This is a genomic window from Streptomyces sp. NBC_01445 (assembly GCF_035918235.1).
Lineage (GTDB): Bacteria > Actinomycetota > Actinomycetes > Streptomycetales > Streptomycetaceae > Streptomyces.
The window spans coordinates 1,943,014-1,997,288 of record NZ_CP109485.1; the positions used below are offsets into that span (position 1 = coordinate 1,943,014).

Consider the following 54,275-nt stretch of genomic DNA (forward strand, 5'->3'; position numbering starts at 1 on the left):
GCGGGCAGCTCCCAGTCGACCTCGACGTCGCCGATCATGTACTGCTCGGGGAAGGCCTCGCCCTCGAAGGTCAGTCCGGCCGCCTTGCGGACCAGGCTGTGCGCCCCGTCGCAGCCGACGACGTAGCGGGCGTGCAGACGCTCGGTCCGGCCGTCGGCGTGCGCGAGGACGGCCTCGACCTCGTCCGGACGCGTCTCCACCGAGCGGAGCTCGGTCGGCCGCTCCACCTGCGTGCCGAAGCGCGCGAGATGCTCGGCGAGCAGCCGCTCGGTCGCGTGCTGGGGCAGCGTGGCGAAGGGGTAGGGAATGTCGGGCGGCAGTGTCAGCTCGACCCGGGGGCGAGGCTTGCCGTCGATGTAGACCAGCTGGCCCAGGTGCGGCACCGCTTCGTCCAGCACCCCGCGGACCAGGCCCATGGCGTCCCACACCTCCAGCGTGCGGGGCAGGACGCCGATGGCCTTGGCATGGGGTTGTGGGACGGCCAGCCGATCGACGATGCGACAGTCCACGCCGTGCCGCCGCAGCTCGGCCGCCGCCGTCAGGCCCACCGGGCCCGCGCCCACCACAAGTACGTCGACATCGGCCATGATCAGGCTCCCTCGTCGTCCGGATTTTTTTCCCGAGCCAGTGTGCTTAACCAGGTTGCGCCGACCAGAAAGGGTTGACGTTCCCCCGCGGTGCGGAACCGAAGGAATCAAAACCTTTTCTTTACCAATAGCCTACCGAGCCGAATGAGATGACTTCTTAGTGCTTCAGTTGGCGAATCTGAGCATCACAGTTGGCTGCCTGAGGGGGAGCCAAGCACGTACTTACCGGGCCATGACCCCCTTGGTGTACATCCGTGTGACCTCTGCGAGGTGAGATCCCGGAGTGGGACACCAACTCCATCTCCGGCCCCTACATGACAGAGGCCAGAGCCTCGCCCGCCGGGGAGACCGCCTTCATGTCCGCCAACGCCCGTAGGGCCACGGCTGCCACTGTGACGCCAACGCGGGTTCGGACGCACTGGCACGTGTGACGGCCTACTTGCCCGTCGCCACAGCTGCGACCTCTGGTCGGTCCTGTGACCTGAGGTTCTTGTGCACCGAGCTCCACTCGGGGTGTGACGGATCTTCGCCCCGTGGCGCAGGGCCGGGTGAGCCGACTGGTCCCTGTACAGGCGCGACTGCAATAGCCCGCCCGTGCCCAACCCAGTACACACGACGCCACGGAGGAGCCGTGGGCAGGGAGTTCTGGCGGACAGTTCGGCTGGCCATCGAGAAGGACAACTGGACGGCGCGCCTTGTCGTGTTGCTGTGCATCACAGGTGCCGCTTTGTTCGGCACCTACACGATCGGCGCTGTGAGGTAGTCAGGGCAGCGGTGCTCGGACAGGCTGAGCGCTAGCGCGGCCGAGTGAAGCGCTCAGTCACACCGGGAATTCAGCGGATTCTTGCGAGGAACCCTGGGCGTTTACGCCCGGGAGGAATCGCATCCACGGGGTGTGACGCGGAGCGTCGCCGTGACGTGCCTCAGGCCATGACGGCCGCGCAGCCGCCCGGGGGCGTTCCGGCGGAGCCGGGCTACGGCGGTGTGCGCGGGGCGAGTCGGGGTGGGTGTCGCTCGTTCGGGTGAGGTGGGGCGAACGTGTGGTGGGTCTTCGTCCAGGTGTATAGGTTCGCTGATCGTGAAGCTGGTGGTGCGGGTGAAGCTGCTGCCGACGCCCGTACAGGCGGCGGCACTTGAGGCGACCCTGCACGCCTGCAACGAGGCCGCCACCTGGGCCGCGTCCGTCGCCTTCGAGAACGAGGCGCGACGTCCGCTTGAGCTCCGCAAGCACACCTATGCCGAGATCCGGGCCAGGTGGGGCCTGGGCGCGCAGGCCGCCCAGCACGCCATCAAGAAGACCTGCGACGCCTACACCACCCTGAAGGCGAACCTCCGGGCGGGACGTTACGGGCGGCCCGGGACCAAGCGGCACACTCGCGCCTCGGGCAAACCGGTCGTCTTCCGGCCCCAGTCGGCGCAGCCTTACGACGACCGGATGCTGTCCTGGCAGCACCAGGCACGCACCGTGTCGATCTGGACCACCGCGGGCCGGCTCAAGGGCGTGCGGTTCACCGGGCAGGCCGAGCAACTGGAGGTCCTGGCTGCGCACCGCAAGGGTGAATCCGACCTGGTGCGCCAGGGCGGGAAATGGTTCTTGATCGCGACCTGCGAGATCGCCGAAGCCGCCCCGAACGCCCACCCGGCCGGGTTCCTCGGCGTCGACCTGGGGATCGTGAACATCGCGGTCACCTCCGACGGCGAGCGCCACTGCGGTCGCCGGATCAACCGCAAGCGGGAACAGGATCGCAAGCTGCGGTCCAAGCTGCAGAACAAGCAGACCAAGTCCGCCAAGCGGCGGGCGAAGAAGCATGCGGGCAAGGAAGCCCGGCGCGCCAAGGACATCAACCACAAGATCAGCAAGCGGATCGTGGCGGAGGCTGAACGCACCGGTCGCGGGATCGCCCTGGAGACACTCACGGGCATCCGCGAGCGGGCACGGCTGAGAAAGCCCCAACGCACCACGCTCCACTCCTGGCCGTTCGCGCAACTCGGCTCGTTCATCGTCTACAAGGCGAAGCGGGCCGGGGTGCCGGTCGTCTACGTCGATCCGGCGTACACCAGCCAGGAATGCTCGAAGTGTCATCACACCGAACGCGGCAACCGGCCTGCCCAGGCTGTTTTCTCGTGCCGGGTCTGCGGCTTCGTTGAGCACGCGGACTGCAACGCGTCCCACAACATCGCCCACCGCGGGTGGTACGTGTGGGTCTGCGGGGCTCAGTCAACGGCCCCCGAACTCACCCTCATCGCGTGAGTCCTGGACGCAGCCGAACCCATCACAGCCAGTGATGACTCGAGCAGCAAGCCCGGTCGTTTCACGACCGGGTAGTTGACCGGTCATGCTTTCACGCATATGCAGTAATCCAGGTCCAGGTCATCAATGTCGTTGATTGCCTGTGCCGCTCGAAAACACGATTCGGGACCTGCCCTGGCAGTTTCCCGACCAGAAGAGCGGCCCGCACAGCATCTGCGACGATCCTTCGACGCCACTGTCCACCGTCACCGCGCCCATTCGGAATCTGATCACGGTGCCCACACCCGTACTGCGCGGCCGCGTGGCCAAGGACGAAGAGGTCCTCGCGTTAGGGCACGAGAACGCGGTACTGGGCCGTCAGATCGCCCGCGTCCGCCACGAGCCCGCAGACCGGATCTGGTTCGCCACGCTCTCGCGGTTCGTCCCGCGCGAGCGCCGTCGCCAGGCCTTCACGGTCACCCCCACCACACTCCTGGCCTGGCACCGCCAACTCATCGCGAGGAAAGGGACATTCACCCGGCAGCGCCGCCCCGGCAGACCCTCCACCGCGCCCGCCATCAAGCAGCTCATCCTGCGCTGGGGCGCGGTTTCCCGGGTCTGATGTCAGCGTCCGCCGGGACTGGTGAGGTTCTCGCGGATCTTGGCGATGGCGAAGCCCCAGCCCTGCTGGATGGTCGGCTTGGCGGGCACGGCGATCTCCTCCGGGTTGGTGAGGACGTCCAGGAGCACCGGTCCCGGCGTGGCGAGGGCCCGGCTGACGCCCTCGGCCAGGTCCTCGGCCCGGCTCACCCGGATGCCGGTGATGCCGAGTGCCTCGGCGACCGCGGCGAAATCCGGGTTGTCGAGCTCCGTCCCGAATTCCGGCAGGCCCGCCTGCTCCTGCTCCAGCTTCACCATGCCGAGGCGCTGGTTGTCGAAGACGACGAGCTTCACCGGCAGCCGCCGGCTCCGGATGGTCATGAGATCGCCGAGGAGCATCCCGAGTCCGCCGTCACCGCAGAAGGCGACGACCTGCCGGTCGGGGTCCAGGAGCTGCGCGCCGATCGCCTGCGGCATCGCGTTGGCCATCGAGCCGAGGTTGTAGGAGCCGAGCAGGCGGCGGGATCCACGCATCTCGACGAAGCGTGACAGCCAGACGGTCGCCATGCCGGTGTCCGAGGTGAAGACGGCGTCGTCGGCCGCCAGGGCGTCCACGGCGGCGGCGAGCGCCTCCGGGCGTACCAAGTGGTCGCGGTTGTCGAAGGCTGACCGCACCTTGCCGATCAGCCCACGGTCGTGGCCGGGCGCGGCCAGCCGCTGCTGTCCCTGCTGCCATGTGCCGAACTTCTCGCGCGCGTCGTCCAGGTGTTCGCGGTCCTTGCGCCGCTCCAGCCGCTCCAAGAGTCCCCGCACCGTGGGACCGACGTCGGCAGCGAGGGCCACGTCGACCGGGACACGTCGGCCGATGTGCTCGGCGACCCGATCGACCTGGACGACCTTTTTGCCCTGCGGGTACCACTCCCGGTACGGAAAGTCGGTGCCGAGCAGCAACAGGGTGTCCGCTCCGTCCATCGCGTGCGCGGCGGCCGGATTGCCGATCAGCCCGGTCTGGCCGACTTGGTAGGGGTTGTCGCCCTCGAAGCCTTCCTTCGCCTTGAGCGTCAGCACCATGGGCGCGGCCAGCCGCTCGGCGAGGGCGAGAACGTCCTCGCGGGCACCGCGCGCTCCGCGACCGACGAGCATCGTGACCTTGCCGCCGTCGCGGAGGCCATCGGCCGCCGCGTCCAGTGCCGGATCGTCGGGCCGGTTGGCGGAACCGGCTACGGAGAGCCGGGCCGGCCGGTCCGCCGGCAGTTCCTGGTCGCCGATGTCGCCGGGGACGGTCAGCACGGCCACACCGCGCCGCCCGATCGCGGTGCGCACCGCGATCTCCAGCAGGCCGGGCATCTGCTCCGCGGACGTGACGGTGGCGCGGAACACGGCGACATCGCGGAAGAGCAGATCGTTGTCGACCTCCTGGAAGTAATCCGTGCCCACCTCCGCGAGAGGCACCTGGCCGGCGACGGCAAGCACCGGGGTTCCGCTCTTCGCCGCGTCGTACAGACCGTTCAGCAGGTGCACGGAGCCAGGTCCCACGGTGCCCATGCAGACCCCGAGGGTGTCGGTGAGCTGGGACTGGGCCCCGGCGGCGAACGCAGCGGCCTCCTCGTGCCGGCATCCGACCCATTCGACGGACCCGGACGCGCGGATGGCATCGGTGAGGGGATTGAGAGCATCCCCCACCACGCCGAACACATGGCGTACTCCGAGTTCCTCCAAGGCGTCGATCATGACGCGGGCCACGGTTCGACTCATCGGGTGTGTCTCCTCTCTAACGACTCGAACGACTCGAAAAGCTCGAATGATCGGTGCGCGTTGCCGTCAGCGCTGTCCTCAGGTACCGCCGTCAGGAGGCAAAGGTGTCCGGATCCGCTGACTGCCAGTCGGCAGCCCAGCTCTCGGGCGGTTCGGCGAGCAGTTCGCCCGGGGACAGCCACTCGTACAGTTCGGCATAGGACCGGAACCCACCATGGTCCTCCCGGCGCCGTAGCAGCCGAGGGCCCAGTTCCGCGATGTCCCGTACGCCCATCGCCGCCATGATCTGCAGCGCGCTGTCAACGGTGGCCTGTTGGTAGCTCGCGAGGCGCGCGGCCTTGTCGACGACGTCGAGGGCGCGGGCCCGACGCGGATCCTGGGTGGTCACACCGGTCGGGCAATGGTTGGTGTGACAGCGCTGGGCTTGGATGCACCCGACAGCGAACATCATCGCCCGGGCCGCGTTGGTGTAATCGGCGCCCATGGCCAGGCGCTTGACGATGTCGGAACCCGTCGCCACCTTGCCGCTCGCACCGATCCGGATCCTCTCCCGCAGCCCCGCACCGGTCAGGGCACTGTGCACGGTGAAGAGGCCATCGGTGAGCGGCATGCCGAGGTGGTCGGCGAATTCCAGCGGCGCCGCACCGGTGCCGCCCTCCGCGCCGTCCACCACGATGAAGTCCGGAGTGATCCCTTCCTCCCGCATGGCTTTGCACACGGCGAGGAACTGTGTCCTCGATCCGGGGCACAGCTTGAAACCCACCGGTTTACCCCTCGCCAGTTCCCGCATCCGGGCCAGGAACCGGACGAGTTCGCGCGGAGTGGAGAAGACTCGGTGGTACGGCGGCGACACTATGGTCTCGCCCTCGGGGACACCTCGGACCGAAGCGATCTCGGCGTTCACCTTGCTGCCCGGGAGGACACCTCCGATCCCGGGTTTGGCCCCCTGCGACAGCTTGAGCGACACACAGCGCACGGACGGATGGGCGGCCTTCTCGGCGAACTGCCGTGCGTCGAAGCCCCCGTCACGGGTACGGCAGCCGAAGTAACCCGTGCCGATCTCCCAGACGAGGTCGCCGCCTGGGCGCAGATGGTACGTCGACAGCCCTCCCTCGCCGGTGTCGTGTGCGAACCCGCCGCGTGCCGCACCCGTGTTCAGAGCAACGACGGCGTTTGCCGAGAGCGAGCCGAAACTCATCGCCGAGACATTGAGAAGGGCCATGTCGTACGGCTCGGTGCAGTCGGGACCGCCGATCCCGACACGGGGCGGCGTGTCGGGCACATCCACCGGGGCCATAGACGGCACGAGGAACTCGTAGCCACGATCATTCATGTCGCGCTCACTGCCGAACGGCTCCTCGGCAGCGACGCCCTTGGCCCGTTCGTAGACGATGCTGCGGGTGTCCCGGTCGAAGGGCCTGCCGTCATAGTTGCGCTCCACGAAGTACTGCTGCAGCTCCGGGCGCAGCCTCTCCATGAGGAAGCGCAGGTGGCCGAGGACGGGATAGTTCCGCAGTACAGAGTGCCGACGCTGGACCAGGTCGTACACACCGGTCAGTGCCGCGGCCGTGAGAGGGGCCGCAGCGAACCACCACCACTGAGATGCCGAGATAGTGAGAAGCAAACTGCCCAGCGCGCAGGCCGTCAACAGCCCTACCGTTGCGAAACGCGTCATTGGTCCTCGTCGTCCTCGTCCAACCGGTGCGCGGCTCCGGCGAATCCGTGTCCGCGTCACTTCTGTCGTGGACACAGCGAGGCCGCCACCCGCACGCCGTGCCCCGGGCTGTGCCCAGGTCTGGTCAGATCGCGGGGCGACCAGGGGGCGTCGGCCCCGCGCCCGGAGACCCCGGAGTCCCCGGCGCGTCGTAGTACGTGCCGACCTGCTCGTGATAGCCGGCGTCGCCCAGGTGCTTGTCCTTGTCGAACTCCGGCGCGCTCTTGATCTGGTCCTTGGTGCGCGCGACCTGAATCGCCGTCGCCTCGGCGTCGATGCCGATGATGGTGCCCGCCGGTAGCAGGACCTCCTTGCCGAAGATCCACACGCCGGTGTCGACAACGATGTACAGCGAGCCGACGTCGTTGGAGTGCTTGTCGACCTTGCCGATGTGGCCGTCCGTGGCCTCGACCTTGTAGCCCGTCAGATCGGCGTTCTGAGTGTGACCAGCGCTGGCCGGGTAGCTCCAGATGTTCTCGGTCATTGTGGCGCCTCCGTACTTCAGCCGCTTTCGTCCAGGCGGCGCGGACTGCACCGTGCGTCCTGTTCAGGCGACAACCTCCGGCTGTCCGAGCTCCCAGCCGCTAAACAAGCCCGTTCGAACATGGCTGGAATCACGGAGACGGAAACAGTGGTGCACTCCGACCGGACGGTGACTGCCGTACCCGCGTCACAATGGCTGTGGCGTGGGTGACTGTGCACGGCGTAACAGCTCCGAGGGCAGCAGGGCGATCTGCCTCGTCACCCACACTCAGCCCAGGGGTCCCAGGCGGTCGGTGTGAGGTCTCAGGACTTTGCCCGTCCAACCGCAACGTGATCGAGCGGCCGGCGAGGGCGAGCCCGACCAGGTAACGGCCGCCGACCAGGCAGACGATCCCGTCGCGATGGACTCGCGGTCGCTCTCGACCGGTTCGCCGGCCGCGAGGATGGCCGTGCCATTGCCGGCCCGGGGCAGGACGGCGGGCGCGGGCGCAGGACCGGCCGGTCGGGCGCCAAGGTGCATGGTCAGGCAGGCCATGCCCTCCGGCCCCCACCCTGGACGGGACGTGGTGACGAGGTGTCCGTCCAGGAGGAATTGGACGCTGCGCTGGTTCGCCCGGACCGTTAGCGTCCTACCGGCAAGCGCCTGGTGGATGCCGACCTGTTGCCTGCTCAATGCCAGGGTGATCTCTCCGCGAGGCAGCACCTGCCCTTCGCACTCGATGGCAGTGTCCTGCGGGGGCAGGATGGGAGGCTCGACAACGCCGACGGACAACTCCGCTTCCTTGACAGGCTGTTCAGAACGCTCGTCGTCGCGGCCGACGGCGGCGTGAGGCCGGAAGAGGCTAGCGACGGGGCAACTCCGCGGCAGGCAGGGGACGTTCCATGCGTCGAGCATGCCCGTCCCCAACTTCCCTCCCTCGCTCCGGTGTACGTGGGTTCCTCTCATGATCTGCCACATGTGCGTATCCGAGCGGTCGTCAAGAGACCCCCGGATCGTGCATGGCGGCGAACGCCGCGGGTACCCGAAGGCGACCGGCACCATCACCATCCGACACTGGAGGCGAATCTCATGGGCCTAGGCGGATGCATTCTGCTCATCGGCGCAGGCGCCATTCTCACGTTCGGGACCGACTGGCAAATGCGGAGCGTCAACCTCGATGTGGTCGGCGCGATCATGATGATCGTCGGCGTCATCGGTGTGCTGGCTTTCACCAGCATCGCCAAACGCAGGCGGGTCGTCGTGCCACCGTCCGCTCCGCTCATCGACGAAGAGCGAGATCGGCGTCTCTGAAGTGAGGCGACAGGATCGCCGCGGGCATCGGTAGGCCACGGGCGATTGTCCGCACCTCGTTGCGTTGGGGCCAGCCTGCCTGCCCAAGACGTTCGGATCGGGGAAGGCGTTCACAACCAGACTGCGCAAGTGGCCAGCTGACGGCAACTGGGAGAAGACGTTCACCGCCCTGCTCGTGCAGGCCGACGCCGAGGCGGCCTCAACGGCGTCGACTCCACGATCACCCGGCCCACCATCCCCGGCAGGGTCCTGGACCGAAGGCGCCCCTGCCGGGGACCGGACGACCACGCATCAGACGTCTCTCCCGGCCAGGTCCACTCACACCGACAAGTTCGCCAAGCGCATGAACTGTGGCCGGTCGTTGGCAGAATGCCTGCTTTCGACAACTGCCTACCAGGCACCTATGTGGAGCGGTACATCGAGCTGAAGCAATGACGTGGCCTGGCCTGGCCGCATTGGAACATCGTGGGTGTCTTCATCTGGCCCAAAGGTGCCAAAAACGCCCCTAGTCCTGCTTGGCGCTCCTCTCTTGTTCGATGAGCTGGTCGGCCTTCTGCTGCGAGCTCGGCTGGTCCGCCAGACCGCCCATGACGTCGGCCACCTTTACGCCTGTGCTGTCGAAATACCGCCCGGCGACCTCCCTCTGCTTCGAGAGTGGCTGGTCCTTCAGCCATCGCTGATTGTCCGCGCTGATCAGGTGCATCAGGGCACTGACCGGGTCCGTGCCGTGACCGAGGACTTCGGTCATGGGGATCTCCTTTCGTAGAAGGGGGCCAGGCACCGAAGGCATGGGGTGGCGGCCGCCGGGCACCTGTACCGAAAATCCTGCCCGAGGGATGCATGGGACAGCCGCAGCCTGCTCACAATGCACTCCATTGAAGGAGCTTGCCGGTCGGCCAAGAGGTGAGGTCAGTGCGATGCGCACGTGTAGTCGAGCAGCGCGAAAGGCCAACCACCCGGTTCCACAGCATGGTTTCTCGTGCGGCCGTGACATGGTTCGCACCGGTCTCCGACCAAGGAGGTGCCGGCCCGGCCTTCGCCGAACCGGGCCGGCCCACCTGTTCTTCGTACGCCCCTGCAATCGACGGGCAAACGAGCCACGGCGTAGGCCGCGTCGTGTCATCCGGTTGCCCCTCAAAAGGCCGATGAGACCGCTACTTACGGGCGTACTTCAGGCGAATACATGGCGGGGGTCGGCGGGCGCTCGCACCCGCCCCCCCACAGGTCCATGAGAGTGACGCCGCCGTGCCGTGACACCGAGCCCCACTCGTGCGGCGGCGTAATCAGCTTCTACGGCTACTCTGGCGCGCCCCCATCGGAGCACCACCGCGCCTGCGGCACGATCTGGACCGAGCCCCCAGCTTCGCCGCAGCCACTTGTCCCTCAGGCAGCGACCCTGCAGTCGGTCCGACCCCGGATGGCAGCCCCGGCTGCCGGCGCACAGCGGCGGCGCCGGATTCGCCCTGAATGCATGGCTATTTTCCGGTTCACTCGCCTTGATCTGGGCACTTGGTTGTGAAATGGGGGCCGAACTCGCTGGAGGTGCGGCGTGGCGGTACGTCATCGGCTGATCAAGGTGGCTCCGCAGACAGTTTGGTCCGTCCTCGCGGACGGCAGCCGATATGCGGAGTGGGTAGTGGGAACGTCGGTCTCCGAGCCAGTGCGGGGGCAGTGGCCACAGGTGGACTCGGCGATCAGTTACGAAGTTCGCGTAGGCCCTCTACGGCTCACCAACGAGACGGTTGTCCGGCAGTGCGAGGAGGGCTCCGTTCTCGGGTTGGAGGCACGAGCAGGCCCGCTGGGAACGGCGCGGATCGCAATCGAGCTCCGCCCCTGGGGAAGGTACTGCCTGGTCATCGTGGACGAGCACCCACTGCAGGGGGTGAGCGGATGGCTCCATAACGTAGCGGTGGAGGCGCTGATCCAACTACGGCATCGCGCGATGCTGGCCCGCCTCGCTCGGGTCTGCGAGGCGCAACCCCAGGCCGAACACCTGGAAGGCCTCCGCAAAAGCCGTAGGGCGGCAGCCCACAGCACTGGCGGCGGCCATGCCTGACGCGGTGGTGATCGGAGCCGGCCCCAACGGGCTGGTGGCGGCCAATCTGCTGGCCGACGAGGGATGGAGCGTGGAGGTACTCGAGGAGCATGCCTGGCCCGGTGGCGCGGTGCGCCACAGCAGGGAGGTCGACGGCGATTTCGTCAGTGACCTGTTCAGCCCCTTCTACCCCCTCGCGGCCGCGTCACCGGTGCTGGCGCGTCTTGGTCTCGAGGGCCATGGTCTGTGCTGGAGCCACGCGCCACGTGTGCTGGCCCACCCGCTCAGTGACGGCAGGTGTGCGGTGCTGGCTCGCGGGATCGACGCCACCGCTGACTCTCTCGACGCCTTTCACCCGGGCGACGGGGACGTCTGGCGACGTCTGCACGAGATGTGGGAACGACTTGGCCCCGACATTCTGGACGCTCTGTTCACCCCCTTCCCTCCACTGCGCGCTACGGCCCATCTCGGCTCAGGCTGAAGGCAGCCGGCGCAGTGCAGGTCCGCACCCGCCTCCACAGCAGCCAATGCCGGCTGTCGGCCTCAGCAGCCAGCAAAATCTCCGCGGCTCAGAGCACTCACCCCTCCCCCATCGCCGGGGTGCGGGCCCGTCCTCGCCGCCGACACTCTGGTGCCGCATAGTTGGATCACTCCCGGGTACCGGAGAGCGGAGACCGCAGACCCCCACCCGGCGAACCCCCGCGCCGGGCGGTCCACTCGGAGCCACGAGGGGACAAACGATGTGTGACGACAGCATCCCCAAGGAACTTTTCGCGGCCGCCGCCCAGGACGCCCTGCGCGATCTCCACCAAGCACCCGACGACCTGGCCGCGCTGGACACGCTGGCCGCCTGCGACATTCTCGTTCCTGAACCTGCAGGACTCGACACTCACGACCACCCGGAAGAGAGCGGACTGACCCTCCCCGTGATCGACGACCCACCACGCCTCCGTGCCGTCCCCGTCTTCACGTCAGCAGAGCGAATGGGCCAGGCACTCCCCGACATTGTCGTAAGTCACCAGATACAACTTGGACTGCTGGCAGCCAACTGGCCCACCGACGAAGACCTGGCGCTCCTCATCGACCCTGGCCACCACGACGGCCTGATCCTCACCAGCAAAGGCGTGCGCGCCCTGCTCGCCCCGCCCCGGACATGACCGCCACCTCACCAAGCGCTCATGACTGGAAAGCAGACCACCACCCCCAGGGTGGCCAAGGCCGTGGCACATGAACATGTCCCCACCTCATGGCCGATGCACTGCCGATGAATCCGTTAGCCACCATCGGCAAGGCCGCCGCCAGTCTGCGGTGGCCCGCGAGTCCGTCGGGCGAGCGCCGTAGCTGCCTGTGCCCCCTTACATCCGGGCGGGCCGCGTGGCCCTCCGAGGATGGGAGCCTCCTCCCAGCGACGATCGCTGCGGCACCCGATTTCTTACGCAGACGGATGCGGTCGGCGGGGGATGATTTCCTGACTACCCAGCATAGGCGCTGCCACCCACCCCGGTGCCCCACGGCTCGCACCGCGCCCGCGCGCCCACTCTCGCTCTGCCGCCATCTTCGTGAGTCCGCACCACGCTGCAGGTCGACGGGGCCCCGCCTCTCTTGATCGTCGACACGTGCACGACGCTGTTCGACGCTCTATGCGAACGGCTGGGGGTGACAAGCCCCAAGAAGGGCTGTGACCACGCCGATACACCACATCACCGCCAATGCGGCCGCCGACGAGATCGAGGCGCACTGGCTTCGCGGGCACGACGCCCATGTCGACGCCATGGGGTCGAAGGGTATCGGGGAGATCGGCATCGCCGGCATGGTCGCCGCGGTGTGGCACGCCTGAGGTGTGCGCGTACGGGGGCCACCACAACAACTGCCTTCCCTTAAAGGTCCGCAGGAAGATGGCGGCGGTCGTCCTAGTGGAAGCTCAGCGCGCCGCGGGCGAAGTGCGTCGCCGTCGTGTCTGACGAACACCTTTCGCATGGCCCGCAGTTGAAGCGCGGGATTCCACGGGGACGCATCACTGGGCGCTGCCGACATACAACTCTCAGGTACTCGCCGATCCAGCCGTTCAGACCGGAGCACACCTTCAGCCGTGCGACAAATATCCCTATACCATGGAATTATAGGTTCATCCACGAAATTCGGCTTCTGCTCCTATCCCATCGGTGGCGTCATGCCCGCTGAACGTCCCCCCAAGCGCCGGTCCGGCGCGGGCGCCCGCGCCGGCGAGGGAGGCGGCGCCGCTCGGCACCGCTCCGGCAAGGGCAACGCGGCGCAGGCCATGCGGTCCGCGACGGAGCAGTTGTACGAGTTGCTTGGCAGGCGCCCCGAATCGGTCTCCGCGGTGAAACCGACGGAGGACGGCTGGGTGGCGGATGTCGAGGTACTGGAGCTCGAGCGCATCCCTGAGACGACGAGCGTGATGGCCAGCTATCGCGTCACTCTGGACAAGGAGGGCGACCTGGTGGGTTACGAGAGGGTCCGGCGCTATACACGTGGACAGATCGACCGCCGGGGCTGAGGGCACCGTCGGTGAAGGGAGGCACCATGACCATGGTGCCGCAGGGCGGCAACAGCGTTTCCAGAGGCGGCACAGGGAGTCTGTACGACGTCCTGGAACTCATTCTTGATCGCGGACTCGTGATCGACGTGTTCGTCCGAGTTTCGTTGGTAGGGATCGAGATCCTCAAGATCGACGCCCGCATCGTGGTCGCGAGTGTCGACACCTATCTACGCTTCGCGGAAGCCTGCAACCGCCTTGACCTCGAGGCGGGAAGGAAGGCACCCGCCCAACTGACCGACATCGTCGGAGACACGGTCGAGAGCGGCGCCAAGGGAAAGTCCAAAGGCGCTCTGACCGGCGCCGTGGATGCGGTCACCGACACCATCAAGGGCGTCACCGGACGCGACGAGGACGACAGCGAAGAGAGCGAACCTGAGGAGAGCGAAGAGAGCGAATCCGAGGAGGAGGACACCAGAGAGAGGGAGCCCGTGGAAAGGCGACGGCGGTCCCCCCGGCGGACGGCCCATCGCAGCAGAGGCTCGTCCCGCGAGAAGGAATGAGCGATGGCCGTATACATCTACTCGATCACCAGCAAGCAGCACCCCCTCCGGCTCGACGGACTCGACGGCGTGGGCGATCCACCCACCCAACTGCGTACCGTGATTGGCGGAGCACTGTGCGCCGTCATCAGCGATGCGCCGGACGGCTTGCGCCCCAAGCGTCGTGATCTTTCTGCACATCACCAGGTCCAGGACCGTCTCATGGAAGACGGTGCGGTGCTGCCGCTGAGGTTCGGTTTTCTGGCCCCGGACGACGAGGCAGTACGACTTGCGCTCGAGGAACGCGCCGAGGAGTACACGTCCAGGCTGGAAGCACTCGACGACACCGTGGAGTACAACCTCAAGGTGTCGCAGGACGAAGACACTCTGCTACGACAGATTCTTGACTCGTCGCAGGAGGCACGGCAGCTCAACGACGAAATCCGCAGCGGAACCGCCGGCCCCGAGGCCCCTGTAAGACTCGGCGAGTTGGTCGCCGCGGAGGTCCAGGCGCGCCAGCAGGCACTGGCCCACGGGGTCGTCGAGGCGCTTCGCCCTTACTCCCGGGACAGGGAGTCGTCCCAGCTGACCGGCGAAGACTTCCTCAATGTCTCGTTCCTCATCCCTCACGACCAAGAAGAGATGTTCCTCACCTCGGAGTTGAGCGTCGCCAATCAGCTGGGTGAGGACGTCCACTTCCGACTCAACGGGCCCCTGCCTCCCTACAGTTTCGTCTAAGGAATCGCCATGGGCCTGCTCACCCAAATCCTCACCCTCCCCCTCGCACCGGTGCGCGGCGTTGCTTGGGTCGCGGACCGTGTGCTGGAGGCCGCTGAGGACAAGTACTACGACCCTGCGCCTGTCCACCGTGAATTGGCGGAACTCGAGCGTCGGTTGCTCAACGGGGAGATCGACGAGGCGACATTCGACGAGCGCGAAGACGAACTGCTCGACCGGCTCGATGAAATCAGAGCTCGTCGCGACCGCGGCGCTCCCTAGCCGCACTACAGAACGCGAGGCCACTCCTGTGACTGACTCTCCCGTCGACAGGCTCGGCTCGTATCCGACCCGAGCCGCGCCGGCCTACGCCCAAGGCTCGTCAGCCAATCTCGCGGACATTCTTGAACGGGTCCTCGACAAGGGCATCGTCATCGCCGGCGACATCCAGATCAACCTGCTCGACATCGAGCTGCTCACCATCAAACTTCGCTTGCTGGTCGCATCCGTCGACAAGGCGAAGGAGATGGGCATCGACTGGTGGGAGCACGATCCGTCACTCTCGTCCCGGGCCAGAGGGGAGCGGTCGCTGTCCGAAGAGAACCGGCGGCTGAGGGCTGAGATCGATGCCCTGCGCCAGGGCACCGAACTCCCCGAGGGTGAGCAAGAGCAGGCGAGGCACAATCCCCGGAGCCAGACAGATGAGTGAACTGGTCACCTACGCCTACGCCGTAGCCCGCGACGCCGACGGGCTCGCAGAATACGCGGCCACCCTCAGTGGTGTGGGCGAGAGCGTCGCACTCGTGACCAGCGACCGCGACGCATCGATTGTCCTCGTGGTGAGCCGCGTCGGAGCGGACGACTTTCAGGAGGCCGCCCTCAAGCGGCATCTGGAGGACATGGCGTGGCTGGAGGCCGTCGCCCGCGCCCATCACAGCGTCATCGACGCCCTCGCGACCCGTACCGACGTGCTCCCTCTGCGCCTGGCAACTGTCTATCTCGACAACGCGCGGGCCCGTGAGGTGCTCGACGACCGAGCGGCGGTGTTCGACGAGCAGCTCACTCGGCTCGCAGGTCACGTCGAGTGGGGTGTCAAGATCTACGCAGACCCCTCTGCTCCAACTCCCGCCCCGGCCACGGCCGAAGCCGGCGCTCTGTCGCCGGGCCGGGCCTATCTTCTACAGCGCAAGGCACAGAAGGGTGTCCGTGACCAGGTCTACCGGGCTGCGCAGCAGGCTGCCGAGCGAGTGGAATTGGCCGGGCGCCGGTTCGCGGTCGGCCGTGCACGTCATCGTGTCCAGCAGGGCGACCTCGCTACCACGGGGGACGAAAACGTCCTCAACGACGCGTATCTCGTCTCCATGGACCACGCTGAGAGCTTCCGCTCCGAGGCCGCACGGGCTGCCGAGGGACTCCAAGGAGTGAGAGTCGAGATCACCGGTCCATGGGCTCCGTACTCGTTCGCGGCGGCCTCTCCCGGGTCAGACCCTCCCATGGACGGACCAATCGCATGATGACGGCAGGCGAATCGTCCGAGGTGGCCCCGCTACCGGACCGACAGGTCGCCCTCATAGACCTGCTCGACCGGCTGCTCAGCGGAGGCGCGGTCATCACCGGGGATGTGGTGCTCTCCATCGCCGACATCGACCTCGTGCGCATATCGCTGCGCGCCCTGATCGTGTCCATCGGCCCGGACAATCCCTCGCCATGGCCCCCGCCCGCTCCCCCAGGACACAGCGATGACCTCCGAAGAACGCGGTAGGCACGCACAGCGGCAAGCCGAGGTCGCTGACGCTGCCGCGCGCGCGTTCCGGATGCTGCCCGCCACACCCCGTGACCTCCTCTCGGGGGCCGAGCCCGCACGTGCACCCTCACACCGGATCAGCTCCGACCCTGACACCGTGGAACGGGACCTGGTCAGGCTGGTTCTCACGCTTGTGGAACTCTTGCGCCAGCTCATGGAACGCCAGGCGCTCCACCGGGTCGACCAGGGCGACCTCACCGAAGAGCAGGAGGAGCGCCTCGGTGCCACGCTCCTGGTCCTTCACGAACGCATGGCTAGTCTGTGTGCCGAGTACGGGCTGACGATGGAAGACCTGAATCTGGATTTGGGGCCACTCGGTACATTGCTGCCGCCGTCCGCGTGACTCCATGCAGTGGCCAGGACCAGCTTCACCAGCAGCAGTCAGACGGGGCTCGGGACTGGACCGAGCGAAGGCTCAAGGGCGTTTGGCCTGCTCGGCCGACCTGAGCACACAAGCCGCGTTCTCGCCAGCATCGCTCTCGAGATACGACGGCCGAGCTCCGTACTACCGTAATGGGTGATCCCCGAGCGCCCACTAATTCTGCCGCGTCACGACAACCCTCGGTAGCCAATGACTCACCGACCGCCAACGAAAGGATTTACCGGCGCCATTTCCCGGTTCTTGCCTGACAATAGAGAAGGACTCTTTTCTCAGCCGAGGAGCTGATCCATGTGGCTGGTGCGGGAAAGAAATTGCACGGCAAGGCCCAGGAGACCATGGGCAAGGCCAAGCAGAAGGTCGGACGAGCAACAGGCGACAACGAGCTGCGAATGAAGGGGACGGGCGATCGAGCCAAGGGTAAAGCCGAAAAGGCGGCTGGCGAAGTCGAGCAGACCGTCCGCGGAGGGGCAGAAGAAACGAAGGGAAAGATCCGGAAGCACACCTGATCTCTAGACGGACACGGGCCCCGAAGGGAATGAACTCCCCTCAGGGCCCGAGCCGTTGACGTCGAGCTCAAACGGCCGCTTCCCCTGTGGACCACTGACCACCTGGTCGGCGGCTGTGCCTGGCGGGCCTCGCCGCCGCGCTTCGGGGCGTCGAAGTCGACCGTGCACCGCCGGTTCGCCATCTGGTCCCGAGCCGGTATCTGGGGCCGGCTGCACCAGAGAGTCGTTCAACGCCTCGACGAGCAGGGCCTGGCACGGCTTCTGTAGTGCCGCCGCGGACCATGGGCCATTCCTTCAGCGTGCTGCCACCCAACTCGGTCACCTCGGCGACGATGTGGTGATCCATCGTGTGCTCCTGTTCCCTTAGCACAGGCAGAGGGCACGGATGTTATGTTTTTTATCCCTGCCTCACGGGCACACGGTCAGTGAGGCTCCGTGGAGGTATCGAGATGGCTGCCGGAGAACGAGCTAAGGCAAAGGCCGAACAGGTCGTCGGAAAGACCCTGCGGAAGGCGGCTCACGCAGCACACAAAGAAACCCTTGCAGCGAAAGGCGCCGCTCTCGAAGCACGGGGCATGATGCGGGGCGCGAAGGAGCACTCCAAGGGCTCCTTCAAGCGCTGACGTAATCATGACATTGGACAGCAGGAGCTTCCGCGAAGGCCGCAAGAGGACAGCTCTCGCGAACGACGCGCCCCTGCTCAAGCCCCTATGTCGGCGTCTGAACTCACGGGCATCCGACGATCAGGGAGTTAAGTTCCCGTAGCGGAGGAAAAGATGATCATCCTCGGAGTCATTCTGCTCATCATCGGGCTCCTGGCAGGAATCGGCATTCTCTGGACCATCGGAGGCATCCTGGTGATCATCGGAGTTGTGCTGTGGATTCTGGGGAGCGTCGGGCACGCAGTCGGCGGCCGACGGCACTACTGGTGATCCATCTCGAGATCAACTTCTGCCGCATGTGCGGTCTACGCCACGAGATCGATGGTGCAGCAGGTGCGACGTGACAGCCGGACTCGAGTCGCACGTCGGCTGCAGGCCTGCAGCATCAGCTCCGCGGCAGGAGGGTTCCGAGTGGCCCGAGGTCGAGGTTGAGATCCTCCGGCCGGACCCCGTGCTGCTCGCAGAGTTCTGCCATCCGCTGGTCGAGCAGCATCAGAGTGGTTCCGATCTCGTCAGCCTGCGCATCGCTGAGATCGCCTTGATCGACACGGCGAATTGCCTGCCGCTCCATCAACTGCCGGAGAAGCTCGACCACCGTGAGCACGAAGGCGACGAGGTCACGCCCCACCTTGTCGGAGTCAAGATCAAGTCGAGATCCGGTCACAGCGGGCCTCCGTCCGCCCAGGGCGCAGGAACGCGTTCGTTGACGGACGACAGCAGAGCATGAAGCGACAGGCGCACCAGGGGAACGTCGGCGATGGCGATGACCAGATCGCCGCTGATGACCACCCCGGTGGCCAGGAGCCGGTCCAACAGATCGACGAGAGGCACCCCGATGGGGCCGTTCAGTTGCCCCGGGCTGTCCCAAGGCACCACGTCGTCGTAAGTCACGGTCTACACCTCACCAATAAATGAGTAGGGGACCCACGGCCCCGACAGCTCGATCTCCACCCCGGCCCGTTCTCGCAGCGACTGTGTCAGCAGGGCGAGTTCGTCGGCGCGATGTTCGGCTACCAGATAGGTCGCGTTGAGGACCTGGATCCGCCGTTCCCCGGAGAACTGGGGGGCATGCGGTCGCAACCTACGGGACGCCGTGGCGAGGAGACGGACTTCGGAATCTACCGTTTCGGCAGCCTGCAGCGCCTCGTCCTGGCTCTGGTCGCGACGCTCCTGCACACCTCGCTTGCGCTCCAGGTAAGCAAGGCCGGCTCCAGGTGCCGGACGGGACCGGTCGGCCGGCGCGGCGCTACGGCTCGAATCGTCCGGTGGGCAGGGTGGCGCGTACACCTTTACGCCCCATTCGGCATGGTGCGCGATGCGCCTTAGTGCTGCATGAAAGCGGTCCGCCTCGTTGGTAAGGGCGTCCCTCGCCCTCTGTTCATCGTGGTAGAGCGTGGCCAGCGGCAAAGGCACTGTAGGGCAGCAGGCGGCAGCCGCAGTAACGACGTCATGGTGGGCGCGTGCGTAACGTTCCAGCTCCCGTTGGTCGGACAGGCGTGCCTGCCAGGCCTCGTCGGTGAAGTCGCGAGCTCGGACCTTCTGGACGATCGCAGTCAGTGTCTCCAGCGGCAGTATGCTCACGGGCGCCCCGTCGGCGACACCTGGCAGCCCGACGAAGGCCGACGGGTCCGGGTTCCGGCAGACCGCGAACACGTAGGTGGCGTGGGCGTCCGAAGACTCAGGGCCGCGCTCCGTCATGTTCCTCGGTTCTCCTTGATCCTTGCTGGGTGGGGAATGATGCTGCCGGGTCACTCGGGTCACTGCTCGGGCGATTCGTCCTTCGTTTTGGATTCGAGCGCCTCCAGACGTTCACGCAATGTGCGATTCTCGTCCTGCAGGGCGCTGCGGGAAGCGCGCGAGCTGAGTGCCGGATCGGTTTCCCACCAGTCGATTCCGGCCTTCTTCGCGGTATCAACGGAGGCCACGAACAGGCGGATCCGGATGGTGAGCAGCTCGATGTCGAGGAGCTCGATCTTGATATCCCCGGCGATCACGATCCCTTTGTCGAGAACACGTTCGAGGATGTCGGCAAGATTGGTGGTCTGTGGGCCGGAGGCCGGATAGGACGTCTGCCGCAAGTCGACGTCAGTCACGACGCCGCCTCTGTCCTCGTCGCTTCTTGGAAGCAGACTCGTCCTCCTCCTCGTCCTCCTCCTCGTCCTCCATCTCGCCTTCGTCCTCGTATTCGCCGTCGGCTTCGGCTTCTTCGTCCTCCGCTCCCTCGTCCTCGTCCTCGTCCTCCTCTTCGTACTCGTCCTCGTCCTCGTCCTCATAGGCACCTTCGGCTTCGTCCTCGTAACCGGAGTCGGCGCCTTCCTGCTCTTCCTGCTCAGCGTCCTCTTCTTCCATGGCGTCCTCGTGCGACACGACGACTTCACCATCACGGATTTCGCCGCGCCAGCCTTCGGGTTCTTCATTGGTGAGGCTGACATACCGCTGGAAGTTCTTGAAGTCCAGTCGCATACGGCGCCCTTGGGCCCGCCATAGGTTGCCGGTCTTCTCGAAGAATCCTGATGGGTAGTACTCCACGACGAGCACGATTCGGGTCAGGGTGGGCGCCAGTTCATGGAAGCTGACCGCGCCGCGAGTGGTGCCCTTGGCTCCTTCGGAGGTCCAGACAATACGGTCGTCGGGAATCTGCTCCTGAACAGTCGCTTTGAAGCTACGCGAGGATGGACCGACTTTAACCTTCCAATCGCTCCCGACCTCGTCACTCTTCGAGACGTCGCGAACGCCCTTCGCGAAGCTGCTGAATTGGTCATACTGCGTCCAATAGTCGTAAGCGTCACGCAGGGGCACCCCTACATCGAGAACCTCGATGATGTTCATGACCTTGCCGCCGCTGGACTTGCGTTTCCCCTTCCCCCCGCCAAAGGCGTCCTTCACCTTCCCAACGACGTTGTCCTTGACGCCTTTTGCTTTTTCTGAAACGAATGCCTTGACCGGGGAGTCACCCTGCAGGATGCGGGATCCTATCGCCGGAAGCGAACCGGACTCGGACGCGTCGGTGAGCTTCTCGGTCACGTCCGTCAGTTTCTCTCCCGCCTTCTCGGCGAGATTTTCCACTTGCGCGGAGAGGAACTTGGACAGCTCTTCGCGGAGCTGGTCCATACCCGAAGCTTCCTCAGTGGGTTGGTCTTTCTCCGTCTTGGTCATGACTGGCTACCTCCGACGATCGGCGCGCTTGGATGCTGCTCGCTTCGATGACGTCGTTTTCCTCGCCGCGGTCTTCTTGGCGGGTGCGGACTTCTTCGCCGCTGTCTTCTTGGCCGCAGTCTTCTTGGCGGGTGCGGACTTCTTCGCCGCGCTCTTCTTGGCCGCGGTCTTCTTGGCGGGTGCGGACTTCTTCGCCGCGCTCTTCTTGGCCGCAGTCTTCTTGGCCGCGGTCTTCTTGGCGGGTGCGGACTTCTTCGCCGCCTTCTTCTTGGACGGCGAAGCCTTCTGCGGCGCGGCTTTGGCTGCCCGACTCTTCTTCGCGCGGGCGGGTGCGGCCTTCTTGGATGTTGCTGCTGCGGATGCCCTGCGGCGCCGCTGCGACCGCGCCTCCTCTTCAGGCTCTTCCTCCTCTTCAGGCTCTTCCTCTTCTTCGTCCTCCTCTTCGTCCTCCTCTTCCTCGTACTCGGCTTCCGGCTCTTCCTCTTCCTCTTCCTCGGCCTGGTCTTCTTCGTACTCGGCCTCCGGCTCGTCCTCTTCCTCGTACTCCGCGTCTTCCTCTTCCGGCGCGTACTCCTCCTCGTCCTCTTCGTCCTCGTCCGCGATCTCGCCGAGCCGGGCGGTGCGATCGCTGAGGGCGCCGGCAAGCGTGCTCATCCCGCGGTCGGCAGCGGCAGCCACTGCCTGACGCCCCGCTTGAAGGACTTCCCCTCGCAACTGCTCCTGCAGATCAGCAAACTGGGGAATCTCCCCCAGCCTGCGCATCCCCTCGGCTGCAAGCTGGCGAGGGTCAAGGCCGAACCTCCGGCCTGCCAGATAGGTCGCAATGGACAGAGCCATGCGGCCCTTCTTCGTTCGACCCAGCACATAGCCGCCCACTACAGCAGCAGCAAGCGCCACCTTTTCCTTTTCATTCATGAGCCTGTCACCTTCGATCGTTCGGAGCGGGACCAACCCGTGTGGCATACAGCCGATCGAGCAGTCGTTCCTCTTCTCGTTCGAACTCCTCCAAGCTGATGTCTCCGTCTTCGAGTTCGCGGTTCAGCAGAGCCAGCTGGGCGCGGAGCACTCCTGGGTCGTGCAGCTCTCGCTCAGCTGCGTCGTTGAGTTTTTCTGCCACCCAGATCACGCCGCGGACCGGTGCAATGGGGAGTGTGAGAATTCCAGTGATCAGACCCATGTCAGACCCCGACGGTCCGAACAGAAGCGCCTTCAGCGGAGACAAAGCTGTAGCAGGGCAGTGGGCCGGCGAGACGCAACTCAACGCGTTCACGGTGCGCCTCGGCGAGTTGCTCTGCTGCGCTTCGGAAGTCGTCGCTGTCGCCACGGCCTACTAGGAACGACACGTTGAGCACGCATCCGTGGACCTCCGGTCCCGAGGCCACGGCACGCGCCTTGGACGTGAGCTCGCGCAGCACTTGCCGACCGGCTGCGGCGGCCCTGCTTTCCAGAGCACTCGCGACGGCTTCGCCCAAACGGACGTTGGCTTCGTACCCGGGCCTCTGGCGCGCCTCGTCTCGCAGTAGGCGGACATTCTTGTCCTCCGCAAGGAGGCTTCTCAGCGCATTCTGTGCCGGGAATGCCTTGACGTTGACCTCGACCCCGTCCGCGAGATGCTCAAGTACAGCCACGTGGTCCGCCTCGCAGGCTGCCAACTGAGCGCGTACCGTCTCCTCGTCCGGTGCCACCATCCCAAATCGCATGGGAAGAACAGGGCCTTGGCCGGAAAGGCGCAGCAAAAGCTCCTGATGCGCCAACAGGTCGCGTCGTCGGGCGCGGAGGTTCGCGGGCGCCTCACTGACGACAGCGGCGACCCGGCCCTGCCGAATCACTCGCAGATGGGCGGCAGGGCTGCCCACACCGCTTGAGTCCGTCGGCAGCGGTCTTCCCGCCCGAACGATCGCGTATACGTATACCCCATCGGTTGCCACGGCTCAGGCCTCCGCCGGTCGTCGACGCGAACTGCCACGGGCAGGAGCACGCCGCTTCCGAGGCCGTTCCTGCTGCTCTTCCTCGTCGTCGTCCTGCTCGTCGGAGTCGTCGTCGCGGCCCCCGACTGCCTTGCGCACGGTGTCACCCACGGTCTCCGCGGCCTTGCGGACCTTCCGTTTGCCGATGGACTTGGCAGCACTGCCGCTCAGCAGCTCAGGAACAGTGGTGCTGCCCGAGTCCCGTTCCAGGTCCAGCCGGTTGCAGGCCTCGGCGAACCGCAGGTAGGTGTCCACACTCGCGACAACGATGCGCGCGTCAATCTTGAGGATCTCGATGCCGACCAGGGAGACCCGGACGAACACGTCGATCACCATGCCCCGATCGAGGATGAGTTCGAGCACGTCGTACAACGTGCCGGCGCGCGGTGGGCACGCCACTACCTCATCGGAATAGGTGGTCGCAGGCATGTGGCGTCCTTCCGATTGTCGACAAACCAGGGTCACTCATCGGCGGATCCGCGCCGATAGCGGCGGACCCTGCAGTACTCCATGAGTTCACCGTCCTGGTCGAGCTGCACCTCGTACGAGGCGAGAAGGCTCGTCGTATCCGGAATCCGGGGCAGCTCAAGGACGTCCACGACGACAGACCAACCGTCATCGATGCGCTTGACGGCCGATACGCCCTCCGTGGGATGGCCGATGAGCCCTTCCAGGCTCCGGCAGGCAGCCCGCGCGGCTTGGCCTGCCCCCCGCACGGGCGGCGAGCGGCGAGCGGCTGTCGTCGAGGACTTCCCGGCGCGCGGCCGACGTTCTTCTGCCATGAATACAAGTCTGACCAATATCGGTCTCACCGCACGTCGAGCGGGGCAGACGAGCCCACGCGTCGGACCGCGTTGCTCGCGCCTCAGGCCAATAGCTTGCCGAGCTCACACCATGTGCCTGGATCAGCAGGGCACGGGCATGCACGTCAGCGTCCCCGGGGCTGTTGACGTAATGCCAGCTGGGCTTCTCATGCTTCCAGAGGATCCGGTCGTGGTTCCCACCTGACACTGCAGGACGCTGACGCGGCTTTCCGGGCCGCGGCCACCCCACGGTCGCGGCGGCAATCAACGTCTGGTCTGCGGGGAAGCAGCAGCGCGGAATGCGCCGGCGGCGCCGCTGCGGCGATTCGACGCAGGGCGACGGGGAACACCGGACGCGGCTTGGTCTGCTGCCGTTGGGGACGGCTACACGGATGCGTGGTGGACCTCGATCACCGTGATGTCGACGTCGGTCACCACCATGCCCAGGACATGGCCGCAGGTGCCTGCTACTGAGCGGCGCACCAGTCCGGCCGTCTCAGGCAGAGGGCGGTTCATTTCGGCGGTCAGGGTCATGCTCACGCGCACACCCGTGAAGAGATCGGATCGGGCAAGGCGACAACTGACGGCAGTGACGCCGGGCACCTCGTCCGCCGCTCGCCGCAGTACGGCGGACGCGGCGCGCTCGGCTATCCACAGGGCGCGCGCGGGGCCGCCGAAAGGCAGTGTCGATCCGGGCCACACCTGATCATGGATGATTTTGGTCATGACGCGGGCGATGAGGCACTGCGTGCTGGGCGGTTCCCTTTCCCGCAGGGTCTTCGTCGCTGTGTCCAGTGCCGGGTCTTCGACGGAGTCACCGGGCCAGCCGTCGGACGGCATGTGCAGGCGGCCGGGGGGCGGAGGCCGGGCGGGTTGGTCGTCTAGCGCCACGGGCCCATCATCTCCTTCAGGGATCGGCGTGCCCGATACAGCCTTCCGCGGACCGTCTGCTGGCTGGTGCCAGTCACTTGGGCGATCTGTTCGTAGGGCAGTCCGTGCAGTTCCCGCAGGATCCAGCACACCCGCTGACGGGGCTCAAGTGCGCCGAGCGCGTCGGCCAGGGCGCTGGCAAGAGCATCCTCTTCAGCTGCCTGGGCGGGCGAACTGTCCACACCGGCGGTGGGTTCCGCCACTCCATTCAACGGTACCGGTGCCGGCCGCCTGCGCAGAGAATTCAGGCAGCGGTTGACGGTGATGCGGTAGATCCAGGTACTGAACGCGCAGGCGTGACGGAACTCGGGCAGGCGCCTCCAGGCGCTGATGAACGCGTCCTGGACTGCGTCCTCGGCGTCCTGGAGGTTGCCCAGTGTGTGGAGGGCCAGTGCGAGCAGGAGGCGGCTGTGGCGTCGCATCAGGATGGCGAAGGCTTCCTCGTCGCCCTCACCAGCACGCGTCGCCAGGAGATCGTCGGGGGCGGTGAGCAGTCCATCGACAGTGCCGGAGGCAGGGGGCCTGGGAGACAGGTAGTCGCTGGCACCTTGGCGCGAGGAAGGGCTGGTGTTGTGCTTCACGCCTGCACCTCCTTCCCGCTTTGTCACGAGTGCCCAGCTCAGGACCCACGAGTCGCTTCATTGATTTATGTGACGTTTTCCCACCTGGCTGTGTCGAACCTTGTGACGGGCACGGTGATGGTGCCCGCATCGACTGGTCGAGGTGACTGCCATGACGGACACCACCAACCGTCCCCCTTCCGAGCAGGACGGCCCTACAGAAACTGCGACCATGCTGAAAGGGCCGACCGGTGCTGGCACCTCACCCGAGACACGGGGCAAGACCACCATCGCCGACGGCGTCGTAGCCAAGATCGCGGGGACGGCCGCCCGCGAGGTACCCGGTATCCACAACCTCGGCGCGGGCGTGACCCGTGCCATCGGAGCCGTTCGTGAGCGCGTCCCTGGTGGAGGGACCGGCGGCGTCAGCCGCGGTGTGAAGGTCGAGGTGGGCGAGCGCCAGGCCGCAATGGACATCGATGTCGTCGTCGAGTACGGCTTCGCCATCGTCGATGTGGCGGCTGAGGTACGCGTCAATGTCATCTCTGCCGTGGAGCGCATGACGGGGCTCGAGGTCGTCGAGGTGAACCTCGTCGTCGACGACGTGAACCTGCCCGACGAAGACGACGCGGAGCCGACCGAGGGCCGCGTCGAATGACTTCCGGCTACCGGCTGCTTCCCCTAGTGGGAAGAAGCGCGCCCTAGGTGGCAGAACACCCGAGGGACAGGTGAGTGAGCGATGAATACAGCAACAGTGGGTCTGGCAGCCGGAATGGCACTGGGATTCGCCGGTTACTTCGGCGGCTTCTGGGCCTTCCTCCTCGTAGCCGTCCTGGGTGCGGTGGGCTTGGTCCTAGGTCTCGTCCTGCAGGGCGACGCCGACATATTCACTCGGCGGCAACGGTGAGTACTGCCCCCAGTGCCAACGAGTCGTCCAAACACCCGGACGGCCGGTATGCGAACGGCGCACAGCGCCCACCGCCGCCTGCGGAGCGCGGCGCGACGGTGATTCCTGACCGGGTCGTGGCACGCATCGCCGCGAAAGTGGCCAGCACAGCCCTGCACCGGATCACCACACCGCAGCACCCGCTATCGGACCTTGCTGCACCCAGCGCTCACGCGACTACGCACGACGCGACGGCACAGCTGGCGCTGTCCGTGGATCTTCCCTATCCCACAGACATCACCGCCGCTTGCCGACAACTGCAACGCGAGGTCACCGAACAGGTGGCCCACCTGACCGGTCTGGACATCAGCGAGGTGATGGTGACGGTGCGGCGGCTGGTTGTCGCGGGGCAGCCAGGTCGCGTCCGCTGATCCCGCAGCCCGAACCACCTGCGCCTACTCAGCACCGGCCATGACCGGAGCCAGCAAAACACCACCGACCGACGACGGAGGGCGGACACCATGACGCTGTCACACCGGACCGCCTCGACCGATCAAGCAGCCGGATCGAGCCGACCCGATATCCGCACTCTCGCGACAACGCCCTCAACATACGACGGGCGGGGGGCGAGATCGCCCCGCCTGTGGTCCGCACGCCGCATCCCGGCCGCCCTGGTCGCTCTGGTGGCGTTCTGTGCCATCGGAGCCCTGCTGTACGACGTGATCGCGGTGCGCGCGGGACGCCGCGCCGGAGCATGGCGCACCCGCATCGCCGAGGAGATGACCACCCGGCCCGTCGACGACCCCTGGCTGCTGGCGACGGGCGCCGTCGCCGTCGTTCTCGGCCTGTGGCTACTCATCCTCGCCCTCACACCCGGACTGCGCCGGCTCCTGCCCCTGCGGGCACCCGAGGAGTCCACGGAGATAGGGGCCTGGCTGGATCGCAAGGGCGCCGCAATGGTGCTGCGTGATGCCGCAATGCGGGTCCCCGGCGTCAGCCATGCCCGGCTCCGGGTCAGGCGCCGCCGTGTCATAGCCCGCGCGGAGGTCGGCTTCCGCGACACTGCAGCCGTCCGCAACGACCTCACCCAGGCTCTGCAGGAGCAGTGCCGTCAGCTCGCCCTGGTGCACACCCCACGGCTGACGATCCGCCTACGACACCACACCCGCTGAGGCTGCCCCGGGAGCGCGCCATGAACGGTCGATCCACACTGAACCGCCTCCTCCTGTCCCTTTGCGGCCTGGTGCTGCTAGGAGGCGGCCTGCTGATCCTCACAGCCGGGTTCGACCTCTACCGCCGGCTTCACGTGGCCCCGCCCGCCGGGTGGCCCCTGGCCGCGCCTCACGACGTCCTGCTCAGCAACGCCGACCGCGTCCACTGGAGCGATCAGGGCTGGTGGTGGTGGGCCGCCGTCATCGCCGTCCTGATTCTGGCAGCCGCCTTGGCCCTCATCTGGCTTCTCGCACAGCGGCGCCACCGCCCCAGCGCAGTACACCTGGGTGGGACGCCTCCACCCGAAAGCGTCGAACTGCGAGGCCGTGCCCTTAGCGATGCCGTGACCTCCGAAACGCGTGCTCTGCCCGACGTCAAGCAGGCCAGCGCCCACCTCACCGGACGAGCGGCGGGCACCCGACTGCATGTGGCGCTCACGCTGACGGACCACGGACTTCCCGCCCCCGTCCTGCAGGCCCTGTGTCATGGCCCAGTGGCCCACGCACGCGAGGCCACTGGGTTGACCCATCTACCCGCCCGAGCGCACCTGAACGTTGGCAGGCACAAGGCGCGCCGTGCCGAATAGAGGCGCTGCTACCGAGGGCGGTGACTTGGTGCACTCGATGAGTTGTTCCTCGCCGAGCTGTTTCCCGCCGGTTTGGTGTTCCTCGATCAGGCCGTCGGTGAAGCACAGCAACCGGTCCCCGGGTTCCGGGATCCGCTCGCTGACTGTCGGCTGCTCCCCGCCGAATCCGACCGGCAAGGTTGGGGCTATCCAGCCGGTCCAGTACGACGCGGTCACGGATCAGCAGGGGTGCAGGACGGCCGGCGTTGACCCATTGCATCCGGCCCGTGGCGACGTTCAGACACATCATCTGTGCGGTGACGAAGTGGTCGGGGCCGAACTGCTCATTGATGGCCTTGTCCATGAACGCGTACACCTGGGACAGATCGGTGTCGGCCCGTCGCGTGTGGCGATAGGCGCCGATGGCCACGGTCGCCGCGTCCGCCTGACACCCATCAGCCACGCGAGTGCCGACTGAGCGTCTGCGGCTGCCCGAAACTGTGGCGTGGCCGCCGACGCGATCCGCGCCGTGGCCCCATGACGCCTCGGTCAGACTCGGGGGTCTGGCCTGCGCTGGGCGAGCTGGCGGTCCAGTTCGATGCGGATGTCGGCGCACAGCGCACCCGAGCGGCCCCACTCGACCAGCAGCTCTGCAACATGGTGCAGCTTGATGTCCGTGCGCATGGACGTCTCCCGCAGAACGTCCCAAGCCTCCGCCGAGGTCAGCCGCCCCACGGCGATGACCACGCCGACCGCTTGGTCGACCACGGCGTCGAAGGTCCCCGGCTGCGAGCTGCCGTCACCGCCCTTCAGGGCCAGCACGCGTTCCGGGAGCCCTTCGGCCGCTGACTCATCACTTCGCTGCTCATGAGCTTGGGGCGTCAACACTGCCTCCACGGCACAATCGGCGACAATCTAGCCACCACCTTCGCTCACCCCAACGGGCGTGGCAATCCGCCCAGAGGTGTACCGCGAGCACCTCTGCTTGAGGTGCCGCCGCAACACAGCGCCACTGCGGCAGCACAACCACATCCACCACAAGAGGCCGCACGTGTGGATCTCACCCCACAGGGCACCCGGTGCCACAGAAGTCACGCACGATGTCCACACGGAGTGGAATCCGATGACCGCAGAGGCCCAGTCAGCACCGGCTCCGTCACGCCCGCCCCGCTTGCTCACGCCGCCCGGCGTGTACGCACCGCAGAGCGACACGCAGATACTCGTCCAGGCGCTGTGCGGGGAGAACATAGGGCCCACCACCGGTGTGCTGGATCTGGGGACCGGCAGCGGAGCGCTCGCCGTCCAGGCCGCGCGCATGGGAGCCCGTGTGACCGCTGTCGACATCTCGTGGCGTGCTGTGTGGGCCGCGCGTCTCAACGCGCGCCTGTCACGGCATCACGTCACCGTCCGCCGCGGAGACCTAACCAACGCGCTCCAAGGTTGCTCATACGACATCATCGTCAGCAATCCGCCGTACGTGCCCTGCCCTTCGGTCGGTCTGCCGAGTCGCGGCAAGGCACGCTCGTGGGACGCGGGACCCGACGGACGCGCCTTGGTGGACCGTATCTGTGACGCCGCCCCCGCAGCCTTGCGGCCGGGCGGAGTCCTGCTGCTCGTGCAGTCGGCGCTGTCCGGCACCGAGGCCACGCTCGAGCGGCTCGCCGGCACAGGACTCCACCCCGCAGTCGTCGACCGAGCCCGCATCCCCTTCGGCCCGGTCCTGCGCTCCCGGACGGCATGGCTGCGCCGCCGAGGACTCGTGGGCGAGGAGAGCTGGGAAGAGCTGGTGGTCATCCGTGCCGAAAAGTTCTGAACGCGCGCGCCACGTCACCGTCGACCCTGACGGACCCTTGCTGGTGGAGGGCCCCGTAAAAGTAGTAGTTGACGACGGCGCCGTATTCGTCTCGCAACGCTTCACCGTCGCGATCTGCACGTGCCGGCGAAGCCGTAACTACCCATGGTGCGACACCAGCCACAGGCGCCGCACGAAACCCCGGACCGACCCCGCACCCCCGCCCGCATCGGACTCCGAGGCCTGAGGAAGGACCCCCTCATGCATCCGGACAGCCAGGAGCCACGCGGTCACAGCCCCCCACTCCCCCAGCCCCGGGGCGACTTGTCGAGCACAGTCCTCAAAGCGCTCGGCGGCGCCGCCACGGCGCCACTGCCGCTCGCATCGCCGCGCACTGTCGACCCATACGGAGACGATCTCCAGCTCGCTCTCTACGTTCTCTACGAACTGCACTACCAAGGCTTCGACGGCGTCAGCGACGAACACGAGTGGAATCCGGAGCTGCTCGCCCTGCGCGGTCTGCTCGAACGGCGCTTCCTCGACGCGCTGCGCACTGACGCGCCGCCACGGACCGATGCCGACGAGGCCCTTGCCCCACTTCTGCTGGAACCCGTCGGCCACGACGAGTCGAGCGTCAGCCACTACCTCCAGAGGGACGGCACGTTGGAGCAGCTCAGGGAGTACGCGGCCGTGCGCTCGCTCTATCACCTCAAGGAAGCCGACCCTCACGCCTGGGTCCTCCCCCGTCTGCACGGCCGCGCCAAAGCCGCCATGGTGGCCGTCGAGTTCGACGAGTTCGGCGCGGGACACCCAGAGGACATCCACGCCCAGCTCTTCGCCGACCTCATGACGGACCTCGGCCTGCGCACCGCCTACGGGCACTATGTCGACACGGCGCCGGCGGAAGCCCTGGCCACCGTCAACGTCATGTCTCTGTTCGGCCTCCACCGCGCTCTGCGCGGAGCCCTGGTGGGGCACTTCGCCGCTGTCGAAGTAACCTCACCCCCCAGCTCGCAACGACTGGCCTCGGCCCTGCGGCGTACCGGCGCGGGACCGGCCGCGGCCCGCTTCTACGACGAGCACGTGGAGGCCGACGCCGTCCACGAACAGGTAGTACGTCGCGATGTCATCGGCGGGCTGCGAGCAAGCGAACCCATGCTCGAGCCAGACATCGCCTTCGGCGTCCAAGCCACCGTCCTCCTGGAGGAACACCTCGGACGACAGCTCTTGGGAGCCTGGCGCGATCAGCGCAGCGCGCTACGCACGCCGTTGTAGCAGCTGCCCCGCCCGTTCGGTCCTGGCCAGCAAGGCCCTTTCGTTCCACGCCACTTGAGGCGCACGGGTCGGGGCCGCGCATTCGACCGGCTTGCCGTCCTGCCGTCCTGCCGTCGCCCGAGCGGTCGCAGCTCGCCGGTAATCTGCGCGTCACGCGCGGCGCATAGCCTGGCGGGAGCCCTGACCCGGCGTGAAACTACGTGCACCGGCGCAGACGGGGCGGATGAACGACCGCACGGGTTGGCCTCTTCAAAGCCTTCGCAGTGCGGGCAGTAGACGCGTCTCCGCCCAGTCGATGAAGGGGCGCTGCCGGTCACCCCCCACCTGGACGAGTGCGATCTCGGTGAATCCCGCCTCGATGTAAGGCCGGACAGCGTCAGCGAAGGCTCCGACGTCGTCCCCGCAGGGGATCATTTCAGCGACGTCGTCAGGCGTGACGTAGGTCGTCGCGGCTTCGAAGCCGGAAGGGCCCGGCAACTCGGCATTGACCGGCCAGCCGCCCAGAGCCCAGCGGAACTGGTCGTGAGCACGGAGCACCGCTGCGTGCCGGTCGGTGTCGTAGGAGACCGGAAGCTGACCGATCCGCGGCTTGCCCGCCCCTCCGTGCCGGTCAAAGGCATCCAGCAGTTCGGCCTTCGGCTCGGTGGCGATGACCAGGTCGGCGAGCCGGCCGGCAAGTGAACAGGAGCGTTCCCCGGAGACCGCGATCCCGACCGGAGGGGCTTGGCCCGGCAGGTCCCACAGCTTCGCGTTCACCACGTCGAAATGAGTGCCCTGATGGTTCAGCTCACCGCCGGCGAAGAGAGCGCGGATGACCTCCACCGCCTCCTCCAGCATGTCGAGGCGGACATCGGCCGAGCGCCAACCCCCGCCCACCACATGCTCGTTGAGGTTCTCACCCGACCCGAGACCTAGACGGAATCGGCCCTCGGAGAGCAACTGCATCGTGGCCGCCTTCTGGGCCACCACAGCCGGGTGGTAGCGAATCGTCGGACAGGTCACGAACGTCATGAGCGGAATGCGTGTGGTGGCCTGGGCCGCGGCACCGAGCACACTCCAGGCGTAAGGTGCGTGCCCCTGCGAGGCGAGCCAGGGGGAGTAGTGGTCCGACGTCACGGAGAAGTCGAACCCTGCCCGCTCCGCCGCGACGACATTGTCCACCAGGGTCCTCGGACCAGCCTGCTCCGTCATCATCGTGTAGCCGAATCGCACCATGTTTCACGGATTGCCGAAGCCCTCGCGTCCAAAACTCCTCGGGTTCCAGGTTCACCTCGTACGACCTGCGGTCAGAAGAGGCCGACCGACCGCCCACTCCTCGATACTGAGGCCGGGTGCGCGGCCTAATGCCGTGCTCATCCCGCCGCCGGAGTTCCCGGTGTTGTTGCTGATGGCGGTGTTGGTATCCCGTAATCGCCGGACGTAACGCTGAACCCCGACCGCACCGCGGGGTCGTTCGGTTCGGACACCGCATCGAGGTCACCGGCACCCGCGACAGCGGCACGTGCGTGTTGCAGCATCCTGTTGACCGCCGCGACCCTGGACGGTCCCAGATTTCGACGGCCTCAGCTGCGGTGAACTCCAGCACCCGCAGCACCAGCACGGTCCGCTACCCGGACGGGCCTGCATCGCCGCCACCCTCGCCGAGCGCAGTTCCGCCCGCGCCTGCACGTCAAACCGCGCATCGGGAACGGTCCATCCGGGGACGTCGAGCGCGGGCGCCTTCAAATCGACTTGGGCACGGCACTCCTGCTCTTTGCGAAGTCGTCACACTGTTCCGGGGAGTAGGGGGCGCCGCCGCAGAACATGGACAGCGGATCCGGTCGCGATGTTCAGCCTGCGCTGCGCGTGCCTGGCGGGTCCTTGGGGTCGACACCGGTGGAGGCGGATGCGTCCTTGGTTCCGCTGGGGCGCTGGGAGCGCCCCCGGGGGCCGGTGTCGTGCATACCCTTCTCGTCCCTGTCGGCCTTGCTCTGGTCCTCGCCGCGGCGCCCACTGCTTTTCACGGGCTTGCCATGCGGGTTCCCGGCCTCCTTTTTGGAATGCTCGCGCCCGGGGTCCTTGGCGGGGGCGTGCTGGTCGGGGTGGAAGGAGCGGTGGGCGCTCGGGTTGTCCTGCTGCCGGGTCTCGTCGACATCGGGAGCCCAACCGTGCTGTTTGGTGCCCTTATGCGGGCCTGGGCCCTCGCCGTGCGAGGGTTGGGATGACTTTGGCTCCTTAGCCATGATCTGGCCTCCTTCTACGGTGGCGGGTTGAAGCCCCCACCACGCCTGCCGCGCTCCCCGTGATGACGTGCTCGTTACCAGTAATGCTTGCGTCCGCCGACGGAGTGTCCGACCGCTCCCATGATCCAGAGGATGGCTCCGATGACGACGAGGATGACGCCGATGGTCCACAGGATGCTGATTCCCGTGACAAAGCCGATGACCAGAAGAATTACACCGAGGGCGACCATGCTGACCTCCGATTTCACTTTTGCGCTCCAACCAGCCTAGGCGCGTCCGGCATTAACGGCGTGCTGTGGCCGGTGATGCCGTCCCAGTGGGCGGGAGCCCCTCGGGCGCGCGGCCCCGGCCGGCTCAAGCCGGCATTCCTACGGCCGCCGGTTGCAACCAGACGAAATTGGGAGCAACGGCGGCACACGATGCCCGCGCGTCAGCGGCCGAGAGCCTTTCGCAACTCCTGCTTGTTCATCGACGAGCGCCCGTCGATGTGACGCTTCTTCGCCTCCTCGTAGAGCTGATCCCTCGTCGGTCCCTGCGCACCGCTGTGCGAGCGTTCGCCTCCACGCTGCGAGGCTGACTTCTTGTCGTGTGTGGAGGTTTTGCTGGCCGACTTCGACTCCCCCGACCGCGCGCGTTCCTTGTTGACCGTCCGGGCGGCGATCTCCTTCGCCCGCCCCTTCGACTCTCCGCGGTCTTCGGCGCTCTCCTTGACGTGCTCGTACTGGCGTTCCCGCTTGGCGCTAGAACCTCGGGGCATCTTTTCGTCCTTGCCTCGGATGACGTGGAAACATCGCTATCCAGGTCACGCCAACGGAGCGAGCGCTGCAACAGCAGTCCTGTCCGGCCCTGTGCGCTGCCCTGTGTACGACCATCTACGCACCTACGGTGACGATCGAGCGCCAGGCTGTTGCCGCCCGCCCACATGTGGAGGTGCGCGCGGCGGGCGCGTTTCCTCACGCGCCCCTGGGCCACTCGGGTGAGGAGCCCATACGTCTCGATGAGGAGTGTCGTGATGACGGAGTTCGGCAATGTCCCAGGGCCCGTCCTGGCGATGCCCATGGTGTGGGCCGGTCGCGCCTCTCCGATCATCTTCAGGTCGATGCAGGCCAACGGCTTGACGGCTGGACCAGGAGTTGATTGTCGGGGCGACCGGCCCACGCTCACCGAAAGGGCGTCTCTCATGGTTTGTCGCCGCGGGACACCGGCCCACGGCGATCGAGGCGAAGCGCCCACTGCCGGATCGCACCCCCCGGACCACCGAATCGCGAGGTAGTCATGAGCGACCAAAACATGGCTGACGACGCCTACCAACCGACTGGAAGCAATGAGGAGCAGGCAGACGCGGCACCACTGGATCTCGAAGATGCCGTGGACGAGCGCACCTACGACGACAGGCTCGACGAGGGGTATTCGCCTCCGGAGAAGCCACTGGGTGTCACACGGACCGGCACCACGGCCGCTGAGCAGCACGACGGCGAGACGCTCGAGGAGCGGTTGCGGCAGGAGGTGCCCGACGCGCACGAGCCAGAAGGGGACGGCATCGGGGACCTGCCCAATGGCGAAGGCGAACCCGTGGATCGGGAGGCCGGCGCGGACCGGGCGGGCCGGCTCGTGGCCCCGGACGAAGGTGCCCACGCCTCCACCACCAACGAAGCCGTCGCCACGGACCAAGGCGTCGACGGCGGGGCCGCCGGCGCCGAGGAAGCCGCGGTCCACGTCGTCCCGGATCAGCAACTGCCCTCTGCACCCGACGACAGGACCTGACCGAAGGGCAGCGCTGCCCCCATCCCGATGTGACCGGCGCCAGAGAGAGCGTCCCCCGGGTTTACGCACATCCGCCTGGGCACTCGATCCTCTGCGCCCCGGTGCGGCGCCCCGACCGAGGAAGGACGAGAACGATGGGATTCGCCACCATGCTGACTGTCGTCGTGGACTGTCCGCAGCCACGGCAGCTCGCCGAGTTCTACGCCGCCGTGCTGGGCGGCGATATCGATGACTTCAAGGGAGACGGCAGCTGGGTCGATCTCCGGCCGCCAGCTGGTCAGCGCATGTCCTTCCAGCTCGCGCCGGACCTCAAGCCGCCCGACTGGCCCGCCGCCGATCACGACTCTCAACAACTCCACCTCGACCTCGCCGTCGAGGACATCGACGCGGCACAGCAGAAGGTCATCGCATTGGGCGCGCGTCCCCTCGATCTCGAGGACGACGGCGGAAAACGTGACTTCCGGGTGTTCTCCGATCCCGCCGGACACCCTTTCTGCCTCATCCGGCAGTCCTGACATACCAAGCTCCTGCACCGCGGTAGCGACTGCGGTCGATCTCGACTCGGCTCGGACGGCACCGCGAGGCAGCGCGTTGGCGCCAGACCATACGGGTACTGGCCGGTTGCGCGCGGCCGGCCGACCTCCTGGAGGCCGAGGCAGACCTGAAAACTCTGCGTTCACCCAAGAGTGCTGCCGCCCACCCGCCGGAGAGTGGCGCCCGGCCAGGGCGGGTGGGACGGTGGAGGGAGAGAAGGGGGCGCGCGAGGGAGCGCTGACGCCCCCAAACGACGGCAGAGCACGACCGCCGGCGGTGCCGTCGACTACCGGCCGCCAAGCGCAAGCGGCAATGGCGCTCGCGCGTAACGGCGAAGAGGGGTTTGATCATGAAGGCAGCGGTGTACGAAGGACCCCGCACAATTGCGGTGAAGGACGTACCGGACGCGAAGATCGAGCATCCCGGCGACATCCTCGTGAGGATCACGAGCACCAACATCTGCGGCTCCGACCTGCACATGTACGAAGGCCGCACGTCGTTCGAGACCGGCCGCACGCTGGGCCACGAGAACCTGGGTCAGGTCGTCGAGGTCGGCTCCGCCGTCACCAAGGTCAAGGTCGGCGACTACGTGTGCCTGCCGTTCAACATCGCGTGCGGTTTCTGCAAGCAGTGCGAGCAGGGCCTGACCAACTACTGCCTGACCATGCAACCGGAACCGGCCCTTGCCGGAGCCGCCTTCGGATTCGCCGACATGGGCCCGTACCAGGGCGGCCAGGCCGAGTTTCTGCGTGTCCCGTACGGCGACTTCAACGCCCTGCGGCTGGGTGAGGACGCCGCAGAGCGCCAGTTGGACTACGTGATGCTGGCCGACATCTTCCCCACCGGCTATCACGCCACCGAGATGGCAGGCGTCAAGCCCGGCGACCAGACCGTCGTCTTCGGCGCCGGTCCGGTAGGACTGATGGCGGCATACTCCGCGATACTCAGGGGCGCCGGCCGGGTGTGGGTGGCTGATCACCACCCGGACCGGCTGCGGCTCGCAGAGGAGATCGGCGCGATCCCGATCAATACAGCAGACCAGGACCCGTCCGAGGTCGTCAAGGAAGCGACGCTGGGGCTGGGCGCCGACAACGGCTGCGAGTGCGTCGGCTACCAGGCGCACGATCCGCAGGGGCACGAGGACGCCGCGCTGGCGATGAACGGGCTGATCGACGCGGTCCGGTTCACCGGCGCTCTCGGTGTCGTGGGCGTCTTCCTCCCCGAGGATCCGGGCGGGGCCGAAGCGCAGGGAGAGCTCGAGGCCAAGGGCAAGGTGCCGATCGATTTCGGCATGATGTGGTTCAAGGGCCAGAAGGTCGGCACGGGGCAGGCACCGGTGAAGCGGTATAACCGGGCGCTGCGCGACCTCATCGCGGGCGGCAAGGCGGAGCCGGGGTTCCTGGTCTCGCACGAGCTGCACCTCGATGAGGCCGCTGCGGCGTACGAGCACTTCGACGCCCGCGACGACGGCTGGACGAAGGTCGTACTGCACCCGAACGGTACCGGCTGACACCGCCGTCCCCTGGGGGCACAGTACCGGGCCCGGCAAGGAACGACGGTTGTTCAACCAGAGCGGGCCGCGCAGGCGGCGCGCACGGCTTTCGAAGCCTGTGGTGTGTGCGGATGCGGGTATGACACGCCGTGCCGCCTGCGGCCGTCTCACGCGCTGGGGACCGGCGTGCGCAACTTCCCGACGTGCGATTTACGTGGTGTGGGAGTGCCGTGGAACAGGAAGAAATCAAAAAGGGTCACGGCACATGCAGTGTGCCAAGGCAAGCTCTCGACGATCAGCGGACAGCGGAAGCAGACCTGCTTCGCGGCCGAGGGTTGTGAACACGACGTACCTAGGGACGTGGGACATATGGCGCGCGCGGCTCTGTTCGACGTCGACGGCACGCTCGTCGACACCAACCACCTGCACGTGGTCACGTGGTGGGAGGCGCTGCGACAGGCCGGACACGACGTCACGATGCATGACGTCCACCGCGCGATCGGCCTCAGCTCCGACGACCTGCTCGCACATCTCCTGGGCGAGGACCGTGACCAGGACCAGGACGCGCGGCTCAGCGCCGCGCACACCGCGTTGTACGGAACGTACTTCGACCGGCTACCGCCGCTCAAAGGAACCCAGGATCTGCTCAGGGAACTGGCCGGCCGGGGGTGGAGCGTCGTCCTCGCCACCTCAGCCGGTGGACCGGAGCTGAAGGCGCTGCGCCGGGCCATCGACGCGGACGACGTGATCGTGGGGGTGGCGAGTGCGGACGATGTGGCCGAGGGCAAGCCGGCCCCCGATCCGGTTCACCGTGCGCTGGAACTGGCAGAGACGGACGCTTCCGATGCGGTGTTCGTCGGGGACACGGTCTGGGACATGAAAGCGGCCGCCTCGGCAGGTGTGCGCGCCGTCGCCCTGCTGTGCGGCGGCATCCCGCGTGCGGACCTCGAAGAAGCGGGGGCCGCGGCCGTGTACGACGATCCCGCGGATCTCTTGGGCCAGCTCGCCACGAGCGTCCTCGCCCAGATGGAACGCTGATTTCCCGGGCCGCCCGATAGCCCGCGGTCGTTGGGGCTGGTCCGGCCGGTCAAGGGTGGCCGCAGGCCGGCGCGGAACGCCACCGAAGGCGCCCGGCTGGCAAGCCTGACGCCGCGACCGCTCAGGTCAGACCGACGCGGTGACCGCTCCACCGAGGTGCCTGGCGAAGAACCGGACCGCGCTGTCGGCCTCGAACCGAGGCAGCTCCTTGTGCTTGCCCGAGTTCACGTGCAACGACTTCTCCTTCGAGGCGAAGGCGTCGAACAGCGCGAGACCCTCCTCGCGCGAGATGTGCTCGTCATGCCACTGCATGTCGAACTCGACCGGAATGGTGATCTGCTTCGCCTTCTCGGCCAGGACATCGGGCCAGTGCTGACCGAAGACCGCGGCGGTGATCCTGGGTTCGATCGCCACGAACGGTACGCCGATCGCGGTGCCCATGTTGATGCCCCAGAAGCCGACCAGCCCGTCGGTGCTGATCTCCGGAAGTTCCTGGAGGTCATCCAGTGTCGCCTGGTACTCGGGCACAGCGAGCTCCCCCAAGTGGTCGTTGTAGCGCACCACGATCGGACCTTTCGGCTCGCCCGCCGCCCTCGCCCGGAACAGCTCGGCGATTTCCGCCACGTCGTGCGCCGTACGCGCCCGGTCGCCGTGACCGGGCGCGTCGATGACGGCGACGTGGAAGCCGCAGCCGGTCACGAGGCGCTGGGCGCGGCCGGACATCGCCGGGTGCTTCTTGTGGTTGCCGCCGCCGTGGGCCATCAGGATCAGGGGCGCGCGATCGGCCGCATTGGAGGCCGGCGACCAGAGGACGCCAGGGATGCCGCCCACGGTGAAGTCGCGTTCGAGCATGCCGCTCGACGCGCATAGGTGTTGCCTTTCGGGAGTGCCTTGTTGTCGAGGCGCTCCCGGCGACACCTACGTCAATCGCCGGCCGTGACGGCAAGGGGGAGCACCCACATGGATACGGCGTTCATGGGTCTCACCTCCTCGGACGGGATCGCGGTCGACTGAAAGCCAGCAGCCCGATCGCGATCCCGCTCATCCCTTTTTCCCGCCGCGTGATCACAACTCCGGACAGGCCCTAGTACTGCCGAACGGCCCCCCGTCCACAACCTCCTGGTCAAGCGTTCGTTGAGCTCTCCGAACGTCCAGCCCATGAGCGGAAGGTGTCGTCGTGACCAGTGCCATCTCAGTGGAAGACCGGTGCATCGACGCCTTCAACAAGCTCAAAACCAGCCGCCACATCACCACCGTGCTCTATCGGCTCAACGACAGCCTGGACACCCTCATCCTGGACTTCGAGGGAAGCCTGACCCACGACGAACTCCTCAAAGCCCTGCCGTCCGATCCACGCCTCGTGGCCTATGAACTGCCCTTCGCCGACCGGGACGGCAGTCGCAGAGAGGCCACCGTCCTGATCTCCTGGTCGCCCCAAGGCATCAGTCCCGAGCAGATGTCAGCGTACGCCGCGGTGTACGTCGCCCTCAGAAATCAGCTTGGCGGCGTCGACCTTTCCATTGACGCCATGAGCCGGTCCGACCTGGAGTACAACCGGCTCGTACGCGCCGCCAGGTCATAGCCCGGCTCCAGGAGGCTCAGCCTGTGCCTGGTGAGCCGATCTTCGCGGCCTTAACCGCCCGCTGAGCTTGTTCTTTAGGGGCTGGCCTGATCACGTTCGGCGATGGTCTCGGGCAGTCTGACCGTTTTACCCACGTCGTAGCGGGTGGCGGGGAACCTCAACCCCGGCGGTCGGCCGGGGCCGGGCTGGTTGGGTTTCGGTGCGCGGGCCGGGCAGGGCAGGTTCGGGCGAAGGTTCCTGAACCCTCGGCGGACCGGGCGGGGATGAGCTGGCCGGGCTCAGCTGGCTTCTCCCAGGGGCGGCGGAGGTCCGCGGCCAGCGGCCTGGCGAGGCGGAGTTGGGTGTGGGCGGCGACGATCAGGCAGGTCCACCGGTCCACCGCGCGTGAGTCGTCCCAAGGACGCCTCCGGGTTCATCTTGCTGCCCCGCCGCTGAGTCGTCGAAGCACCCGGGCCTGGATGATGCCGCTGTCACCCTCATGGCCGCCGCATCACCCGTAGGGCCAAAATCGGGCTCTCGTCATCGTTCGCAGTGAGCGTGGCCCAGTCCGCAACGGAAGAATGATTTGCCCGCGCGCCCGCGTTGCCGGCTATGACCCGCCACTCCGGGGCGAGACGGGCGGCGAACTCGGCGTACGACAGGACCTTGGACATGTGCCCGTGCAGGGCGACCAGCGGGCGGCCGGGGCTGCCGAAGTCCACGTAGGAAACGGTTTCCGCTCGCCTCGTCGGCAGGCAACGAACAGGCCCACAATGCCCGGCATCTGGAGGAGGCCGGAGCGGCCGTCGCGCTCGTCGGTGAGGTCGCCTCTGACCGGCTGACTGACGCACCCGGTCCGCTGCTAACAAACCCGACACGGCGGGCAGCAATGGCGCAGGCCGCCCGCGAGCACGGGCGGCCTGATGCGGCGGAGCAGTCCCGCCCCGGGTGCGGCAGGCGCTGACGGCGGGCGCGTCACAGTTCGCGCTCATGGTCCGTCGTGCGGGCGGATGAGAAGCAGGGCGATGTCGTCATAGCGGGGCGCGGATTGTTCGGCGTGGTGGAGGAGGGCATCGGCGAGGGCGTCGAGGTTCTCGTGTTCCGCTGCTGCCAGGTGGCCGGCGAGCGTGTTGGTGGCGTCGTCGATGTCGATGCCGGGGGTTTCGACGAGTCCGTCGGTGTACAGGGCGAGGACGCTGCCGGGAGGGAGGGGGATCTCGGTGGTGGGGTAGTTGGCGTCCAGGTCGATGCCCAGCAGCAGCCCTGGCGGCACGCGGAGGATGTCGGTGTGCCGGTCGGGGTGACGGAGCAGGGCAGGGGGGTGTCCGGCCGTGGCGAGAAGGGCACGGTGGTGGGTGTGGTCGAGGTGAGCGATGAGGCAGCTGGCGAACAGGCCGGGGTCGAGGTCGACCAGGAGGCGGTTGGTGCAGGCGAGGACCACGCCGGGGGAGGCGCCGGCGGTGGCGGCGTAAGCGTGGACGGCGGTGCGGACCTGCCCCATGAGGGCGGCGGCGGTGGTGTTGTGGCCTTGCACGTCGCCGATCACCGCGGCGGCCGTAGTGGGTGTGGAGACGATGAGGTCGTAGAAGTCGCCGCCGATGTCCATGCCGTACCCGGCTGGCCGGTAGCGGGCGGCGACATCAAAGCCGGGGAGGCGCGGCAGTGTGTGGGGCAGCAGTCCGGTCTGCAGGGTGTGGGCGAGGGTGTGGTTGGCGTCGTAGAGGCGGGCGCGGTCCAGGGCCTGGGCGATCAGGCCGTTCACTGACGTGAGCATGGCCCGCTCGGCGGGCGGGAAGGGGCGAGGCTGGTCGTAGGCGAGGACCAGGGAGCCGACCGGGCGTCCTGACACGATCAGGGGGAGGAAGGCCCAGGCTGCCATCTCGTCCTGGAGAACGGCAGGGGGGTAGGCCCTCCTGAGGTCGGCGAAGGTGGCGAAGAAGCTGGCGGCACCTGTGGTGATGACATGTGCGGCGGGGGTGTCAGAGGTCAGGGGGGACGCGTCGAAGCGGTCCATCAGTTCCGGGCTGTAGCCGCGGTAGCCGGTGATGCGCAGCCGTCCGTCGTCCACCGTGAGAAGAGCCAGCGCCTTCGGGCCGAAGGCCGGCACGATCTGGTCGGCGGCAAGTTCGACCACGTCCTGCACGCTGACGGCCTCGGCAAGGGCGGTGGCAAGGTGGGTCAGGTGGTATAGCCCAGTCGCGCCGACGAGCCCGGCGGGTGAAGTGGCCGCGGCCTTGGCCGCCGTGGCGGTCGGATTCCCGGCGGTGGGGGTGATGTGGACGCTGATGCCGCTGTCGTGCGGGTAGAGCTGGAAGGACAGCCGGATGTCGGGTGGGCGCCTGGCGGTGAAGGAGGTGGGCTGCCGGGAGACCGCCGCCTCTCGGTAGCGGTCTTCGAACACCGGGTCGTGCAGCCACGGAAGTACCTCCCATGGGCGTTTGCCCAGCAGGGAGGCGGCACCGGAACCGACCAGTTCGGCGCCGGCGGGGTTGATGTAGGTGAGTCGGCCGTCCAGGTCGAGTGCGCAGCAGCCCACGGGCAACCGCTCGGTACAGTTCAGGGCGGCCACGGCCTGGGCCAAGTCGGCCTCGCGGGAGTGCGGCGCAGGCAGCAGGCGGGGTTCGTCGGCGAACTCCAGCGGACGGCCGCTCTCGGCAGCCTGTTGCAAGAGCGGTGCCGCGCGCCGGCAGCAGGCGGTGATCGTCTCCTGCTCGGCCGCACTGAGCTGCGCCGGGTGCCCGACGGGCCACAGCAGCACGATGCCGCCCCACGCGGTGGTGCCGTCGGTGATCGGGGCTGCGGCGACCCTGAAGTCGTATGGCAGGACGATGCCGACCCGGGGGTAGCGGCGGGCGATCTCCTCCTGGCTGCCCAGCCAGACCAGGCGCCGCTGGCGCACGGCGTCCGCCACCGGGATCGCCGCATTGACGGGAACACGGGCCCAGGGAGCGGCGATCTTCCGGGACATCCCGGAAGCGAGCACCAGCCGCAGCACCCGCTCCCCCGGCGGCAGCAGAAACACCAGTCCCACCGATGCGCCGGTATCCCGCATGACCTCGGCCAGGACCGCATCCAGCAGCTCCTTTCCGGGGCCGGCAGCACTTGCAGGGACAGCAGGGACCCGCATGGCCGTCACCCGTCCCGACCGGCAGGCGCGGGCCTGCGGCTGCGCCCGAAGCGGCTGCGGGCCGCCTCCGCGCTGATCCCCAGCCCCGCACCGATCTGTGCCCAGCTCGCCCCGGCCTGCCGATCCGCCAGCACCGCCGCGCGGACCAGCTGTCCGGCCAGATCAGACACCCGGGCCACGGCAGCGCAGTTCCAGCGCACGGGCGAACCCGGGCGGGGCGGCTCCACGGGCAGCCGCGCGACGCTTGTGACGTGCAGCAACAGGAGCTCACCGGCCGCGGCCACCCCCTTCCGCGCGGGCTCTGCCTCCCGCCAACGGCGCCGGGCCCGCCAAGCCGCCTGCCGGTGCGCCGGCCTGCAGTACCGGCGTCCGCGGGCAGCAGAACCCGACAGCCGCGCACCGCACCAGCCGCACCGTGCGTCACCCATATAGGGACAATATGCCCGTCTCTCTGTGACGTCACCCCGTCCCGACCTCCGGGGAGGGAAGCAGCAGCGCACAAGACCGTGGGCAGCCGGGCGGAAGCGGGGATCCTGCCCGTAAGCGGAATCCGCGGTGCGGTCGAGACCGGACTGGGACCGCTTTTGCCCGACCGGGCCGCAAGCACCACGTCATCACCGACGGGCAGGGAATCCCGCTCGCGGTGTCGCTGACCGGTGGAAACCGCAACGACGTCACGCAGTTGCTGCCCCTGCTCGACAAGATCCCCGCCATCGGCGGGGTCGTCGGCCGGCCACGGCATCGGCCCGACCTGCTCTTCGCCGACCGCGGCTACGACCACGACACATACCGGCGCCTGGTGCGGGCACGTGGCATCCGCCCTGTGATCGCCGAACGCGGTCAACCGCACGGCACCGGTCTGGGCGTCTTCCGCTGGGTCGTCGAGCGGACGATCTCCTGACGACACAGCTTCCGCCGCCTACGACGGCGCCGCCGAACTCGAACGCGGACTCGACATCCTCCTCATTGGACTGACCGCCACCCTGACCCGCCCCGTGAGTACAGCCCGGCCATGCCGGGCTGTACCGGGAGGGCTTCTCCGCGGCTTCGGGCGGGCGCCGACGGCCCGCGGATCGGAAGATGGGCACAGGGGCACCGTGCCGTGTAAGCCCCGGGCCACGCCCTGGCACGACCCGACCGGGGCACGAGAGGAGAAGCCGTGAAAGACCTCGCCAAATCCACGACGACGCAAGAACACGGTCAACAGGACGGGGAAACGCTGCTGGCTCTGTACCTCAATGACCACCTGGCCGGGGCCACGGCCGGCGTGGCGCTCTGCCGCCACCTGGCTGAGGCCGAGCGCTCGGCGCCGCACACGCTCGGCGAGACGCTGGATGATCTGGCTCAAGAGATCGACCAGGACCGTTCCGCCCTCCTGGACATCATGTCCGAGCTGGCCGTCCCGGTGAAGCACTACAAGATCGGCGCCGGCTGGCTCGGCGAGAAACTCGCCCGCCTCATGCCCCACGGCAGCGCACTGGGCCGCACCCGACTGAACACCCTGGTCGAGCTGGAATCCCTGCAACTGGGAGTGGAAGGCAAAGCGTGTCTGTGGCGAGGCCTGGCCATGATCCCCGACCTCGCTGAAGACCTGGCCCGCCAACTGCACAGCCTCCTGGAGCGGGCCGGCAGCCAGGCGGCCACCCTGGAGAACCTGCGTGCCCGTGCCGCGGAAGCCGCCTTCGCCCAGGACGCACGCTGAGAAGTCCTTGATCCTGCCGCAGCGGCGGAACCCAGCCACCACAGCGCTGCCCCATGCCCGACTGAACGTCAGCGGAGGATGTCGGGCCTGCGCTTGCCGAGAACCTCGTCCGCGCACGTCACGCGGCAAGTTCGTATTCGTGGAGGACACATCCCAGGCGTCGGCGTTTCCGTATGTCGAGGCGGGCTATCTGCTCCGGATCAGCGAGCCGGACAGGCAGTGGCCGGAGCGGACGGGCGTTGGCGATGCCTGATGGGGCCTATAGGAGTTGTAGAACCGCTCGAACTCCCGCAGAACGTGGCAGACGTGGCGCCGGTTCCAGATCAACGTGCGGTCCAGCAGCTCACACCGACAGGTCTGCACCCACCTCTCCATAATCGAGTTCATTCGCGGCATCTGGACTCCGCTGAGCACGACCTCGATGCCCGCACCCTTCAACACGGCGTCGAACAACTCAGGGAACTTGCCGTCCCTGTCCCGGATCAAGAACCTTGCTCGGCAGCCCGTGTCCTCCAGGTCCATGACGAGATTTTTCGCGACCTGCACCACCCAGGCTCCCGACGGGTGCGCGGTCGCGCCCAGGATCCGAATCCGGCGGTTGGCATGCTCGATCACTGCAAACACGTACAGCCGCGCTCCAGTCAGGGTGACCGTCTCGAAGAAATCGCACGCCAGCAGCGCCTCGGCCTGGGAATGAAAAGAGTCTGCCCACGTGCTTCAACTCCGTTCGGGCGCCGGGCCGATCCCGGCATCCCGCAGGATCTCCCATACCGTGAAAGCGGCCACCTTGATCCCCAGACAAGCAGTTCGCCGTGCATCCTCCTGTAGCCCCACGTGGGGTCCTCCCGCGCCAGGCGCAGAACAGGACCGGGATGGAGTGCACAGTGCGTGGCCGGCCCGACGCTTCGGCCGAGAACGGGCCGCGTGGCGGCGCGCGACCAGGTCGCGGTGCCATCGCAGCACCGTGTCGGGGCGCACGAGCAACCGCAGTCGACGCAGCGCATCGCGCGGAACCTGGTGCAGCAACGCCGCCAGGAACGCCCGATCGCCCGGCCCGAACCGCGGCCTGTCCCCGCCCAGTTGCCGCTTCAGAACCGCGGTGAGTCCGGCGGGCCTCGAGATCACCGAGTGGCCGTCAATACACCACCCCAGCGGACGTCACCCGCCGACCCATCTCGGCATCACGTCGACGCCAGAGCCTGTCGGCATGCCGGGTTGCAGAAAGCCGAGTTCTGGCGGAGTGGGTGCCCTCAGCTTTGGGTGACGCCCTCGGAAACTGCCCGGGCGAGGGTGTCCGCCACCGTGGTGCATGCGAGCCGGGTCACGGAGCGCAGCTCGGCGTCGGAGGCGCCGACGCGGCTCAGTACGGCCAGCGATTGGTTGACAGCGACGACAAATGTGGCGAGCTCGTCGAGCGTTTGGCTGTCGGCCGAGGACTCCGCCAGTGCCCCGCGTATCCGTTGGCGCTGCAGGTCGAGCAGGCCACGCACCTGCGCGCTGTTCTCCTCCTTCAGCGTCAGTGACTGCGTGGCGGACTGGGCGATGAGGCATCCCACGGGGACCGACGGGTCGGCGATACGGCCCAGGATGACGTCGAAGAATGCCTCGACCGCGCGCACCGGATCACCGGGGTGCGCGGCGAGCGCCTGCTCATACTGCGCGCCGTAGATCGACGCGTAGCGGTCGAGGCACTTGCCGAACAGGGCGTCCTTGTTGCCGAAGGCGCCGTAGAGGGAGCCGCGGCCGAGGCCGGTGGCCGAACCGAGGGCATCGAGTGAGGCGTCGGCGTACCCGCGCTGCCAGAACACCTGCATGGCCTGGTCCAGAGCCGCGCTGATATCGAACTGCTTTCGGCCTGACACGGCGTCCGCCTCCTCCTTCACGTCTCTGTCACGTCTCTGCTCGGAGCCTACTCGCATCTTGGATCGATCGGTCGAGCTATCTTTGACCGATCGATCCAAGATGGTTAGCGTGAAGGTCTTGGTTCTCGCACCCGAAAGGCCACACGGTGATCGACGACATCGCGCCAGGCGTCCGCGCACAGGCTGTTCCGTCCGCCGACGGGCGCCGGGCGCGCGCCGGGTTCTGGCTCGTAGCCGCGGTGTACGCCCTGGTCATGCTGGGTGGGACGCCGCCGATTCCGCTGTATGCGCTCTGGGCGTCGCAGATGGGCTTCGGGCCCTTCACCACGACACTGGTCTTCGCCGTCTACGCCTTGGGGACGGCGCTCGCACTGAAGTCGTTCGCGTCACCGTCCGAGCGTGCGGGCCACCGCCCCATCCTGGATGCCGCTGTGCTCACCGCGGCCACGAGCACAGCGCTGTTCCTCCTGGCCCACGATGTCGCAACCCTGCTGGCGGCACGGTTCCTGTGCGGCCTGGGTACCGGTGTCTTCACCGGCACGGCGACCGCGGCGTCCACTGCGGACCCGAGTAGGTCTGCGATTTGTGCACGTGTGGGACCCGGCACCAAGGGTGGAGCACGCCTCTCGCCGGTGCTGCCGACGTAGGGCATCTACGGGGCCGCGGTGGGCGGTGCGGGCCTGCGCGCGTCAGGCCGTCGGGACACGGATCTCGAGCACCATGCTCGCCAACCGCGCTCGCGGGCCTCGCCGTCGGCCGACACACCAAACCAGCACACCCCACACCCCACGCCCCACGCCCCACGCCGATGGAGGAGAACCATGACTGACCCCGAAACCACCGCCAGCGTCCCCGACAACCCAGTCCGTGACCTGCCACTGCACGACCTGACCGGCTTCACCCACCGCTGGGTCGACGCGGGCGGCGTCCGACTTCACGCAGTTGAAGGCGGTCAGCCGAACGGCCCAGCCGTCGTGCTCCTCGCCGGATTCCCGCAGACCTGGCGGGCATGGCGAAAGGTGATGCCCGGCCTGGCCGACCGATTCCACGTCATCGCGATCGACCTGCCAGGCCAGGGCCACTCCGAACGCCCGGACGGCAGTTACGACACACACACGATCGCCGCATACGTCCACGCCGCGGTGAACGCGCTCGGAGTTTCGACATACTGGCTGGCCGCCCACGACATCGGCGCGTGGGTCGCCTTCTCCCTCGCCTTGAAGTACCAGAGCCAGCTGCGTGGCGTCGCACTACTCGACGCCGGAATCCCGGGCATCACACTCCCCGACACCATCCCGACCGACCCCGAGATGGCGTGGAAAACCTGGCACTTCGCATTCCATCTCGTGCCCGACCTGCCCGAGACACTGCTCACAGGCCGCGAACGCGAATACGTCGGCTGGTTCCTGAAGGTCAAAACCCTCTCCCCCGACACCTTCGACGACGCCGAGATCGAGCAGTACGCCGCGGCCATCACCGCTGACGGCGGACTCCACGCTTCCCTGGCCTACTACCGAGACGCCGCTGAATCGGCGCGAAAGAACCACGAGGCCCTCGAACAACAGCACCTGACGGTGCCGGTGCTCGGGATTTCCAGCAGCCACGGCTCCATCCCCGACATGGCAGCTTCCATCAGGCCATGGGCCGGCAACACCACCGGGGTCGTCGTGCCGGACGCAGGACACTTCATCCCGGACGAACAACCCGACGCCGTCACCGCCGCACTATCCGGCTTCATCGCTCAAGGCGACTGACACCGGCCAAACCCGCCTGCCGGGCGACCTGCCTGTTCCGGCTCACCACGAACCCACCGAACGCGACTCTCGCGCCCGAGTGGGAGGAGCGACGACATCTCCGGCGTCGGCGCAGGCTACGAGTCAACTGCCCGGTCGTGGAACGACTGGGATTGCTGCTCGAGTCATCACTGGCTGTGATGGGTTCGGCTGCGTCCAGGACTCACGCGATGAGGGTGAGTTCAGGGGCCGTTGACTGAGCCCCGCAGACCCACACGTACCACCCGCGGCGGGCGATGTTGCGGGACGCATTGCGGTCTGCGTGATCAACGAATCCGCAGACCCGGCACGAGAAAACAGCCTGGGCAGGCCGGTTTCCGCGTTCGATGTGATGACACTTCGAGCATTCCTGGCTGGTGTACGCCGGATCGACATACACGACCGGCACCCCGGCCCGCTTCGCTTTGTAGGCGATGAACGAGCCGAGTTGCGCGAAGGGCCAGGAGTGGATCTTGACGCGTTGGGGCTTTCTCAGCCGTGCCCGCTCGCGGATGCCCTTCAGGTCTTCCAGGGCGATCCCGCGAGCGGTGCGTTCAGCCTCCGCCACGATCCGCTTCGAAATCTTGTGGTTGATGTCCATGGCGCGCCGGGCTTCCTTGCCAGCATGCCTCTTCGCCCGCCGCTTGGCGGACTTGGTCTGCTTCTTCTGCAGCTTGGACCGCAGCTTGCGATCCTGCTCCCGCTTGCGATTGACACGGCGACCGCAGTGGCGCTCGCCATCGGAAGTGACCGCGATGTTCACGATCCCCAGGTCCACCCCGAGGAACCCGACCGGCTGAGTGTTCAGAGCCCCCTCGGGGATCTCGCAGGTGGCGATCAAGAACCATTTCCCGCCCTGGCACACCAGGTCGGACTCACCCTTGCGGTGCGCGGCCAAAACCTCCAGCTGCTCAGCCTGCCCGGTGAACGCCACGCTCTTCAGCCGACCGGCCGTGGACCAGATCGACACCGTTTGCTGCTCGTGCTGCCAGGACAGCATCCGGTCGTCGTATGGCTGCGCCGCCTGGGGCCGGAAGACCACCGGCTTGCCCGAGGCGCGAGTGTGCCGCCTGGAACCGGGCCGCCCGTAACGTCCCGCCCGGAGGTTCGCCTTCAGGGTGGTGTAGGCGTCACACGTCTTCTTGATGGCGTGCTGGGCGGCCTGCGCGCCAAGCCCCCACCTGACCCGGATCTCGGCATAGGTGTGCTTGCGCAACTCCAGCGGACGTCGCGCGTTTTCCTCGAAAGCAACCCCGGCCGCCCAGGTCGCCGCTTGATTGCAGGCGTGCAGGGTCGCCTCAAGTGCCGCCGCCTGTACGGGCGTCGGCAGCAGCTTCACCCGCACCACCAGCTTCACAATCAGCGAACCTATACACCTGAACGAAAACCCACCACACGTTCGCCCCACCTCACCCGAACGAGCGACACCCACCCCGACCGCCCCGCACACACCGCCGCAAGCCCGGCTCCGCCTGAACGCCTCCCGGCCGCTCCGCAGCCGTCATGGCCTACGGCACGTCACGGCGACGCTCCCGCACGTGCGCGGAGTCCAGCACGAAGGAGACATCGACGAGGCCGGCATCGTCCAGACGGTGCACAACCGCCTCGTGCAGCCGACCCCACACACCGGCTCTCGACCAGATCATGAACCGCCGGTGCACCGTCGACTTCGACACCCCAAAACAGGGCAGCAGCGCCCGCCAGGCCCAACCGCTGACCAGTACGTAGATGATCGCGGCGAACAGCGTCTCATCAGGCGTGTTCTGCTTCCCGCCACCCTGCGGCCGCACCCGATCCGCCGGAATCAACCGACTGGCGATCTCCCACAGCCCATCCGGAACAATCCAACTCCACGTCCCCCTGACCCATGTTGAGGTGCACTACCCAGCCTCACCACGTAGGACACCGTCTTAGTACTCCAGCTGTAGATCGCGATCTTGCTGGCGGGGTCCGCAGGCCAGAGCGTAGGCGCCCCGCCCTGCATGGGGTTTCTCGGGCTGGGACGTCAGCCCAGGTCTGGCCAGTTCAGGAGATTCTCCAGGGTGGCGCGGTCACCCTCGCTTCGCAGGTTGTCCAAGGGGTGGCGGCCGTGCAGGGCGAGCAACAGGTTGCTCGCGGATCCGTGGAGGTCGGCGTCCGTTTCATGTGGGCCGTCGATGAGGTGTGAGCCCGACGTCGACAGGTCGACCAGCCATGACTCGCCCTCGGCGGTGTGCAGGCCGATCCGGGCCGGATCATGCGGCCAGGGGCCGGCGGTGCCATGACTGACGCCGATGAACTCGGCGATGCCGTCGAGTGCGACAGCCGTCGGGACGGGCTGGGGAGTTCCGGTGGCCAGCTGGGCGTCGAAGGCGTGGACAGCGGCCTCCTGGACCTGATGGCGCGCCACGGCACCACTCGTCGTCGGGACGTCGGAGTCGCTCCACCATGTCCAGCAGTCCACCGCTGGACCTGCGGCTCGCAGGGCGGTGATCAGTTCTTGGGTGGCTGCGGCCGAACGGGCCAGTAGGTCAGCTGAGAGCGTGTCATCGGTCGGCACGGTCGGGGGCTTCTCGCTGGGACCGGCCACGACCGCCGCCGCCCAGAACCGGTGCACCTCGGCAAGGTGCTCAACGAGGTCGCGGAGCGACCAGTCGGGGCAGCTGGGGACGCGGACATCCAGATCGGGGGAGGCCGCGACGCTGCTGCGCAGGGCGGCGGAGCGGTCCTGGACCAGGGCCAACAGGTCTTCGAAGGCAGGTGTCTGGGTCATCCCAGCTTCCTATCACCCGCCGCTGACAGTGGCCCTTCGCCTTACCACTGACCTGCGAGTGCTCCAACAGCGGTTCGTGGTCCTGCTGTTGGAGGCCGATCCGCGGAATGGGCGCGGCCCCGGTGATCATCGGTGTGTGAAGACAGAGGATCAGACGGAGGCCGCAGGCCACAGCGTCGATCCTGCCCGCTGGCAGGAAGCGTTCGAGGTCCTCACGGGCCTCGCCACCGCCGTCCGGGTGGACGGCGATCGCCTGCCCGTACGAGACGACGGGCACGGCCAGCAGTGCGGCGATGACCAGCGTCACCGGCAGCGCGGCGGTCAGCGCGCCGGTACTGGCGGCGATCAGGACGAGCACGATGGCCTCGGGTGCGTACGCGACCGAACTCAGCGCGTCCAGGGAAAGGGCTCGGCTAGGAGGTGGCGGTCGCGGGTAGGTCAGGGCGGGCCGGCTCGAGGCCGGACGCGGTCGGCAGGGTGAGGACCATGGTGAGGCCACCGCCTGGGGTGTCCTCCGCGCTCAGTGTGCCGCCCATCGCCTCGGCGAAGCCGCGGGCGACCGCGAGGCCGAGGCCGACGCCCGCCCCGCCGGGGGCGTCGCCGTAGCGCTGGAAGGGCTCGAAGATCCGGTCCTTGGCCTCGTCGGGGACGCCAGGGCCGCGGTCCACCACCCGTACCTCCACCCGGTCGGCGATGGCGCTCGCGGACACCAGGACCCGCTCGCCGGAGGGGCTGTACTTCACCGCGTTCTCCACGAGGTTGGCGACCGACCGCTCGAGAAGGCCCGGGTCGACGGTGACCATCGGCAGGGTCTCCGGGATCTCCAGCTCCACGCTGCCCTCAGGAACCCCGCCGAGCGCCATCGGCACCACCTCGTCGAGGTCGATCTCGCGGATCAGCGGAGTGACCGTGCCCGTCTGCAGCCGGGACATGTCCAGCAAGTTGCCCACCAGATTGTCGAGGCGGTCGGCACCGTCCTCGATGCCCTCGAGGAGTTCCGCATGGTCCTCTTCGGACCATGCCACATCGTCGGACCTCAGTGAGGAGACCGCTGCCTTGATTCCGGCCAGTGGCGTACGAAGGTCGTGGCTGACGGCGGCCAGCAGCGCGGTGCGGATGCGGTTGCCCTCGGCGAGCGCGCGGGACCGGTCGGCCTCGGACTTCAGTCGCTGACGGTCCAGGACCACCGCGGCCTGAGCGGCGAAAGCGGCCAGGACCCGCCTGTCCTCCGCCGGCAGCACGCGCCCGGACAGCGCCAGCGCCATACGGTCACCGACCGGCATGTCGGCATCCGCGTCCTCCGGACGTCCGACCACCGCTCCGGTACCCACGCTGCCCGCGCAGGTCCACGGCTCCACGTCGCCGGCCCGCTCCAGCAGCGCCACCGACTCCATCCCGAAGGTCTCGCGGACCCGTTCGAGCAGGGCCTCCAGGCTGGTCTCTCCGCGCAGCACACTGCCCGCCAGGAAGGAGAGGATCTCCGACTCGGCGCGCAGCCGGGCCGCCTGATGAGTGCGCCGGGCTGCGAGGTCCACCACGGAGGCCACCGACACGGCGACGCCGACGAAGATCGCGATGGCGACGACGTTCTTGGGGTCGGCGATCGTGAGGGTGTGGACGGGCGGAGTGAAGAACCAGTTCAGCAGCAGGGAACCCACGAGCGCTGACGCGAGCGCCGGGTAGAGCCCGCCCAGCAGGGCCGCGGCCACGGTCAGCGCGAGGAACAGCAGCATGTCGTTGGCCAGGCCGACTTCGGGGGCGACGCCGGTGAGCAGCAGCGTGAGGAGGGCCGGGCCGGCCACACCGGCCAGCCAGCCCAGGATGACCCGGGACCGGCCGAGGCGCGCAGTCCGGGCGACAGGCAGTCCGCGCCCCTTTCCCGCCTCGTCGTGCGTGATCAGGTGGACGTCCAGGTCGGGGCCCGAGTCCCGGGCGACGGTGGCACCGACACCCGGACCGAAGACGTACTGCCAGCCCTTGCGGCGGGACACTCCGAGGGCGATCTGGGTGGCGTTGACGCCGCGCGCGAAGTCCAGGAGTGCGGTGGGGATGTCGTCGCCGATGACGTGGTGGAAAGTGCCGCCCAGGTCCTCCACGAGGGTCCGCTGGACCACCAGCTCCTTCGGTGACGCGGAGGTCAGCCCGTCACTGCGGGCGATGTAGACGGCCATTACCTCACCGCCCGCACCCTTCTCCGCGAGCCGCGCGGCCCGGCGGATCAGCGTGCGGCCCTCAGGGCCACCCGTCAGTCCCACGACGATCCGCTCGCGCGAGCCCCAGATCTTCGAGACCCGGTGCTCGCTGCGGTACTCGGTCAGATAGGCGTCGACCCGGTCCGCCACCCACAGCAGGGCCAGTTCGCGCAGCGCGGTCAGATTGCCGGGCCGGAAGTAGTTCGACAGTGCCGCGTCGACCTTGTCGGGCTTGTAGATGTTGCCGTGTGCCATCCGGCGGCGCAGGGCGGGCGGCGACATGTCGACCAGTTCGATCTGGTCGGCCCGTCGTACGACCTCGTCAGGGACGGTCTCACGCTGCCGGATGCCGGTGATCGACTCGACGACGTCGCCGAGCGACTCCAGATGCTGGATGTTGACGGTCGAGACGACGTCGATGCCGGCCGCAAGGAGTTCCTCGACGTCCTGCCAGCGCTTGGCGTTGCGCGAGCCCGGGATGTTCGTGTGCGCGAGTTCATCGACCAGGGCCACCTGGGGACGCCGGGCGAGCACCGCGTCGACGTCCATCTCTGTGAAGACGCTGCCGCGGTACTGCAGTTCCTTGCGCACGACCTGCTCCAGGCCGTGCAGCATCACCTCGGTGCGCGGCCGGTCGTGGTGCTCCACGAATCCGACCACGCAGTCGGTCCCCCGCTCGACGCGACGGTGCGCCTCGGACAGCATCGCGTACGTCTTGCCGACACCCGGTGCCGCACCGAGGTATATCCGAAGCTTGCCGCGTGCCATCTTCTCGTCTCTTCGTCTCTACGGGCGGAGGCTGTGGGAGTGCTGGGGCCGGGTGACGAAAGCGCGGTTCAGCTCTCGAAGCGGTATCCCATGCCGGGCTCGGTGATGAGGTAGCGCGGGTGGGCGGGGTCCGTCTCCAGTTTCCGCCGCAGTTGGGCCATATAGACGCGCAGATAGTTGGTCTTGTTGCTCTGGGACGCGCCCCAGACCTCCTGGAGCAGGTACTTCTGCGTGATGAGTCGCCCGGGGTTGGTGACCAGGATCTCCAGCAGGTGCCATTCGGTCGGCGTGAGGCGTATGTCGTGTCCCCCTCTGCTGGCCTTCTTGGCGAGCAGGTCGATGGAGAACTCGTCGGTCGTGACCAGGACGATGTCGGGGGCGAGCGGAGCGGCCTCGGTGCGGCGGACGGCCGCCCGCAGGCGGGCCAGCAGTTCGTCCATGCTGAACGGTTTGGTGATGTAGTCGTCGGCGCCCGCGTCCAGCGCGGTGACCTTCTCGTCGGAAGCGCTACGGGCGGAGAGCACCAGGATCGGTACGC

At 67.5% G+C, this 54,275-nt stretch carries 63 protein-coding genes and 9 pseudogenes (2 of these 72 only partly in view); 36 read left to right on the plus strand and 36 right to left on the minus strand.

Annotated features, from left to right (window positions below):
* Positions 1-587 carry the 5' end (the start) of an FAD-dependent monooxygenase gene (locus tag OG574_RS09085; protein ID WP_326772719.1) on the minus strand. The gene continues 1,087 nt to the left of window position 1, outside the view, so 587 of the gene's 1,674 nt are visible here — the first part of the coding sequence; the start codon lies at positions 585-587; its stop codon lies off the left edge, out of view.
* Positions 588-1,665: 1,078 nt separating this feature from the next.
* On the opposite strand from OG574_RS09085, the gene OG574_RS09090 reads away from it, so the two are divergent.
* On the plus strand, positions 1,666-2,838 hold the full coding sequence (locus tag OG574_RS09090; protein ID WP_326772720.1) for an RNA-guided endonuclease InsQ/TnpB family protein: 1,173 nt from the start codon (positions 1,666-1,668) through the stop codon (positions 2,836-2,838).
* Positions 2,839-3,112: 274 nt separating this feature from the next.
* Entirely contained in the window at positions 3,113-3,439 is a 327-nt protein-coding gene (locus tag OG574_RS09095) for an integrase (RefSeq protein WP_326772721.1), read from the plus strand.
* Between the two features lie 2 nt (positions 3,440-3,441).
* Here the strand turns inward: OG574_RS09095 and OG574_RS09100 are convergent, their stop codons facing one another.
* The 3 genes from OG574_RS09100 to OG574_RS09110 form a co-directional block, all read right to left on the minus strand.
* Positions 3,442-5,172 carry a thiamine pyrophosphate-dependent enzyme gene (locus tag OG574_RS09100; protein ID WP_326772722.1) on the minus strand — a complete coding sequence of 577 codons (1,731 nt, stop codon included), beginning with the start codon at positions 5,170-5,172 and terminating at the stop codon, positions 3,442-3,444.
* A gap of 91 nt (positions 5,173-5,263) precedes the next feature.
* Complete coding sequence (locus OG574_RS09105; protein WP_326772723.1) at positions 5,264-6,847, minus strand: FMN-binding glutamate synthase family protein; 1,584 nt, start codon at positions 6,845-6,847, stop codon at positions 5,264-5,266.
* Positions 6,848-6,971: 124 nt separating this feature from the next.
* Complete coding sequence (locus OG574_RS09110; protein WP_326772724.1) at positions 6,972-7,370, minus strand: PRC-barrel domain-containing protein; 399 nt, start codon at positions 7,368-7,370, stop codon at positions 6,972-6,974.
* A gap of 1,068 nt (positions 7,371-8,438) precedes the next feature.
* Between OG574_RS09110 and OG574_RS09115 the strand changes: the two genes are divergently transcribed.
* Complete coding sequence (locus tag OG574_RS09115; RefSeq protein ID WP_100592684.1) at positions 8,439-8,660, plus strand: hypothetical protein; 222 nt, start codon at positions 8,439-8,441, stop codon at positions 8,658-8,660.
* A 505-nt stretch (positions 8,661-9,165) separates the two neighbouring features.
* Here OG574_RS09115 and OG574_RS09120 read toward each other — a convergent pair.
* Positions 9,166-9,408: a hypothetical protein gene (locus tag OG574_RS09120; protein WP_326772725.1), complete on the minus strand. Its 243-nt coding sequence runs from the start codon at positions 9,406-9,408 to the stop codon at positions 9,166-9,168.
* Between the two features lie 801 nt (positions 9,409-10,209).
* Here OG574_RS09120 and OG574_RS09125 point away from each other — a divergent pair.
* The 15 genes and pseudogenes from OG574_RS09125 (at position 10,210) to OG574_RS09200 (ending at position 18,075) form a co-directional block, all read left to right on the plus strand.
* Positions 10,210-10,716, plus strand: coding sequence for an SRPBCC family protein (locus tag OG574_RS09125; RefSeq protein ID WP_326772726.1), 507 nt, complete (start codon positions 10,210-10,212; stop codon positions 10,714-10,716).
* Positions 10,709-11,211, plus strand: a pseudogene (locus OG574_RS09130) (phytoene desaturase family protein); the annotation flags it as partial. The gene OG574_RS09125 and the pseudogene OG574_RS09130, both read left to right, overlap by 8 nt.
* 224 nt (positions 11,212-11,435) lie before the next feature.
* The gene (locus tag OG574_RS09135; RefSeq protein ID WP_326772727.1) at positions 11,436-11,852 is read left to right on the plus strand and encodes an SseB family protein; all 417 of its coding nucleotides are present in this window, start codon (positions 11,436-11,438) and stop codon (positions 11,850-11,852) included.
* A 521-nt stretch (positions 11,853-12,373) separates the two neighbouring features.
* The gene (locus OG574_RS09145; protein ID WP_326772728.1) at positions 12,374-12,532 is read left to right on the plus strand and encodes a hypothetical protein; all 159 of its coding nucleotides are present in this window, start codon (positions 12,374-12,376) and stop codon (positions 12,530-12,532) included.
* Positions 12,533-12,865: 333 nt separating this feature from the next.
* Entirely contained in the window at positions 12,866-13,213 is a 348-nt protein-coding gene (locus tag OG574_RS09150) for a gas vesicle protein GvpO (protein WP_326772729.1), read from the plus strand.
* A gap of 26 nt (positions 13,214-13,239) precedes the next feature.
* Positions 13,240-13,755, plus strand: a complete 516-nt coding sequence (locus OG574_RS09155; RefSeq protein WP_398378133.1) for a gas vesicle structural protein GvpA — start codon at positions 13,240-13,242, stop codon at positions 13,753-13,755.
* A 3-nt stretch (positions 13,756-13,758) separates the two neighbouring features.
* Positions 13,759-14,472: a GvpL/GvpF family gas vesicle protein gene (locus OG574_RS09160; RefSeq protein WP_326772730.1), complete on the plus strand. Its 714-nt coding sequence runs from the start codon at positions 13,759-13,761 to the stop codon at positions 14,470-14,472.
* Positions 14,473-14,481: 9 nt separating this feature from the next.
* Positions 14,482-14,733 carry a gas vesicle protein GvpG gene (locus OG574_RS09165; RefSeq protein ID WP_326772731.1) on the plus strand — a complete coding sequence of 84 codons (252 nt, stop codon included), beginning with the start codon at positions 14,482-14,484 and terminating at the stop codon, positions 14,731-14,733.
* A 28-nt stretch (positions 14,734-14,761) separates the two neighbouring features.
* The gene (locus OG574_RS09170) at positions 14,762-15,160 is read left to right on the plus strand and encodes a gas vesicle protein (RefSeq protein ID WP_326778412.1); all 399 of its coding nucleotides are present in this window, start codon (positions 14,762-14,764) and stop codon (positions 15,158-15,160) included.
* Positions 15,153-15,965 (plus strand): GvpL/GvpF family gas vesicle protein, encoded by an 813-nt coding sequence (locus OG574_RS09175; protein ID WP_326772732.1) that lies wholly within the window; start codon positions 15,153-15,155, stop codon positions 15,963-15,965. Before OG574_RS09170 ends, OG574_RS09175 begins: the two co-directional genes overlap by 8 nt.
* On the plus strand, positions 15,965-16,213 hold the full coding sequence (locus OG574_RS09180; protein ID WP_326778413.1) for a gas vesicle protein: 249 nt from the start codon (positions 15,965-15,967) through the stop codon (positions 16,211-16,213). Before OG574_RS09175 ends, OG574_RS09180 begins: the two co-directional genes overlap by 1 nt.
* Positions 16,191-16,598: a gas vesicle protein K gene (locus tag OG574_RS09185; protein WP_326772733.1), complete on the plus strand. Its 408-nt coding sequence runs from the start codon at positions 16,191-16,193 to the stop codon at positions 16,596-16,598. The genes OG574_RS09180 and OG574_RS09185 overlap by 23 nt, the downstream gene beginning before the upstream one ends.
* Positions 16,599-16,927: 329 nt before the next feature.
* A complete protein-coding gene (locus OG574_RS09190) occupies positions 16,928-17,143 on the plus strand; it encodes a CsbD family protein (RefSeq protein WP_234374202.1) in 216 nt (71 codons plus the stop codon).
* 102 nt (positions 17,144-17,245) lie between these two features.
* Positions 17,246-17,404, plus strand: a pseudogene (locus OG574_RS09195) (transposase); the annotation flags it as partial.
* 515 nt (positions 17,405-17,919) lie between these two features.
* Entirely contained in the window at positions 17,920-18,075 is a 156-nt protein-coding gene (locus OG574_RS09200) for a DUF6131 family protein (RefSeq protein ID WP_240653853.1), read from the plus strand.
* A gap of 115 nt (positions 18,076-18,190) precedes the next feature.
* Here OG574_RS09200 and OG574_RS09205 read toward each other — a convergent pair whose 3' ends face one another.
* From OG574_RS09205 to OG574_RS09260, 12 genes are all read right to left on the minus strand, one after another.
* Positions 18,191-18,469 carry a gas vesicle protein K gene (locus OG574_RS09205; RefSeq protein ID WP_116501129.1) on the minus strand — a complete coding sequence of 93 codons (279 nt, stop codon included), beginning with the start codon at positions 18,467-18,469 and terminating at the stop codon, positions 18,191-18,193.
* Positions 18,466-18,696 (minus strand): gas vesicle protein, encoded by a 231-nt coding sequence (locus tag OG574_RS09210; RefSeq protein ID WP_326772734.1) that lies wholly within the window; start codon positions 18,694-18,696, stop codon positions 18,466-18,468. The genes OG574_RS09205 and OG574_RS09210 overlap by 4 nt, the downstream gene beginning before the upstream one ends.
* 3 nt (positions 18,697-18,699) lie before the next feature.
* The gene (locus OG574_RS09215) at positions 18,700-19,503 is read right to left on the minus strand and encodes a GvpL/GvpF family gas vesicle protein (protein WP_326772735.1); all 804 of its coding nucleotides are present in this window, start codon (positions 19,501-19,503) and stop codon (positions 18,700-18,702) included.
* Positions 19,504-19,562: 59 nt separating this feature from the next.
* Entirely contained in the window at positions 19,563-19,898 is a 336-nt protein-coding gene (locus OG574_RS09220) for a gas vesicle protein (protein ID WP_326772736.1), read from the minus strand.
* Positions 19,891-20,961 (minus strand): SRPBCC family protein, encoded by a 1,071-nt coding sequence (locus tag OG574_RS09225; RefSeq protein ID WP_326772737.1) that lies wholly within the window; start codon positions 20,959-20,961, stop codon positions 19,891-19,893. Before OG574_RS09225 ends, OG574_RS09220 begins: the two co-directional genes overlap by 8 nt.
* A 6-nt stretch (positions 20,962-20,967) precedes the next feature.
* Positions 20,968-21,876: a histone protein gene (locus tag OG574_RS09230; RefSeq protein ID WP_326772738.1), complete on the minus strand. Its 909-nt coding sequence runs from the start codon at positions 21,874-21,876 to the stop codon at positions 20,968-20,970.
* Between the two features lie 7 nt (positions 21,877-21,883).
* Positions 21,884-22,138, minus strand: a complete 255-nt coding sequence (locus OG574_RS09235; protein WP_326772739.1) for a gas vesicle protein GvpG — start codon at positions 22,136-22,138, stop codon at positions 21,884-21,886.
* Between the two features lies 1 nt (position 22,139).
* A complete protein-coding gene (locus tag OG574_RS09240; protein WP_326772740.1) occupies positions 22,140-22,889 on the minus strand; it encodes a GvpL/GvpF family gas vesicle protein in 750 nt (249 codons plus the stop codon).
* A gap of 3 nt (positions 22,890-22,892) precedes the next feature.
* Positions 22,893-23,357 (minus strand): gas vesicle protein GvpJ, encoded by a 465-nt coding sequence (gvpJ, locus tag OG574_RS09245; RefSeq protein ID WP_116501122.1) that lies wholly within the window; start codon positions 23,355-23,357, stop codon positions 22,893-22,895.
* Positions 23,358-23,389: 32 nt separating this feature from the next.
* Positions 23,390-23,710, minus strand: a complete 321-nt coding sequence (locus OG574_RS09250; protein ID WP_326772741.1) for a gas vesicle protein GvpO — start codon at positions 23,708-23,710, stop codon at positions 23,390-23,392.
* A 405-nt stretch (positions 23,711-24,115) separates the two neighbouring features.
* On the minus strand, positions 24,116-24,622 hold the full coding sequence (locus tag OG574_RS09255) for an Asp23/Gls24 family envelope stress response protein (RefSeq protein ID WP_326772742.1): 507 nt from the start codon (positions 24,620-24,622) through the stop codon (positions 24,116-24,118).
* On the minus strand, positions 24,613-25,194 hold the full coding sequence (locus tag OG574_RS09260) for an RNA polymerase sigma factor (RefSeq protein WP_326778414.1): 582 nt from the start codon (positions 25,192-25,194) through the stop codon (positions 24,613-24,615). Before OG574_RS09260 ends, OG574_RS09255 begins: the two co-directional genes overlap by 10 nt.
* A 199-nt stretch (positions 25,195-25,393) precedes the next feature.
* Between OG574_RS09260 and OG574_RS09265 the strand changes: the two genes are divergently transcribed.
* The 5 genes from OG574_RS09265 (at position 25,394) to OG574_RS09285 (ending at position 27,905) form a co-directional block, all read left to right on the plus strand.
* Positions 25,394-25,879, plus strand: a complete 486-nt coding sequence (locus tag OG574_RS09265) for an Asp23/Gls24 family envelope stress response protein (RefSeq protein WP_326772743.1) — start codon at positions 25,394-25,396, stop codon at positions 25,877-25,879.
* 81 nt (positions 25,880-25,960) lie between these two features.
* Positions 25,961-26,128, plus strand: a complete 168-nt coding sequence (locus OG574_RS09270; protein ID WP_165914339.1) for a hypothetical protein — start codon at positions 25,961-25,963, stop codon at positions 26,126-26,128.
* Positions 26,129-26,244: 116 nt separating this feature from the next.
* The gene (locus tag OG574_RS09275; protein WP_326772744.1) at positions 26,245-26,538 is read left to right on the plus strand and encodes an Asp23/Gls24 family envelope stress response protein; all 294 of its coding nucleotides are present in this window, start codon (positions 26,245-26,247) and stop codon (positions 26,536-26,538) included.
* A 90-nt stretch (positions 26,539-26,628) separates the two neighbouring features.
* Positions 26,629-27,279: a DUF6286 domain-containing protein gene (locus OG574_RS09280; RefSeq protein WP_326772745.1), complete on the plus strand. Its 651-nt coding sequence runs from the start codon at positions 26,629-26,631 to the stop codon at positions 27,277-27,279.
* A 20-nt stretch (positions 27,280-27,299) separates the two neighbouring features.
* The gene (locus OG574_RS09285; RefSeq protein ID WP_326772746.1) at positions 27,300-27,905 is read left to right on the plus strand and encodes an alkaline shock response membrane anchor protein AmaP; all 606 of its coding nucleotides are present in this window, start codon (positions 27,300-27,302) and stop codon (positions 27,903-27,905) included.
* A 29-nt stretch (positions 27,906-27,934) separates the two neighbouring features.
* Here OG574_RS09285 and OG574_RS09290 read toward each other — a convergent pair.
* Both OG574_RS09290 and OG574_RS09295 read right to left on the minus strand, forming a co-directional pair.
* Positions 27,935-28,329 (minus strand): annotated as a pseudogene (locus OG574_RS09290) (PP2C family protein-serine/threonine phosphatase); the annotation flags it as partial.
* 104 nt (positions 28,330-28,433) lie between these two features.
* Positions 28,434-28,706, minus strand: a complete 273-nt coding sequence (locus OG574_RS09295) for an ANTAR domain-containing protein (RefSeq protein ID WP_326772747.1) — start codon at positions 28,704-28,706, stop codon at positions 28,434-28,436.
* A 301-nt stretch (positions 28,707-29,007) separates the two neighbouring features.
* Between OG574_RS09295 and OG574_RS09300 the strand changes: the two genes are divergently transcribed.
* From OG574_RS09300 to OG574_RS09310, 3 genes are read left to right on the plus strand one after another with little or no spacing between them, the layout of a single operon-like run.
* Positions 29,008-29,697 (plus strand): HemK2/MTQ2 family protein methyltransferase, encoded by a 690-nt coding sequence (locus OG574_RS09300; protein WP_326772748.1) that lies wholly within the window; start codon positions 29,008-29,010, stop codon positions 29,695-29,697.
* 43 nt (positions 29,698-29,740) lie between these two features.
* On the plus strand, positions 29,741-29,923 hold the full coding sequence (locus tag OG574_RS09305; protein ID WP_326778415.1) for a CDGSH iron-sulfur domain-containing protein: 183 nt from the start codon (positions 29,741-29,743) through the stop codon (positions 29,921-29,923).
* A gap of 14 nt (positions 29,924-29,937) precedes the next feature.
* Positions 29,938-30,951, plus strand: a complete 1,014-nt coding sequence (locus tag OG574_RS09310; RefSeq protein WP_326772749.1) for an iron-containing redox enzyme family protein — start codon at positions 29,938-29,940, stop codon at positions 30,949-30,951.
* 249 nt (positions 30,952-31,200) lie between these two features.
* On the opposite strand, the gene OG574_RS09315 is transcribed toward OG574_RS09310, so the two are convergent.
* The 4 genes from OG574_RS09315 to OG574_RS09330 form a co-directional block, all read right to left on the minus strand.
* Positions 31,201-32,166, minus strand: coding sequence for an LLM class F420-dependent oxidoreductase (locus OG574_RS09315; protein WP_326772750.1), 966 nt, complete (start codon positions 32,164-32,166; stop codon positions 31,201-31,203).
* A 614-nt stretch (positions 32,167-32,780) separates the two neighbouring features.
* Positions 32,781-33,173 carry a hypothetical protein gene (locus tag OG574_RS09320; RefSeq protein WP_326772751.1) on the minus strand — a complete coding sequence of 131 codons (393 nt, stop codon included), beginning with the start codon at positions 33,171-33,173 and terminating at the stop codon, positions 32,781-32,783.
* 74 nt (positions 33,174-33,247) lie between these two features.
* Entirely contained in the window at positions 33,248-33,403 is a 156-nt protein-coding gene (locus OG574_RS09325; protein ID WP_227291662.1) for a DUF6131 family protein, read from the minus strand.
* Positions 33,404-33,603: 200 nt separating this feature from the next.
* On the minus strand, positions 33,604-33,930 hold the full coding sequence (locus OG574_RS09330; protein WP_326772752.1) for a plasmid stabilization protein: 327 nt from the start codon (positions 33,928-33,930) through the stop codon (positions 33,604-33,606).
* 518 nt (positions 33,931-34,448) lie between these two features.
* Between OG574_RS09330 and OG574_RS09335 the strand changes: the two genes are divergently transcribed.
* The 4 genes from OG574_RS09335 to OG574_RS09350 all read left to right on the plus strand — a co-directional run bounded on the left by OG574_RS09335 (position 34,449) and on the right by OG574_RS09350 (position 38,001).
* Positions 34,449-34,937, plus strand: coding sequence for a DUF5709 domain-containing protein (locus OG574_RS09335; protein WP_326772753.1), 489 nt, complete (start codon positions 34,449-34,451; stop codon positions 34,935-34,937).
* A gap of 134 nt (positions 34,938-35,071) precedes the next feature.
* Entirely contained in the window at positions 35,072-35,452 is a 381-nt protein-coding gene (locus OG574_RS09340; RefSeq protein WP_326772754.1) for a VOC family protein, read from the plus strand.
* Positions 35,453-35,820: 368 nt separating this feature from the next.
* A complete protein-coding gene (locus OG574_RS09345; RefSeq protein WP_326772755.1) occupies positions 35,821-36,981 on the plus strand; it encodes a glutathione-independent formaldehyde dehydrogenase in 1,161 nt (386 codons plus the stop codon).
* A gap of 351 nt (positions 36,982-37,332) precedes the next feature.
* Entirely contained in the window at positions 37,333-38,001 is a 669-nt protein-coding gene (locus OG574_RS09350) for an HAD family hydrolase (RefSeq protein ID WP_326772756.1), read from the plus strand.
* Positions 38,002-38,127: 126 nt separating this feature from the next.
* On the opposite strand, the gene OG574_RS09355 is transcribed toward OG574_RS09350, so the two are convergent.
* Positions 38,128-38,853, minus strand: a complete 726-nt coding sequence (locus OG574_RS09355; RefSeq protein ID WP_326772757.1) for an alpha/beta hydrolase — start codon at positions 38,851-38,853, stop codon at positions 38,128-38,130.
* A gap of 325 nt (positions 38,854-39,178) precedes the next feature.
* Between OG574_RS09355 and OG574_RS09360 the strand changes: the two genes are divergently transcribed.
* The gene (locus OG574_RS09360) at positions 39,179-39,583 is read left to right on the plus strand and encodes a hypothetical protein (RefSeq protein ID WP_326772758.1); all 405 of its coding nucleotides are present in this window, start codon (positions 39,179-39,181) and stop codon (positions 39,581-39,583) included.
* A 74-nt stretch (positions 39,584-39,657) separates the two neighbouring features.
* On the opposite strand, the pseudogene OG574_RS09365 reads toward OG574_RS09360, so the two are convergent.
* Together OG574_RS09365 and OG574_RS09370 are read right to left on the minus strand one after the other, a co-directional pair.
* Positions 39,658-39,965 (minus strand): annotated as a pseudogene (locus OG574_RS09365) (NF041680 family putative transposase); the annotation flags it as partial.
* A 94-nt stretch (positions 39,966-40,059) separates the two neighbouring features.
* Positions 40,060-40,284 carry an alpha/beta fold hydrolase gene (locus OG574_RS09370; protein WP_326772759.1) on the minus strand — a complete coding sequence of 75 codons (225 nt, stop codon included), beginning with the start codon at positions 40,282-40,284 and terminating at the stop codon, positions 40,060-40,062.
* Between the two features lie 14 nt (positions 40,285-40,298).
* On the opposite strand from OG574_RS09370, the pseudogene OG574_RS09375 reads away from it, so the two are divergent.
* Positions 40,299-40,526 (plus strand): annotated as a pseudogene (locus OG574_RS09375) (glycosyltransferase); the annotation flags it as partial.
* A gap of 24 nt (positions 40,527-40,550) precedes the next feature.
* Here the strand turns inward: OG574_RS09375 and OG574_RS09380 are convergent.
* Positions 40,551-42,689 carry a SpoIIE family protein phosphatase gene (locus OG574_RS09380; protein WP_326772760.1) on the minus strand — a complete coding sequence of 713 codons (2,139 nt, stop codon included), beginning with the start codon at positions 42,687-42,689 and terminating at the stop codon, positions 40,551-40,553.
* Positions 42,690-42,694: 5 nt separating this feature from the next.
* The gene (locus OG574_RS09385; RefSeq protein WP_326772761.1) at positions 42,695-42,949 is read right to left on the minus strand and encodes a hypothetical protein; all 255 of its coding nucleotides are present in this window, start codon (positions 42,947-42,949) and stop codon (positions 42,695-42,697) included.
* Between the two features lie 305 nt (positions 42,950-43,254).
* On the opposite strand from OG574_RS09385, the pseudogene OG574_RS09390 reads away from it, so the two are divergent.
* Both OG574_RS09390 and OG574_RS09395 read left to right on the plus strand, forming a co-directional pair.
* Positions 43,255-43,587, plus strand: a pseudogene (locus OG574_RS09390) (transposase); the annotation flags it as partial.
* Positions 43,588-43,848: 261 nt separating this feature from the next.
* Complete coding sequence (locus OG574_RS09395; protein WP_326772762.1) at positions 43,849-44,391, plus strand: hypothetical protein; 543 nt, start codon at positions 43,849-43,851, stop codon at positions 44,389-44,391.
* Positions 44,392-44,509: 118 nt separating this feature from the next.
* On the opposite strand, the pseudogene OG574_RS09400 reads toward OG574_RS09395, so the two are convergent.
* Both OG574_RS09400 and OG574_RS09405 read right to left on the minus strand, forming a co-directional pair.
* Positions 44,510-45,543 (minus strand): annotated as a pseudogene (locus OG574_RS09400) (integrase core domain-containing protein).
* A 98-nt stretch (positions 45,544-45,641) separates the two neighbouring features.
* The gene (locus OG574_RS09405) at positions 45,642-46,253 is read right to left on the minus strand and encodes a TetR/AcrR family transcriptional regulator (protein ID WP_326772763.1); all 612 of its coding nucleotides are present in this window, start codon (positions 46,251-46,253) and stop codon (positions 45,642-45,644) included.
* 146 nt (positions 46,254-46,399) lie between these two features.
* Between OG574_RS09405 and OG574_RS09410 the strand changes: the two genes are divergently transcribed.
* Entirely contained in the window at positions 46,400-46,900 is a 501-nt protein-coding gene (locus OG574_RS09410; protein WP_326772764.1) for an MFS transporter, read from the plus strand.
* 174 nt (positions 46,901-47,074) lie between these two features.
* Entirely contained in the window at positions 47,075-48,007 is a 933-nt protein-coding gene (locus OG574_RS09415) for an alpha/beta fold hydrolase (protein ID WP_326772765.1), read from the plus strand.
* A gap of 202 nt (positions 48,008-48,209) precedes the next feature.
* Here OG574_RS09415 and OG574_RS09420 read toward each other — a convergent pair whose 3' ends face one another.
* From OG574_RS09420 to OG574_RS09445, 6 genes and pseudogenes are all read right to left on the minus strand, one after another.
* On the minus strand, positions 48,210-49,382 hold the full coding sequence (locus OG574_RS09420) for an RNA-guided endonuclease InsQ/TnpB family protein (protein ID WP_326778416.1): 1,173 nt from the start codon (positions 49,380-49,382) through the stop codon (positions 48,210-48,212).
* Between the two features lie 166 nt (positions 49,383-49,548).
* Positions 49,549-49,869 (minus strand): annotated as a pseudogene (locus tag OG574_RS09425) (transposase); the annotation flags it as partial.
* 161 nt (positions 49,870-50,030) lie between these two features.
* Positions 50,031-50,777, minus strand: coding sequence for a maleylpyruvate isomerase family mycothiol-dependent enzyme (locus OG574_RS09430; protein ID WP_326772766.1), 747 nt, complete (start codon positions 50,775-50,777; stop codon positions 50,031-50,033).
* Positions 50,778-51,000: 223 nt separating this feature from the next.
* Positions 51,001-51,219: pseudogene (locus OG574_RS09435) on the minus strand (hypothetical protein); the annotation flags it as partial.
* Positions 51,191-53,737 carry a sensor histidine kinase gene (locus OG574_RS09440; RefSeq protein ID WP_326772767.1) on the minus strand — a complete coding sequence of 849 codons (2,547 nt, stop codon included), beginning with the start codon at positions 53,735-53,737 and terminating at the stop codon, positions 51,191-51,193. The pseudogene OG574_RS09435 and the gene OG574_RS09440, both read right to left, overlap by 29 nt.
* A 68-nt stretch (positions 53,738-53,805) precedes the next feature.
* Positions 53,806-54,275 carry the 3' portion of a response regulator gene (locus OG574_RS09445; RefSeq protein WP_326772768.1) on the minus strand. Its footprint extends 214 nt past the window's final position, so the window shows 470 of its 684 coding nt (coding positions 215-684); its start codon lies off the right edge, out of view; its stop codon occupies positions 53,806-53,808.

Excerpts from the sequence above, each read along its gene's own strand:
- OG574_RS09100 (WP_326772722.1), bottom strand. The coding sequence starts at position 5,172 with ATGAGTCGAACCGTGGCCCGCGTCATGATCGACGCCTTGGAGGAACTC.
- OG574_RS09105 (WP_326772723.1), bottom strand. The coding sequence starts at position 6,847 with ATGACGCGTTTCGCAACGGTAGGGCTGTTGACGGCCTGCGCGCTGGGC.
- OG574_RS09110 (WP_326772724.1), bottom strand. The coding sequence starts at position 7,370 with ATGACCGAGAACATCTGGAGCTACCCGGCCAGCGCTGGTCACACTCAG.
- OG574_RS09115 (WP_100592684.1), top strand. The coding sequence starts at position 8,439 with ATGGGCCTAGGCGGATGCATTCTGCTCATCGGCGCAGGCGCCATTCTC.
- OG574_RS09120 (WP_326772725.1), bottom strand. The coding sequence starts at position 9,408 with ATGACCGAAGTCCTCGGTCACGGCACGGACCCGGTCAGTGCCCTGATG.
- OG574_RS09135 (WP_326772727.1), top strand. The coding sequence starts at position 11,436 with ATGTGTGACGACAGCATCCCCAAGGAACTTTTCGCGGCCGCCGCCCAG.
- OG574_RS09150 (WP_326772729.1), top strand. The coding sequence starts at position 12,866 with ATGCCCGCTGAACGTCCCCCCAAGCGCCGGTCCGGCGCGGGCGCCCGC.
- OG574_RS09155 (WP_398378133.1), top strand. The coding sequence starts at position 13,240 with ATGACCATGGTGCCGCAGGGCGGCAACAGCGTTTCCAGAGGCGGCACA.
- OG574_RS09160 (WP_326772730.1), top strand. The coding sequence starts at position 13,759 with ATGGCCGTATACATCTACTCGATCACCAGCAAGCAGCACCCCCTCCGG.
- OG574_RS09165 (WP_326772731.1), top strand. The coding sequence starts at position 14,482 with ATGGGCCTGCTCACCCAAATCCTCACCCTCCCCCTCGCACCGGTGCGC.
- OG574_RS09175 (WP_326772732.1), top strand. The coding sequence starts at position 15,153 with ATGAGTGAACTGGTCACCTACGCCTACGCCGTAGCCCGCGACGCCGAC.
- OG574_RS09180 (WP_326778413.1), top strand. The coding sequence starts at position 15,965 with ATGACGGCAGGCGAATCGTCCGAGGTGGCCCCGCTACCGGACCGACAG.
- OG574_RS09185 (WP_326772733.1), top strand. The coding sequence starts at position 16,191 with ATGACCTCCGAAGAACGCGGTAGGCACGCACAGCGGCAAGCCGAGGTC.
- OG574_RS09200 (WP_240653853.1), top strand. The coding sequence starts at position 17,920 with ATGATCATCCTCGGAGTCATTCTGCTCATCATCGGGCTCCTGGCAGGA.
- OG574_RS09215 (WP_326772735.1), bottom strand. The coding sequence starts at position 19,503 with ATGACGGAGCGCGGCCCTGAGTCTTCGGACGCCCACGCCACCTACGTG.
- OG574_RS09225 (WP_326772737.1), bottom strand. The coding sequence starts at position 20,961 with ATGACCAAGACGGAGAAAGACCAACCCACTGAGGAAGCTTCGGGTATG.
- OG574_RS09230 (WP_326772738.1), bottom strand. The coding sequence starts at position 21,876 with ATGAATGAAAAGGAAAAGGTGGCGCTTGCTGCTGCTGTAGTGGGCGGC.
- OG574_RS09235 (WP_326772739.1), bottom strand. The coding sequence starts at position 22,138 with ATGGGTCTGATCACTGGAATTCTCACACTCCCCATTGCACCGGTCCGC.
- gvpJ (WP_116501122.1), bottom strand. The coding sequence starts at position 23,357 with ATGCCTGCGACCACCTATTCCGATGAGGTAGTGGCGTGCCCACCGCGC.
- OG574_RS09250 (WP_326772741.1), bottom strand. The coding sequence starts at position 23,710 with ATGGCAGAAGAACGTCGGCCGCGCGCCGGGAAGTCCTCGACGACAGCC.
- OG574_RS09265 (WP_326772743.1), top strand. The coding sequence starts at position 25,394 with ATGACGGACACCACCAACCGTCCCCCTTCCGAGCAGGACGGCCCTACA.
- OG574_RS09270 (WP_165914339.1), top strand. The coding sequence starts at position 25,961 with ATGAATACAGCAACAGTGGGTCTGGCAGCCGGAATGGCACTGGGATTC.
- OG574_RS09280 (WP_326772745.1), top strand. The coding sequence starts at position 26,629 with ATGACGCTGTCACACCGGACCGCCTCGACCGATCAAGCAGCCGGATCG.
- OG574_RS09285 (WP_326772746.1), top strand. The coding sequence starts at position 27,300 with ATGAACGGTCGATCCACACTGAACCGCCTCCTCCTGTCCCTTTGCGGC.
- OG574_RS09300 (WP_326772748.1), top strand. The coding sequence starts at position 29,008 with ATGACCGCAGAGGCCCAGTCAGCACCGGCTCCGTCACGCCCGCCCCGC.
- OG574_RS09310 (WP_326772749.1), top strand. The coding sequence starts at position 29,938 with ATGCATCCGGACAGCCAGGAGCCACGCGGTCACAGCCCCCCACTCCCC.
- OG574_RS09315 (WP_326772750.1), bottom strand. The coding sequence starts at position 32,166 with ATGGTGCGATTCGGCTACACGATGATGACGGAGCAGGCTGGTCCGAGG.
- OG574_RS09320 (WP_326772751.1), bottom strand. The coding sequence starts at position 33,173 with ATGGCTAAGGAGCCAAAGTCATCCCAACCCTCGCACGGCGAGGGCCCA.
- OG574_RS09325 (WP_227291662.1), bottom strand. The coding sequence starts at position 33,403 with ATGGTCGCCCTCGGTGTAATTCTTCTGGTCATCGGCTTTGTCACGGGA.
- OG574_RS09330 (WP_326772752.1), bottom strand. The coding sequence starts at position 33,930 with ATGCCCCGAGGTTCTAGCGCCAAGCGGGAACGCCAGTACGAGCACGTC.
- OG574_RS09335 (WP_326772753.1), top strand. The coding sequence starts at position 34,449 with ATGAGCGACCAAAACATGGCTGACGACGCCTACCAACCGACTGGAAGC.
- OG574_RS09340 (WP_326772754.1), top strand. The coding sequence starts at position 35,072 with ATGGGATTCGCCACCATGCTGACTGTCGTCGTGGACTGTCCGCAGCCA.
- OG574_RS09345 (WP_326772755.1), top strand. The coding sequence starts at position 35,821 with ATGAAGGCAGCGGTGTACGAAGGACCCCGCACAATTGCGGTGAAGGAC.
- OG574_RS09350 (WP_326772756.1), top strand. The coding sequence starts at position 37,333 with ATGGCGCGCGCGGCTCTGTTCGACGTCGACGGCACGCTCGTCGACACC.
- OG574_RS09355 (WP_326772757.1), bottom strand. The coding sequence starts at position 38,853 with ATGCTCGAACGCGACTTCACCGTGGGCGGCATCCCTGGCGTCCTCTGG.
- OG574_RS09380 (WP_326772760.1), bottom strand. The coding sequence starts at position 42,689 with ATGCGGGTCCCTGCTGTCCCTGCAAGTGCTGCCGGCCCCGGAAAGGAG.
- OG574_RS09415 (WP_326772765.1), top strand. The coding sequence starts at position 47,075 with ATGACTGACCCCGAAACCACCGCCAGCGTCCCCGACAACCCAGTCCGT.
- OG574_RS09430 (WP_326772766.1), bottom strand. The coding sequence starts at position 50,777 with ATGACCCAGACACCTGCCTTCGAAGACCTGTTGGCCCTGGTCCAGGAC.
- OG574_RS09440 (WP_326772767.1), bottom strand. The coding sequence starts at position 53,737 with ATGGCACGCGGCAAGCTTCGGATATACCTCGGTGCGGCACCGGGTGTC.